At 36.9% G+C, this 57,671-nt stretch carries 43 protein-coding genes, 5 tRNA genes and 1 pseudogene (1 of these 49 running past the window's edge); 26 read left to right on the top strand and 23 right to left on the bottom strand.

What is annotated here, in order from left to right; translation table 11 throughout:
• On the bottom strand, positions 1 to 299 hold the 5' end (the start) of the coding sequence (locus tag ACGHIN_RS02545) for an N-acetylmuramoyl-L-alanine amidase (RefSeq protein WP_390450534.1). It extends 727 nt beyond the left edge of the window; 299 of the gene's 1,026 nt are visible here — the first part of the coding sequence; it begins with the start codon at positions 297 to 299; its stop codon lies beyond the left edge, outside the window.
• Between the two features lie 137 nt (positions 300 to 436).
• Here ACGHIN_RS02545 and ACGHIN_RS02540 point away from each other — a divergent pair.
• The 6 genes from ACGHIN_RS02540 to ACGHIN_RS02515 all read left to right on the top strand — a co-directional run bounded on the left by ACGHIN_RS02540 (position 437) and on the right by ACGHIN_RS02515 (position 2,095).
• Positions 437 to 521: transfer RNA gene (locus ACGHIN_RS02540), tRNA-Ser, on the top strand.
• 18 nt (positions 522 to 539) lie between these two features.
• Positions 540 to 614, top strand: a tRNA-Pro gene (locus ACGHIN_RS02535).
• 39 nt (positions 615 to 653) lie between these two features.
• Positions 654 to 727 (top strand) — tRNA-Arg (locus tag ACGHIN_RS02530).
• A 395-nt stretch (positions 728 to 1,122) separates the two neighbouring features.
• Positions 1,123 to 1,584 carry a zinc metalloprotease gene (locus ACGHIN_RS02525; RefSeq protein WP_390450532.1) on the top strand — a complete coding sequence of 154 codons (462 nt, stop codon included), beginning with the start codon at positions 1,123 to 1,125 and terminating at the stop codon, positions 1,582 to 1,584.
• Between the two features lie 347 nt (positions 1,585 to 1,931).
• Positions 1,932 to 2,006 (top strand) — tRNA-Pro (locus tag ACGHIN_RS02520).
• Positions 2,007 to 2,021: 15 nt separating this feature from the next.
• Positions 2,022 to 2,095, top strand: a tRNA-Arg gene (locus ACGHIN_RS02515).
• A 74-nt stretch (positions 2,096 to 2,169) separates the two neighbouring features.
• On the opposite strand, the gene ACGHIN_RS02510 is transcribed toward ACGHIN_RS02515, so the two are convergent.
• The 8 genes from ACGHIN_RS02510 to ACGHIN_RS02475 form a co-directional block, all read right to left on the bottom strand.
• Positions 2,170 to 3,006, bottom strand: coding sequence for an SH3 domain-containing protein (locus tag ACGHIN_RS02510; protein WP_390450530.1), 837 nt, complete (start codon positions 3,004 to 3,006; stop codon positions 2,170 to 2,172).
• Positions 3,007 to 3,023: 17 nt separating this feature from the next.
• Positions 3,024 to 3,851 (bottom strand): 50S ribosomal protein L11 methyltransferase, encoded by an 828-nt coding sequence (prmA, locus tag ACGHIN_RS02505; RefSeq protein WP_390450528.1) that lies wholly within the window; start codon positions 3,849 to 3,851, stop codon positions 3,024 to 3,026.
• A gap of 145 nt (positions 3,852 to 3,996) precedes the next feature.
• Positions 3,997 to 4,710: a 3-ketoacyl-ACP reductase gene (locus tag ACGHIN_RS02500; protein ID WP_390450526.1), complete on the bottom strand. Its 714-nt coding sequence runs from the start codon at positions 4,708 to 4,710 to the stop codon at positions 3,997 to 3,999.
• 164 nt (positions 4,711 to 4,874) lie between these two features.
• On the bottom strand, positions 4,875 to 6,440 hold the full coding sequence (locus ACGHIN_RS02495) for a calcineurin-like phosphoesterase C-terminal domain-containing protein (protein ID WP_390450524.1): 1,566 nt from the start codon (positions 6,438 to 6,440) through the stop codon (positions 4,875 to 4,877).
• Between the two features lie 45 nt (positions 6,441 to 6,485).
• A complete protein-coding gene (locus ACGHIN_RS02490) occupies positions 6,486 to 7,937 on the bottom strand; it encodes a SusD/RagB family nutrient-binding outer membrane lipoprotein (RefSeq protein ID WP_390450522.1) in 1,452 nt (483 codons plus the stop codon).
• A 10-nt stretch (positions 7,938 to 7,947) separates the two neighbouring features.
• A complete protein-coding gene (locus ACGHIN_RS02485; protein WP_390450520.1) occupies positions 7,948 to 10,920 on the bottom strand; it encodes a SusC/RagA family TonB-linked outer membrane protein in 2,973 nt (990 codons plus the stop codon).
• Between the two features lie 295 nt (positions 10,921 to 11,215).
• Positions 11,216 to 11,962: a glycerophosphodiester phosphodiesterase family protein gene (locus tag ACGHIN_RS02480; RefSeq protein WP_390450518.1), complete on the bottom strand. Its 747-nt coding sequence runs from the start codon at positions 11,960 to 11,962 to the stop codon at positions 11,216 to 11,218.
• A 21-nt stretch (positions 11,963 to 11,983) separates the two neighbouring features.
• Positions 11,984 to 15,067, bottom strand: a complete 3,084-nt coding sequence (locus ACGHIN_RS02475) for a TonB-dependent receptor (RefSeq protein WP_390450517.1) — start codon at positions 15,065 to 15,067, stop codon at positions 11,984 to 11,986.
• A 296-nt stretch (positions 15,068 to 15,363) separates the two neighbouring features.
• Here ACGHIN_RS02475 and ligA point away from each other — a divergent pair.
• Positions 15,364 to 17,353 (top strand): annotated as a pseudogene (gene ligA, locus ACGHIN_RS02470) (NAD-dependent DNA ligase LigA).
• 13 nt (positions 17,354 to 17,366) lie between these two features.
• Here ligA and ACGHIN_RS02465 read toward each other — a convergent pair.
• Positions 17,367 to 18,086: a DUF3108 domain-containing protein gene (locus ACGHIN_RS02465; protein ID WP_390450515.1), complete on the bottom strand. Its 720-nt coding sequence runs from the start codon at positions 18,084 to 18,086 to the stop codon at positions 17,367 to 17,369.
• Between the two features lie 144 nt (positions 18,087 to 18,230).
• Between ACGHIN_RS02465 and ACGHIN_RS02460 the strand changes: the two genes are divergently transcribed.
• Positions 18,231 to 18,875 carry an MgtC/SapB family protein gene (locus ACGHIN_RS02460; protein ID WP_390450514.1) on the top strand — a complete coding sequence of 215 codons (645 nt, stop codon included), beginning with the start codon at positions 18,231 to 18,233 and terminating at the stop codon, positions 18,873 to 18,875.
• A 36-nt stretch (positions 18,876 to 18,911) separates the two neighbouring features.
• Here ACGHIN_RS02460 and ACGHIN_RS02455 read toward each other — a convergent pair whose 3' ends face one another.
• Positions 18,912 to 19,394 (bottom strand): copper resistance protein NlpE, encoded by a 483-nt coding sequence (locus tag ACGHIN_RS02455; RefSeq protein WP_390450513.1) that lies wholly within the window; start codon positions 19,392 to 19,394, stop codon positions 18,912 to 18,914.
• Positions 19,395 to 19,499: 105 nt separating this feature from the next.
• Between ACGHIN_RS02455 and ACGHIN_RS02450 the strand changes: the two genes are divergently transcribed.
• On the top strand, positions 19,500 to 21,638 hold the full coding sequence (locus tag ACGHIN_RS02450; protein ID WP_390450512.1) for a S46 family peptidase: 2,139 nt from the start codon (positions 19,500 to 19,502) through the stop codon (positions 21,636 to 21,638).
• Between the two features lie 188 nt (positions 21,639 to 21,826).
• On the opposite strand, the gene ACGHIN_RS02445 is transcribed toward ACGHIN_RS02450, so the two are convergent.
• Together ACGHIN_RS02445 and ACGHIN_RS02440 are read right to left on the bottom strand one after the other, a co-directional pair.
• Entirely contained in the window at positions 21,827 to 22,183 is a 357-nt protein-coding gene (locus ACGHIN_RS02445) for an MmpS family transport accessory protein (RefSeq protein ID WP_390450510.1), read from the bottom strand.
• Positions 22,184 to 22,234: 51 nt separating this feature from the next.
• Complete coding sequence (locus tag ACGHIN_RS02440; protein ID WP_390450508.1) at positions 22,235 to 23,257, bottom strand: T9SS type A sorting domain-containing protein; 1,023 nt, start codon at positions 23,255 to 23,257, stop codon at positions 22,235 to 22,237.
• Between the two features lie 175 nt (positions 23,258 to 23,432).
• Between ACGHIN_RS02440 and ACGHIN_RS02435 the strand changes: the two genes are divergently transcribed.
• Genes ACGHIN_RS02435 through ACGHIN_RS02425 form a run of 3 tightly spaced genes read left to right on the top strand, consistent with a single transcriptional unit; the run spans position 23,433 to position 26,054 of the window.
• Positions 23,433 to 24,476, top strand: a complete 1,044-nt coding sequence (locus ACGHIN_RS02435) for a hypothetical protein (RefSeq protein ID WP_390450506.1) — start codon at positions 23,433 to 23,435, stop codon at positions 24,474 to 24,476.
• On the top strand, positions 24,416 to 25,429 hold the full coding sequence (locus tag ACGHIN_RS02430) for a sensor histidine kinase (RefSeq protein WP_390450504.1): 1,014 nt from the start codon (positions 24,416 to 24,418) through the stop codon (positions 25,427 to 25,429). Before ACGHIN_RS02435 ends, ACGHIN_RS02430 begins: the two co-directional genes overlap by 61 nt.
• Positions 25,416 to 26,054, top strand: coding sequence for a response regulator (locus ACGHIN_RS02425; RefSeq protein WP_390450502.1), 639 nt, complete (start codon positions 25,416 to 25,418; stop codon positions 26,052 to 26,054). The genes ACGHIN_RS02430 and ACGHIN_RS02425 overlap by 14 nt, the downstream gene beginning before the upstream one ends.
• 108 nt (positions 26,055 to 26,162) lie before the next feature.
• Here the strand turns inward: ACGHIN_RS02425 and ACGHIN_RS02420 are convergent, their stop codons facing one another.
• Entirely contained in the window at positions 26,163 to 29,042 is a 2,880-nt protein-coding gene (locus ACGHIN_RS02420; RefSeq protein WP_390450500.1) for a M16 family metallopeptidase, read from the bottom strand.
• Between the two features lie 104 nt (positions 29,043 to 29,146).
• On the bottom strand, positions 29,147 to 29,599 hold the full coding sequence (locus tag ACGHIN_RS02415) for a carboxymuconolactone decarboxylase family protein (protein ID WP_390450499.1): 453 nt from the start codon (positions 29,597 to 29,599) through the stop codon (positions 29,147 to 29,149).
• A 113-nt stretch (positions 29,600 to 29,712) separates the two neighbouring features.
• Between ACGHIN_RS02415 and ACGHIN_RS02410 the strand changes: the two genes are divergently transcribed.
• The 14 genes from ACGHIN_RS02410 to ACGHIN_RS02345 all read left to right on the top strand — a co-directional run bounded on the left by ACGHIN_RS02410 (position 29,713) and on the right by ACGHIN_RS02345 (position 44,441).
• Positions 29,713 to 30,162 carry an Lrp/AsnC family transcriptional regulator gene (locus tag ACGHIN_RS02410; protein WP_390450497.1) on the top strand — a complete coding sequence of 150 codons (450 nt, stop codon included), beginning with the start codon at positions 29,713 to 29,715 and terminating at the stop codon, positions 30,160 to 30,162.
• A gap of 161 nt (positions 30,163 to 30,323) precedes the next feature.
• Complete coding sequence (locus ACGHIN_RS02405) at positions 30,324 to 31,649, top strand: sigma-54-dependent transcriptional regulator (protein WP_390450495.1); 1,326 nt, start codon at positions 30,324 to 30,326, stop codon at positions 31,647 to 31,649.
• 407 nt (positions 31,650 to 32,056) lie between these two features.
• Positions 32,057 to 32,134 (top strand): potassium-transporting ATPase subunit F, encoded by a 78-nt coding sequence (locus ACGHIN_RS02400; RefSeq protein ID WP_390450700.1) that lies wholly within the window; start codon positions 32,057 to 32,059, stop codon positions 32,132 to 32,134.
• Between the two features lie 6 nt (positions 32,135 to 32,140).
• Entirely contained in the window at positions 32,141 to 33,835 is a 1,695-nt protein-coding gene (gene kdpA, locus ACGHIN_RS02395; RefSeq protein ID WP_390450493.1) for a potassium-transporting ATPase subunit KdpA, read from the top strand.
• Positions 33,836 to 33,972: 137 nt separating this feature from the next.
• Positions 33,973 to 36,012 carry a potassium-transporting ATPase subunit KdpB gene (gene kdpB, locus ACGHIN_RS02390; protein WP_390450491.1) on the top strand — a complete coding sequence of 680 codons (2,040 nt, stop codon included), beginning with the start codon at positions 33,973 to 33,975 and terminating at the stop codon, positions 36,010 to 36,012.
• A 10-nt stretch (positions 36,013 to 36,022) separates the two neighbouring features.
• Positions 36,023 to 36,580: a potassium-transporting ATPase subunit KdpC gene (gene kdpC / locus ACGHIN_RS02385; protein WP_390450489.1), complete on the top strand. Its 558-nt coding sequence runs from the start codon at positions 36,023 to 36,025 to the stop codon at positions 36,578 to 36,580.
• A gap of 184 nt (positions 36,581 to 36,764) precedes the next feature.
• Positions 36,765 to 37,850 carry a porin gene (locus ACGHIN_RS02380; protein ID WP_390450487.1) on the top strand — a complete coding sequence of 362 codons (1,086 nt, stop codon included), beginning with the start codon at positions 36,765 to 36,767 and terminating at the stop codon, positions 37,848 to 37,850.
• Between the two features lie 123 nt (positions 37,851 to 37,973).
• Entirely contained in the window at positions 37,974 to 39,083 is a 1,110-nt protein-coding gene (locus ACGHIN_RS02375; protein ID WP_390450485.1) for a sensor protein KdpD, read from the top strand.
• Positions 39,084 to 39,088: 5 nt separating this feature from the next.
• On the top strand, positions 39,089 to 40,807 hold the full coding sequence (locus ACGHIN_RS02370) for an ATP-binding protein (protein WP_390450483.1): 1,719 nt from the start codon (positions 39,089 to 39,091) through the stop codon (positions 40,805 to 40,807).
• Positions 40,808 to 40,846: 39 nt separating this feature from the next.
• On the top strand, positions 40,847 to 41,356 hold the full coding sequence (locus ACGHIN_RS02365; protein ID WP_390450481.1) for a hypothetical protein: 510 nt from the start codon (positions 40,847 to 40,849) through the stop codon (positions 41,354 to 41,356).
• Between the two features lie 141 nt (positions 41,357 to 41,497).
• A complete protein-coding gene (locus tag ACGHIN_RS02360; RefSeq protein WP_390450479.1) occupies positions 41,498 to 41,824 on the top strand; it encodes a potassium transporter KefB in 327 nt (108 codons plus the stop codon).
• 115 nt (positions 41,825 to 41,939) lie between these two features.
• Positions 41,940 to 42,497: a YdeI/OmpD-associated family protein gene (locus ACGHIN_RS02355; protein WP_390450478.1), complete on the top strand. Its 558-nt coding sequence runs from the start codon at positions 41,940 to 41,942 to the stop codon at positions 42,495 to 42,497.
• 10 nt (positions 42,498 to 42,507) lie between these two features.
• Positions 42,508 to 43,095 (top strand): hypothetical protein, encoded by a 588-nt coding sequence (locus ACGHIN_RS02350; protein ID WP_390450477.1) that lies wholly within the window; start codon positions 42,508 to 42,510, stop codon positions 43,093 to 43,095.
• A gap of 128 nt (positions 43,096 to 43,223) precedes the next feature.
• Positions 43,224 to 44,441, top strand: a complete 1,218-nt coding sequence (locus tag ACGHIN_RS02345; RefSeq protein WP_390450475.1) for an SIR2 family protein — start codon at positions 43,224 to 43,226, stop codon at positions 44,439 to 44,441.
• Between the two features lie 68 nt (positions 44,442 to 44,509).
• On the opposite strand, the gene polA is transcribed toward ACGHIN_RS02345, so the two are convergent.
• The 8 genes from polA to ACGHIN_RS02305 form a co-directional block, all read right to left on the bottom strand.
• A complete protein-coding gene (polA, locus tag ACGHIN_RS02340) occupies positions 44,510 to 47,338 on the bottom strand; it encodes a DNA polymerase I (protein ID WP_390450473.1) in 2,829 nt (942 codons plus the stop codon).
• A 180-nt stretch (positions 47,339 to 47,518) separates the two neighbouring features.
• The gene (locus ACGHIN_RS02335) at positions 47,519 to 48,316 is read right to left on the bottom strand and encodes a GLPGLI family protein (RefSeq protein ID WP_390450471.1); all 798 of its coding nucleotides are present in this window, start codon (positions 48,314 to 48,316) and stop codon (positions 47,519 to 47,521) included.
• Between the two features lie 79 nt (positions 48,317 to 48,395).
• On the bottom strand, positions 48,396 to 48,752 hold the full coding sequence (locus tag ACGHIN_RS02330; protein ID WP_390450470.1) for a hypothetical protein: 357 nt from the start codon (positions 48,750 to 48,752) through the stop codon (positions 48,396 to 48,398).
• A 232-nt stretch (positions 48,753 to 48,984) separates the two neighbouring features.
• The gene (locus ACGHIN_RS02325; protein ID WP_390450468.1) at positions 48,985 to 49,479 is read right to left on the bottom strand and encodes a hypothetical protein; all 495 of its coding nucleotides are present in this window, start codon (positions 49,477 to 49,479) and stop codon (positions 48,985 to 48,987) included.
• Positions 49,480 to 49,592: 113 nt separating this feature from the next.
• Positions 49,593 to 50,429, bottom strand: coding sequence for a hypothetical protein (locus ACGHIN_RS02320; RefSeq protein WP_390450466.1), 837 nt, complete (start codon positions 50,427 to 50,429; stop codon positions 49,593 to 49,595).
• 2 nt (positions 50,430 to 50,431) lie between these two features.
• Positions 50,432 to 55,195, bottom strand: a complete 4,764-nt coding sequence (locus ACGHIN_RS02315; protein WP_390450465.1) for an RHS repeat-associated core domain-containing protein — start codon at positions 55,193 to 55,195, stop codon at positions 50,432 to 50,434.
• Positions 55,196 to 55,215: 20 nt separating this feature from the next.
• Positions 55,216 to 56,475: a tetratricopeptide repeat protein gene (locus ACGHIN_RS02310; protein ID WP_390450463.1), complete on the bottom strand. Its 1,260-nt coding sequence runs from the start codon at positions 56,473 to 56,475 to the stop codon at positions 55,216 to 55,218.
• Positions 56,476 to 56,480: 5 nt separating this feature from the next.
• The coding region (locus ACGHIN_RS02305) for a phage baseplate assembly protein V (protein WP_390450461.1) at positions 56,481 to 57,671 on the bottom strand (1,191 nt) is incomplete at its 5' end.

Here is a 57,671-nt window from a genome sequence, read left to right as displayed (position 1 = left end):
GCAATAGCAGGAAAGTAAGTTTTCACAACTTTATATCCGGCCGGCTTTGCTGATACGATAGAACCATAACTTATGGTATTATCATTTTTAGTAGGATCAGCGATATTGGTAGTGAAAAACTCTACTCCTCTATCGTTGGTAATTTGAGGTTTTACCTTCTCCGGAGTTTGAGTTTTTGTTACAGTTTTAGGCTGTACAGTTGTTGTTTTCGGCCTGTAAGAGCTTGTTTTAACATTTTTCTGCGGCGCACATGAAAGGATGATTGTTCCTAATCCTATGAAATATAATATCTTACGCATTGGTGTCTATTTTTTAGTCGTTTATCACCTCAAAAATACGTAAAAATTTCTTGAAAAATATTTGGTAAATAAAGAAATCTGCTCTATATTTGCACTCGCAATAAAGCAATAGCGATCATTAAAAAACAAAGATAAAAGGAGGGTTGCCGGAGTGGTTAACGGAGCAGTTTGCTAAACTGTCGACGCGAAAGTGTCGCAAGGGTTCGAATCCCTTACCCTCCGCTTTCTTTATCATATATTCGGGGCGTAGCGTAGTCCGGTCATCGCGCCTGGTTTGGGACCAGGAGGTCGCAGGTTCGAATCCTGCCGCCCCGACTTTACGAACTTATTTTACTAAGCGGGAATCACATTTAAGGGTGCGTAGCTCAGCTGGATAGAGCATCTGCCTTCTAAGCAGACGGTCAAAGGTTCGAATCCTTTCGCGCTCACAAAAAAACTCACAATTTATTGTGAGTTTTTTTGTTTATATTCGCTCATGTGTTTCTGGCCTTAAGATTCAGAACATCACTTCCCAACACCAGACAGCAGCCAAAATTTTAAGTTATCCAGTAAATGAGAATTAATTTCTGTTAAAGAAGTTATGCTTATATGAAATGTATCAATAGGATAAATAATTTTTGTAATTTTAAATTTATAATCTGATAGTATGTTTAGAAAATTCAATTTTGCTTTTTTATTTCTTTTTCTATGTATCGCTTGTGAAAGAGACGGTGAGTTCAGTAACGATTCGGGTGATTACAATCATACCCGTACAGTTGGTTCGTCTGCAAATGATCTGCTAAATAATAATAGATATAATGCGTTAGTTATTGAAATACAATATATGCCGGGTTATGCACCTGATGCTAATGCCATAGAGCTGGTTAAAAACTTCCTGTCAACATTTCTTAAGAAAGAGGGAGGTATAAGTATTGTTACGAGAGAAATTCCAGGGACCTCTGCGTCAAGCCTGTCAGTAGATGATATCAAAGGCATTGAAAATACAAACCGGTCATCTTTTACCAACGGCTCTACTATGGCTGTCAGTATTATCTATACCAATGGACAATATTCAAATAATGCAAATACATTGGGAATAGCTTATCGTAATACTTCTATCGCTTTATTAGGAAAAACGATTCATGATAATTCAGGAGGATTTGGACAGGTTAGCAGGACGAAACTTGAAGCTACTGTACTTGAACATGAGCTAGGTCATTTGTTAGGTCTGGTTGATTTGGGGTCTCAAATGCAAGTCAACCATAAAGACTCTGCTAATGGCAACCATTGTGATAATAATAAATAATTGTTTAATGTACTATGCTTCAGAAACTACAGATATCTTAAGCTTCCTTAATACAAATAATATTCCTCAACTTGATACCAATTGTAAGGCAGATTTGAAAGCAAATGGCGGTAAATAAATTTCATTAACCAATATAAATCTTTAATATCACAAAGCAATTTTTTATCATAAACCTATGATTGCCCCCTATACTTTCGTTGATATATAATATTGATTACCAATCTATTAATTATTTTATTTTTACTTATTTTATTTTTTATTCCGGTTTTACTTTTTTAAATCAAAAAACTATCATATATTTGCACCCACAAAAAACGAGATAAAAATCGTTTAAAGATGGCCTTAATCGGGGCGTAGCGTAGTCCGGTCATCGCGCCTGGTTTGGGACCAGGAGGTCGCAGGTTCGAATCCTGCCGCCCCGACTGATTAACACTTTAGGGTGCGTAGCTCAGCTGGATAGAGCATCTGCCTTCTAAGCAGACGGTCAAAGGTTCGAATCCTTTCGCGCTCACAAAAAACTCACAATAAATTGTGAGTTTTTTTGTTTGAAAATAATTAGATTACCTGTGATATCTGAGTCGGTTTCTAATTTTGTCTGAAAGAATCCCCATCCCAAAGATAAGTTTTAGAGGACCGCCTTATCTTTTCCTTATCATTATCATCTCTTTCCATCTCTTCCATTTTCCATATAAATGCATTAGAGACTCCTCCCTTATCATTAGGAAATACAAAGCTTTCACTGTGATAGTATACATCTGCATCTCCTACATTCATCAATTGAGGTAATGCAACCAGCTTTTTGTTCTTGAAAAGTACGTACTGGTCATAGCTTGCAATTCCGCAGGCTTCTCCGGAAACCATGGCTTTTAAAGTGAGTTCTACCCCTTTCAACTGATGATTGCTTTCAATATTAAAGGTGGCATAACTTAAACTTTCTCCGGAACCTGTATCAAAGAAAACCTCATCTATTAAACTATTTCCCTCAAGAACTTTAATGCTTGCTATATTTTGTCTGAAATGTTCTCCGTTTGGTTTGTCTTTTCGATTCTCGGTTTTAGTAAGTCCGAAAAGAAAATCATATCCGTTCTTATTTCTATATCCTACACATAGGTTTCCTCCCCAAACATACCCTTCTGAAGCCTTGTCTCCTTTCTGATATGAAATTTTATACCAATGGGAAGCTCTTTCTCCCAATTGTAGGATCCTATCCTCTTTTTTAAGGATCATAATCTGTTGATTGGTCTGTAAAGAATCTAAAATTTCTGCATTGGCATCAGGCTCCAGCCTTATTCTTGTCCAATTGGTGAAAATTTTTTGAGTCTTATTTTCTTCAAAACCGAAAATTCCATTAGCATACACTTCTTCCTGGGCAGAAAGAAGCTGTAGAAAGAATAAGAGTATGACCGGTAGTACAGGTTTCATATTAATATTTTGGGGTCTTATTTTTCAAGGAGTAAACTTACCCATTCTTCACGCTGAAGCTGCTTTTTCAGCTCAAGGCCATTTTCTTTGCATACTTCCATAATATCATCCACATCAAAGAAGCATAATCCCGAAAGCAATAGTTTTCCACCATCGTTCATTACAGAAACGTAGGTTGGAATATCGGAGATCAAAATATTACGGTTGATATTGGCTAAAATAATATCATATTTCTCATTGCCTAAATTCTCAGCTGTTCCTAATTCAATATCAAGCTCTACTCCGTTTCTTGCTGCATTTTCTTTTGAATTTTCAACGGACCATTCATCAATATCTATCGCTTTTACCTCACCGGCTCCCTGTTGTTTGGCATAGATGGCCAAAACGGAAGTCCCGCATCCCATATCCAGGACTTTTTTGCCATGGAAATCAAAATCCATCATCTGCTGGATCATTAAATGTGTTGTCGGGTGGTGTCCTGTTCCGAAAGACATTTTAGGCTGAATGATGATCTCGTGCATTCCCGGAACAGATTCATGAAATTCTGCCCGGATAAGCACCTTATCGTCTATATTGATCGGTGAGAAATTTTTTTCCCATTCTTCGTTCCAGTTGATATTGGGCATTTCCTGGAAAGAATATTCAATCGTCACATTTTCATTTTCAAAAATCGGTAACGCCTTAAGCTCATTTTCATGGAATATGTCTTTCTGAATATACCCTAAAATCCCGTCATTTTCTTCTGTGAAGCTATCGAAACCTATTTGAATAAGCTCTGCCATCAGGATTTCATTCCACGGCTGAAGCGGGGAAATTTTGAAATTGAATTCTAAATAATTTTGCATGTGATAAATTTGGTACAAAAATAAAGCTTGTTTTCCGATTTCATGTTTTTTTAAGGGCAAAGTTTCTGATAAAGCACCAATCACCCTTATTAAAAAAGCGGACTAAAGCCCGCTTCTGTTCGTATTACGCAACAATGATTACTGTTTACGGATTGGTAGAGAAAATAGAACCATTGGCAATCAAAGCTCTTCTGTTCATTTTTAGGATATCTCTTACCCATTCTGCAAAATCTTCCGGCTGAAGCACTTTTTCAGGGTTTCCGTCCGTTAATCCTCCCTGAATACTCATATCTGAAGCAATGGTACTTGGTGTTAACGTTATTACACGGATATTATGTTTTCTCCATTCTGCCATCATCGATTGAGACAACGAGATCACTGCAGCTTTGGATGCTGCATAAGCAGACATATTTCCTCCTCCTTTCAAACCGGCGGTTGAGGCTACATTCACCACATCTCCTTCTCCTTTTGCTTTCAGGAACGGATAGGCTGCTTTTGCGGCATAATACACTCCGAAAAGATTGGTTTTGATTACCTGTTCCCATGTCTCGGACGGCATTTCTTCGATAGTTCCAAAGTCCCCGATTCCTGCATTGTTGATCAGAATATCAACACCTCCCAATTGTTCTGCCAGGGATTCTATTCCGGCTTTTACCTGAATTTCATTATCTACAGAAAAAACCGCATATGTGGAGTTCACTCCCAGCTTTTTGATCTCTTCAACTGTCATTTTAAGGTTTTCTTCATTTCTTCCTGTAATAGCAACGTGTACACCTTCATTTGCTAAAGCTAGTGCAACAGCTTTTCCAAGACCTCTCCCACCCCCTGTTACAATGGCATTCTTTCCTTTTATATTCATATTTAAAATTTTTCGATAACAAATTTACGAAACACCTTTGGGAAAGACTTTTTAAAACAAAAAGATTTTTACATCCCTTACGATTTACATTTTCTATAAAAAACAAAACCGATCATAAAAGACCGGTTTTGACATTGAAAGTAAGTATAGTAAAAAATGAAAAGCTAGGGAATAATGATTGGCTCTTTCACCTCAAATTCTTCTGATGCTGAGAACTGGTTTCCGTACATATCTGTTGCTCTTACTTCAACTTTATGTTTTCCAAGAGCTAATTTTTTAGGAAACCCTGCTACCCAGATGTGTTTTGACATTTCGGGATTGGAAGGCCTTCTTCCCGGGAAAAGATTCTGTGTAGTATCCCATTTGAACACTGACAATGCAAAGTTCGGGTCTATAGTTTCATCATACTCCATGGCTTCCCACTCACCATTATCTATTCTGTATTCCACTTTATCTTTTTTACTTCCCATAAAGAAGTTAGCAAGGATTTTCGCCGAAGTTTTGGAAGGGAAAGGGATTACTTCCGGTGCATATAGCTGGATCTGATAATCATCCGGCTTTCCTGCCGTTTTGTATCGCACTTTATATTGATTATCTGTAAAGCTGATAAAAGAATATCCTTTGGAAGTCCCGTCTCTCATGGTTGAAGTTGGCAGTCCCGCTTCGTCCGGAGTTCCTGAATACCAGTCTCCACAGGTTGTTCCTACGTTATATTCATGTAAATCTTTTAATCCGTTCCAACCGGCTTGTTTTCCGTAGAAAATCTGTTGCTGAATGTGCGTATGGGCAGATAGAATCAGTGCATTCTGGAAAGGAGTCAATAAATCAAATAATTTCTGACGGTCTGCGTTTCTGAAGTTATCTTCATTTTTATGCTCTAACGGAATGTGGAAAGAAACCACTACCAATTTGTTTTTATCAACAAGCTTGAGATCATTTTCTACAAACTTCAGCTGATCTTCACGAAAGCCACCCCAGTATCCTTTTCCGTCTCTCGGATCAGGATATAAAATATCATCTAAAATAATGAAATGTACATTTCCATAGTTGAAAGAATAATTGGCAGGACCAAAGTTGAATTCAAAGGTTTCATCGGAGAATAGATCTTCTTTAGCATCATAGTTCATATCGTGATTTCCCATGACATTATACCAAGGCAACCCGATTTCTTTCATGACGTCTGCGTAAGGCTTTTGAAGGCTTAGATTATCTCCCACTAAGTCTCCCAAGCTGATCCCTAATACTGCATTTTTCTTGGTATTTTTTACTTCATTCACAATTCCTCTTCTGAAATAATCCAGTTCTTTCTCCGTATAAGGTTGCGGGTCACCAAAAACCAGAATATCGAAGTTTTTGCTTTCGTTTTGTTTATTTAAAGCAAAATTTATTTCTTTTGGAAGCTCTCCCGTAGGTGCAGTTCCTTTATACTTAAAATCTGCAGGTGAGCCTTTTGGCTTGTACTGATAATAGTATTGAGGTAAATTATTACTATTCACCGGGGTCATATATCCTGAAGGCTTGATGACAAAAACTGTCTGGTTTTCCTGAATGGGTAAGCTGTATTTTCCGTTTTTATCCGTTACAACTACCTGAACCCCGTTTGAAACGGCAATTCCTTCAATTCCTTTTTCACGGTTTTCTTTCTTCTGATTTTTGTTGCTGTCTTCATACACATATCCTGAAACAGAAGTCTGGGCAAACGCCATGGCAGAAACGAACAGACATGGCATTAAAAATTTTATATTCATTTTAGTATTGAGTTGTATTGTTAATCATTATTGATTCCACCACATTTTGATGTTGATATCATCTCCTCCCATTTGCTGAACTGCCGCTTGATAATTAGTTGTATTCAACACTTTTGGATTAGGAGGATACATCAGTCTCTGAGGAAGGTTTCCGTTATTCAAAAGCCCGCCGTTGTTGGGAAGTACAGGGAATCCCGTTCTTCTCTTTTCAAACCATTGCTGTTGGTCTACAAAGAATAAGGCCACATATTTCTGAAGCATGATTCTTTCCAAAGTTCCGTTATACGCTACATTCGCATTGGTAAAGTAATTGGCAGGCATGGTGGAGCCCCATTGTTCAATAGCTGCTTTTACCCCGCTTTCATAATACGTTTGAGCATTTCCGGGAATGATGCCTTTAAAGGCTAATTCGGATAATGTAAACTGCAATTCCGCGTATGGATAGATTAGAATATTCAAAGGCGCTTTAGACAAGTTCTGATTCATGTTGGACGGTTGGTAAGTAAATACAGTTCCATAGGCATAACCAGACGGAGCACCTTTGTATCCTATATTCTGGTTGGTTGCAATATCTTTTGCCTGAGAGAAGAACATGGCTAAACGTGGATCATTATTTGCTTTTAAAGTTTCCACAAAGAATGCTGAAGCAGCTCTTCCGGTTGTAAAATCCTGAGGTCTTGCGATAGGTGGAAGTAATGGAGATACTCCGGTAATATTCAACTTTGCAGATTCGCTATTATTCTGGAAAATCGGGTACACTGTCGGATTGTTGATAATTTCCTGGATTCTCTCGTTTACGTTGACTTCTCCGTTTTTCTTTAAAATCCTTGTCAGTAATCTCAATGAAAGGGAGTTACAGAATTTTTTCCAATTGGTAATTCCGTTCACATCAGATTCTGCTTTGTAAAAAAGATCGCTTCCAGTGAGTGTTTTAGTGGTAATGAATAATGAATTGGCCGTTTTCAGATCATCCAGTAATTTCACGTAAATATCTTTTTGCCTGTCGAATTTAGGTTGAGAGATTCCTTCATCCAATCTTGAAGCTTCTGAGAAAGGAATATCTCCGTACGTATCCGTTAAATTCGAATAAATCCATGCGTTTAAAACCATGGCGATAGCCTGGTAATTTTTGTCGTTTTCAAGAATGGCTGCTTCTTTCAGGTCCTTTACCTGCTTTAGCCATTTATAACTGTTATTCCAGTAACCGGTTCCCGTGTTTTCCGTTAAATAATAACGGCTTAAAGAGTTTCCTTCATTAGGAAAGTCTAAGGAAACCTGCATGATATCAAATGTGAAATCATTGGCTCTCATATAGTTCACTGCCGCCATATTGTATTGGATAGGGACCAGCAATTTAGCGGAAACAGGGTCACTGATCCTGCTTTCATCAATGTTCACCTCATCAAGGCTTCTGCTGCATGAAACGGGTATCATTCCGATACTTGAAATCAATAATATATTTAACAATAATTTTTTCATGATCTAAATTTTAAAATTTAACATTAAGCTGAATACCTACAGTTCTGGCTGTCGGCAATTGTCCCATTTCCACTCCCGGGGTAATCAAATTATCATTAAGAGTGGCGGCTTCCGGATCAAACAGCGGGAACTTCGTCCACATCCAAAGGTTTCTTCCGAATAGGGCTAACGTAAGATCTGTCAGCTTCAATTGTTCTGTTACGCTTTTCGGGAAAGAATAGGAAATTCTTGCGTCTCTTAACTTGATAAAGGAAGTATCAAACGAGTTGGTTTCTACGTTCGCTCTTCTGTAGTAATCGGCATAATAAGCCGACACCAATACCCCTTTTGTATTGGGAGAATAGGTTCCGTCTGCATTTTGTACGACTCCTTGTCCTACGATCAATCCATCCGGATTATCCCTTCCTATCAAGGTATGTCCTAATTTCCCCTGCTCGGTCATTTTATGATGGGACTGTGAGTAAGCCATTCCTTTGTACTGACCATCAAATGAGAAGCTTACTGTAAAGTTCTTATATCTGAATTCGTTTTGAATTCCGGCTCTCCATTTCGGATATGCATTTCCGACTTTTTTCATCTGCGTCGGTTTTGCCGTTAATCCATCACTTCCGAAAACTACCTGCCCGTCCGGTGAATACATTAATCCGTATCCGTACATATCTCCAAGAGATCCGCCTACTACTGCATTATAGTATACTACTCCACCTACACTTCCCATTGTATAAGGTTCTCCGTGGAATTCTTCCGGTAATGACAGGATTTTATTTCTGTTCATTGACCAGTTGGCGTTTACACTCCATGAGAAGTTTTTGTTTTTCACAGGGAATGTATTCAAAGTCATTTCAATTCCTCTGTTTCTGATCTCACCAGCGTTGATGGTTCTCTTGCTGTACCCTGTTTCAAGTAAAGCCGGGATATCTACGATCTGATCTTTTGAGTTGTTCTGATAGACTGTGAAGTTATAGCTCACTCTGTTTTTCAGGAAGCTGAAATCCATCCCAGCTTCAATATTCGTCAACATTTCCGGTCTCAGATCGGGATTCGGGTATAATGAAGGTGCTTCCACTGAACCGGAGAATACACTGTTGTTATAATATTTGATTAACTTATAAGGATTTGTATCATTTCCTACTTTCGACCATGATGCTCTTAATTTCCAATAATTGAATTGTTTGGAATTCATCTTCAATATATCGGAAAGAATGAAGGAAAGACCTGCTGAAGGATAGAAATAAGAACGGTTATCCTTCGGAAGCGTACTGCTCCAGTCATTTCTTGCGGTAAGGTCTAAGAAAATCTTATTCTGATATGCTAATGTTACCAATCCGTAAGTACTGTTTACCTGTTTATCACTAGGTGTCGCGAATTTTGTAATGTTCCCGATTCCGTTGGGTAACGTATATACTCCCGGTCTGAGAAGTCCGTCTGCCATATAATCATACATGGTGTATTCGGAATAACGGATGCTTCCTCCTGCGGATGCACTAAAATCGAAATCATTGAAGGTATTTTTGTACGTGAATAAAATATCGTTATTCAAATCCATCAATTTGATGTGCTGTTCCCTGTACATTCCCTGAAGGTAATTGGCAGAGCTCCAAGGTCTTTTTTGAGTACGCTCTTCATTGGTTAACTCCATTCCTGATCTCAACATGACCTCGAAATTTTTAGCCAGCTTATAATTAAGATTGATATTTCCGGTAATGAAGTTTTTATCAACACCGTTCAGCATTTCATAAGCAATCATATATGGATTATCGATAAATGAACTGAAGGGATGGATCTGATCGATTTGGTATTTATCTTTTTTCCAGATCGGTTCATACCAAGCCAGGTCTATGTTCGGATTCTGGAAGATCATGAAATAGGAAATCGACTGATTGCTGTATCCTGTTGCCGGTAAATTATCACTTTTTGTTTTGTTGTAATTGAATTTCAATCCTACTTTCAATTTTTCATTGATCTTATGATCAAATGATAAAGAGGCGTTGAACCTGTCAAAACCAGTATTGGGCATCATCCATTCATTTTTAAGATACGTTAAAGAGGTTCTGAATGACGTATTTTCGTTAGAGGTTTCTAAAGCAACGTTATTGGAAAAAGTAGTCCCCGTTTGCCAGAAACCTTTGATATTGTCTTTATAGGGTCTCCAAAGTTGTCTTGTGGCACTTTGTCCTTCTACTGTCGGATCATACTGGAAATAATATTGTCCTGCGAATTTCGGTCCGAAAGCACTACTGGTAGAACCTGTATTCACTCCGTCTGCAGAAGCTCCATAAGAGTAATAATAGTTTCCTTTGGTATCTTTCTGCATGGTTCCCTGTCCATACTCATATTGATAATCCGGCCATTTCAAAACCGTATCATAACTTGAGTATGAATTTAAAGTGACCTGTAGCTTTCCTTTTTTGGATTTTCCTGATTTCGTTGTAATCATGATCGCTCCTCCTGCTCCTCTTGAGCCATATAAAGCTGCTGCCGTGGAACCTTTCAATACTGAAATAGACTCGATATCATCCGGATTGATGGAATTGATCCCGTTTCCATAGTCAATCGGTAAATCTGCCTTGGAACCTGCTCCATACGCTGAAAATCCGGTACCTGTGGTTGTGTTGTTCAAAGGAACTCCATCTACAACGATCAATGCGTTGTTCTGATCCATATTCATGGAGATATCTCCACGTAATTTGATCACTGAGCTTCCTAAAGGTCCTGCTCCTGCGGTCTGGATCTTCAATCCGGCCACTTTTCCTTCCAATGCCTGTGCCCAGTTGTTGTTCTGGGTTTTCAGAATTTCTTCAGATTTAATGGTTTCCGTAGAGTAACCTAAAGACTTGTCTTGTCTTTTAATACCTAAAGCAGTTACCACTACTTCATTAATGTCATTAATAGTGTCTTTCTTTGCTTTTTGCTGAGCTGCCATATTGACGCTGACCAATCCTAACAGCGACAAAACAAGCAACTTTTGAGTCTCTTTTCGCATATCCTTTTTGTTTGCGCAAAATTAGAGCGACATGACGAGGAAGGTTTTAACACGACTTTAACAATTATTAAATGTTTATTAAACCAAATGTTAAAAAATTATGAATTAAAACAGATAATAATTTGATTTATAGCATATTAAAATAATTAAGTTTTTTTAATATTAAAGGTTGATATTATTCACTTATCTTTGCTGTTATCCCTTTTTGGGACAATATTTGAGTTTTGTTGCCATGATCTTATAGAAAGCAAAAATGCCCATCTCTTGGAGATGGGCATTTATTTATTAAGAACTATTACTTATTTTTCAACTGGTCCGGAATGTTAGTCGTAATAAAACCTATTCCTTGATTTTTAAGCTGCTCATAAACTGTAATATCATTGACTGTCCAGGCATTGGTAATTAACCCTAAAGCTTTTGCCTCGGAAATCCAGGTTGGATTTTTAGCGAAAACGCTGTAATGGTAATCCATACCGTCTAAACCTTCTGCTTTGATCTGTTCCGGTGACAGTTCCCCGTTCAGATACTGAACTTTAAATGTTGGCTCCACTCTTTTGATCTCTTTGCAGATATTCAGGCTGAAAGAGATATACTCGCTTTGTGATTCCAGCTTCAATTCCTTGATCAGTTTTATGGTTTTGGCTACCAGTTCGTTTTCAAGTTCCTTGGTTTTCGCAGGCTTTATTTCTACGATCAGTTTTAAAGATTTGTCTTTCTTTCCCTGTTTCAGATAATCTTTTAAAGTTGGAAATTTTTCTCCATTTGATAATTTCAGCTCTGCCAATTGTTTAAAATTGGTTTCTGAAACTTCCATTTTCCCGTGATGCTCATCATGGTTCACTACCAGGACCCCGTCTTTCGTCATTCTCACATCAAATTCAGAACCGTAGATCTTCAGCTGCTGAGCATTTTCCAGCGCTTTAAGAGAATTTTCCGTTGTAGGAGGCTGGCTCTGCCAATAACCTCTGTGTGCTATAATTTGGGTTTGTGCCTTCATGACTATCGTACTTAAAACTGCTAACCCTAAGATAAAATTTTTCATACTATAAAGGTAATATTAATTTTAGAAAGTATATTTTGCACCCAATTGAATCTGGTAAGGATTTCCTGACAATGGTTCCAGACCACTGGTATTTAAGTTGTATTTCAGCTGTTTGGTTGCTGCATCAAAGCCTGTGATCCTGTACAGAGACATATTTCCGTAAGATTTGTTCACGCCCCATTCTTTATTCAGCAAATTAGCTACATTGAAGATATCTACCGAAAGTTCAAAACCACCTATTTTTTCAAATTTTATTTTTTTTGCAATACGCACATCCCAAACTCCATAGAACCCGTTTTTACCTCCGTTACGCTCTGCAATGCTGTTATTATATTCCGTAATATAATCTTTCAATGCTTTTCCTACTTCAGGATTGTCTAATAAAGACTGTGTCAGATTCGGAAAAATATAAGCCAGGTCATTAGAATCCACGAAATCCCCATTCACGTTTCCTCCTGCTGTAACCGAGAATCTTGTTCCTCCAATTCCCGAATATCTGATCCCAACCGTAAATCCGTAGAATGTAGGGGAGTTTCCATACAGAACCACCTTGTTACGGAACTGGTTATCCGAATAGGTCATCCTCAAATTTCTCGGGTCACTTTGAATCATCGTCGATAAAGTGGCTGAATTGGCTACGTTTCCATTATAAGATGTATTATCTTTAATGTCGGACCATGTATAGCTCGCGGTGATTTCTCCGTCTTTATAATAACGGTAACTTGTATCCAATACAAAGGAGAACTGGTTCACTTTTCCGTCACTCACCAATTCCAGCACTCTTCCGAAATTAGGATTGATTCTTCCGTCTTTCCAGTTCATGGTTCCATTCGTATTCACTGAGGTAATCGGTACAAATACACCTCTTCCACCTTCATTGTCCAATGTGAAATAAGGATTTGCCACCATATTTCTGTCATAATAGAAATAGTTGTTTCTTCCCAGCGCCATATATCCTGCAATCCCTGCTCTGAATCTTTCATTGAAAAAGTGGGTATAAGAAATATTCGCTTTATACACTACCGGAACTTTAGCATCTTCTCCTGTATAATTGATGGTTGGAAGCTGGTATTGCGCTAAAGTCGGAACCGTACCGTAATCATTTCTGTAACTTGCAAAATCTGGTGTCAATCCGATGGTTGTTGGATTTACGTCTACCGTTGCCAAATGTTTTCCATCGAAAACAAGATTATTGATGATCATATAGTTGTTGATATCCGAAGAGAAGACTCCTGCCCCGAATTTTAAGAAATCCTTGTTTTCTTCATTGATATTCCAATCGAACTGGAATCTCGGCTGGATGATGAATGACTGAATCTGGTTATCTGTTCTGATGCCCATTTCATCAAAAAGCTTCTGATTGAATTCCGCTTTAGGATATCCTCCGTAATCTACTCTCAAACCTCCCGTAAAATCCAATCCCTTTGCAATTTTTGTCTGGATCTGCCAGTAAAGCCCTACATTCCAAATGTTAGAGTTTACTGAATTATCTTCCATCAAAGGAACTTCCCTGTAAAATCTGTAAGGGGTAAGGTTATTAAAATTATCAATTCCTAAAAACTGGAATCTTCCGTTCACCTCACTTCCATAGATCGATTTTGCTCTGGTGTACATGATATCCGCTCCGAAAGTATACTTCACTTTATCTGTGTTATAATATACGTTATCTACGATCTGGAAAACGTTGTTTCTGAAACTTTCCTGTGCAAAACGGTGTCCCCCGATCTGGATATTAGTGGTAAGATTACTTCCCTCAATAGTAGACGGAACACGCTCTACAATGGCTCTTGGAACCGGATGTCCTAATTCATCATTCTGATAACTGTCCTGGAAAGTATATAAATATTGAGCTTTTAACTCATTGGTTAAATTAGGCTTCAGGTTAGATCTTAAAGTTAATAATAAACTATTGTCAATATTTTTGTCGTTCCCGTAAGATTCAAAGAAATTGATTGCAGTGTTATCCGCCAGTCCGTTCTTATTCATGTCATACGTAAAGTTGTTTCTTAACGTCAATAAGTGTTTCGGATTGATCTGCCAGTCTAAACGTAAAAATCCGGCATCCGAATTTCTCACTTTATCAAAAGTACCAAACTGTGGTGTATTTCCTACGCCATATTTGGCTCTGGCAATATTCAGAACCTGGTTAAGGGTTTCATTGGTCACATTAAATCGAAGTGCATCTTCTTTTGTCTGAACATCAGCAATAATCAATGGCCTTGAATCCAATTGGTGATCCCACGCAGCAAAAAAGTGTAATTTATTTTTAATGATCGGTCCTCCCAGAGTAACCCCGAACTGAGAGGTGGAGAAATCATTCTTTCTTTCGTTCCCTCTGATATCATATTTGCTGGATAGCCAGCCCGTTCTTAAATATTCAAAAGCACTTCCGGAAAATTTATTCGTTCCCGATTTGGTAACGGCACTCACCGTACCTCCACCGCTTCTTCCTAAAGTAACGTCGTATTGGTTGGTGGTAATTTTAAATTCACGTACCGCTTCAATGGAAATGGAATACGGAGCTCCGCTTCGGCTGGTGGTAGATCCGGCTGAAGTTGGGTTTTTGGCCGTCATCCCGTCGATCGTGAAATTGGTGGAAGAACCTAGCTGTCCTGATAAATTACCTCCTCTCCCACTTAAAGGAGATAAATCGGTAAGGCTGGTAAAATTTCTACCGTTCACCGGTAAAAGCCCTATATTTTTAGCAGAAATGGCCGTTGCTGCTCCCAGGTTCCCGATTTTATTCTTCAGGTTTCCGTTGACTACAACTTCTTCAATCAGTTTTTCACCATTTCCTAAGCTCATATCCACTGTAACCTGGTCACCGAAGTTCACACTGTACCCTTCTTTTTTCTCATCGTTCACCATTACAGTATATGGTCCTCCAAGAGGAATCTCCTTGAAAATATATTCTCCTTTGGAATTTGTTTCGGTTTCTGTTCTGAAACCTGTTGATTCATTGATGATCGTCACTTTTACTTTTTCCTGAGGTGCATTTCCGGTTCCGGTTACCTTTCCCAGAATGGACGCCTGTGTTGTCTGCGCATAAGCCATGGTACCCAGGCTCAAAAACAGCATTCCCAATACAATCTTTACTTTTTTCATATCCTTTAATTTAGCTGGTGCAAAGGTATTTTTACTTCCATACTCAGCTGTTTAAGGGAATCTTAAGGTTTTTTCAATTATATGAAAACATTGTGTTAACGCATTGTAAACAGGAATTTTATCCTGAACAAAATCAGTTCATTGGAATATGTTACACGATCTTAATGTTCTCATCCTATTTAATTCACTTATTTTATAAGTATTAAAACCTTTATACTTTTTGTAGTTTAATTTTTTTGAAAAGTTTAAACAGGTTTGGGATTACTTTAATTATTTTTGCTTAAAAGTGAATCGCAATGCCTGAAAACATTCAACAGAAAATAGAACAGCTCCGCAAAGAGCTTCACCAGCATAATGAAAATTATTACCTTCTGGATACTCCTACCATCACGGATTATGAGTTTGACCAGTTATTAGAGGAGCTTCAGGACCTGGAAGCCAAATACCCTGAGTTTTATGATGAAAATTCCCCTACCATGCGTGTTGGTGGTGGTATTACAAAGGTTTTCCCAACCATTCAGCATAAATTCTCTTGATAATTCTTATGATTTCGATGATCTTGAGGACTGGGAGAAAAGAATTATCAAGGCTATTGATGATCCCGTAGAATTTGTTGCGGAATTAAAGTATGATGGTGCGTCTATTTCTATCTTGTATGAAAAAGGCAAACTAGTACAGGCCGTTACACGTGGAGACGGATTCCAGGGCGATGAGATCACAGGAAACGTCCGAACCATTTCAGATGTTCCATTGACCTTAAAAGGTGATTTCCCGGATCATTTTTTTATGCGTGGTGAAATCTATCTGACCAGAAAGAATTTCGATAAGATTAATAAACAAAGGGAAGAAGACGGTTTAGATCCTTTTATGAATCCCAGAAATACGGCGAGCGGAAGCTTGAAGATACAGGATAGTGCAGAGGTAAGAAAACGGGGATTGTCTTCGGTGCTTTACCAGTTTATTTCACACGAAGTTCCTGCAGAAACGCATTGGGAGCTGCTTGAAAAAGCAACATCATGGGGCTTTAAAACTTCCCAGCAGGCCAAGCTTTGCAAAACATTGGAAGAAGTCAAAGAATTCATCAGTTATTGGGACACAGAACGTCATAATCTACCTTTTGAAATTGACGGAATTGTTTTAAAAGTTAATTCACTGAGGCAGCAGAGACAACTTGGCTATACGGCAAAATCACCACGTTGGGCTATGGCTTATAAATTTAAAGCCGAAAAAGTGGAAACGGAATTGCAAAGTGTTTCTTACCAGGTAGGAAGAACGGGAGCAATCACACCTGTTGCCAACCTAAAACCTGTTTTATTAGCCGGAACTATTGTAAAACGGGCTTCACTTCATAACGAAGACATTATTAAAAAACTGGACCTTCATGAGCATGACTTTGTGTATGTGGAAAAAGGCGGTGAGATCATTCCGAAAATTGTTGGCGTCAATACCGAAAAAAGAAATGCAGAAAGCAAAGAAATAGAATATATCAAACATTGCCCGGAATGCGGAACAGAACTGGTGAAAATTGAAGATCAGGCGATCCATTTCTGCCCCAACGAATTACATTGTCCGCCTCAGGTAGTAGGAAGAATGATCCATTATGTTTCCAGAAAGGCTTTGAATATTGAAAATCTTGGAAGCGAAACCATTGAACAGCTTTACCGGGAAAAACTGATTGAAAATCCTGCAGATTTATATGTTTTGACCAAAGAACAACTTCTTCCTTTGGAAAGAATGGCGGAGAAATCTGCTCAAAATATCATTTCCGGAATTGAAAAATCAAAAGAAATTCCTTTTGAAAAAGTATTGTACGGAATCGGGATCAAGCATGTGGGAGAAACCGTTGCCAAAAAACTCGTTAAAAACTTCCCAACCATTGAAGAGCTTAAAAATGCTTCTGTGGAAGAGCTTTGCCAGGTGGAAGATATCGGAACCAAGATCGCAGTAAGCATTGTTGAGTTCTTCAACAATCCGGAAAACGTCCTGATGATCGAACGCCTGAAATCATCCGGCGTACAGCTTGAAAAAGGAGAAAGCACCAGCGAAGTCTTATCCAACGTTCTGGAAGGCAAAACTTTTCTTTTCACCGGAAAATTATCATTGTTTACAAGAGAACAGGCAGAAGAAATGGTTGAAAAGCATAATGGAAAGAATATTTCAGCCGTGTCTAAAAACCTGAATTATCTTGTCGTAGGCGAAAAAGCCGGAAGTAAACTGAAAAAAGCCCAGGATATCGGCACGATTACCATCCTGGATGAGCAGCAATTTTTAGACCTGATCCAGTAATGGATCAGGCTTTTTATTTAATAAGCTCCATGACCATTTTGCGCCTGTCTATCTCCACTTCCTGTTTTAAGAGCTTTCGTTGATCTGTATCTATATAATAAGTAACCAGTGTTTTATTGTCTGTAATATCATCTGTGGTTGTTATAACCCATACCATTTTCCCATTCAGACTTTCTTTTTTTACATTTTTTATATAAGCATTCATCACTCCTTTTTTTGCTGCCGGATTATAATCGAAGATACGGAGAGTGGCCTTATAATCTTCCTTTAAAGGAAGCCACCTGATGATCGAGGGATATAAATTGCTGTCGAAATAAGAAGCCGGTGCGACAGCTTCATTGATAATGCTTTTTTCATTGGTTTTTTTATCCAGATAGTAACCCGTTACATCTTTCCCGAAGTTCATCCTGATATCTCGATGCCCCGCAAAAGAGGAATGTTCAACCGGTTCCATATTATTTATCTTTGCTACGGCAGAGTCTATCATTTCTTCCTGCATCTGTTTCATTTTCAAGGAAGTTCTTATCAGTATTTTTCCTTTGTCTTTTTTTATGATAGTATTGATTTTCCCAATTTCGATCCGTTGTCCGGCATTTTCCATAAACCAGAGCATATCATATGTTTCATCTTTGATAAATGCGGATTCAAGTTTAATATTCTTTGGGGTAATTACATCTTGTGCCATGGCGGGAAGCATAAAGAGTAAAAAAAATACTGATAGTAACGTTTTCATATTAAGATTTTTAAGATTCTAAATATGGGTTGAAAATAAAACGGAAATGTTACATAAATATCCATTCTTTATTTTAAATAATATGGGTAAATACCCCCCTTATCCATAAAATATTTGTAATTTTATGAGTATAAAATGTGAAAGATGGAATTTTTACAGGACCACTCAATTCAAAATGAGCTGCTGCTGATTTTTATTTCCGTGCTTTTGGGCATTATAATTGGCGCAGAACGAGAATACCGCAATAAATCTGCCGGGTTACGTACCTTCATCTTGGTATGTTTCGGAGCCTGCCTGTTTACCATTCTTTCTATAAAAATCGGAAGTGACGATCCGGATCGTATCGCAGCCAATATTATTACCGGTATTGGTTTTTTAGGAGCCGGAGTGATCTTTAAAGGAGATAATAAAATTGATGGAATTACTACTGCAACTACTATCTGGGCAACGGCATCTATAGGAATGGCGGTAGGCTCAGGATATGTTTACCTTTCACTTTTGGGAACCATTCTGGTATTACTGGTTTTAAGTGCACTTACTTACCTGGAGAATGTGATAGATAAAAATCATAAGATCATAGAATATAAGATCGGAATTCTCAGCTCCGATGATGTTCACTACTGTGAAGAGCTTTTCAGGAAAAATGATCTTAAGTTTAAGGTATCCAAACAACAATATTCCCAGGGAAATCTTATTACAACATGGATTTTGACAGGCAAAAAAGTTCATCACGAATCTCTTGTTAAGGAGCTCATCAGTGACAGCAAGATTATTGCCTATCAGTTCTAGGATAAAAAATAAAGGCTTAAAGCCTTTATTTACCTTTTATTTTTTCTTGAAAACATAAAGATCTTTGTTCGGGCCGTCAATCGGATTGCCTGCAAGGTCAAGCTGGAGCAGTTTATTCTCCCCTACTTTATATTTATATTTTGCCGTTTTCCCGTTTAAGGTTATGATACTTCCTGCAGCATCCCATTCAAAAGTTCCCCGGTCTTCATTTTTTGATTTTCTGTCAATATACTCTTCCGTCATATTGAAAGTCTTATCCTTATTCAAAGTTAGGGAGGTCTTTATTCCCGGACAGTCTGCACAAGGCACTATAGCTTCGTACGTTCCGTCCCAGTCAAGAGAATTCTGAGAATTATCCCCAATCGTAGCGGTATTCCCAGATGCAACAGTATCCGCAGAGGGCTGAACTGTGGCCGCCGAGTCTGAAGAAATCGGATTTACTTCCTTAGGTTTTTGTTTGGAACATGAAGCTAATACAATAACAGCAACAATTCCTGATAAGAATGTTCGTTTTTTCATAATAGATATTTTTTAGTGATTAGTATTATAACGGTGTTTATCCGCACTTATGATTTTATATCCGTATTTTTAATTTTCTTTGTAAATTAGGGCAAAAATTTGATTATGACAAAAAAGATACTTTTATCTGTATTTCTTTTGCCGGCTGCAATGGCTTTTGCTCAACAATACGGCGGAATGTGGATTCCTACAGAACTTAATGAAAAGGAAATGAAAGATTTGGGAATGAAAATTTCTGCTAAGGACATCTTCAACCCTCAAAAAGCGAGCATTAAGGATGCAGTTGTTCAGTTCAACGGTGGATGTACTGCGGAAATCATCTCCCCGAAAGGGTTATTATTAACCAATCACCACTGTGGTTACGGGCAGATCCAGGCTCATTCTACGGTTGAAAACGATCTTTTGACGAATGGTTTCTGGGCTAAAAATATGGGCACGGAACTTCCCAATCCGGGCGTAACGGTTGATTTCATTATTGACATCAAAGAAGTAACTAATCAAATTTTAGAAGGAACAGACAATCTTACGGAACCTGAACTTTCAAAAAAAATCGCTAATAATATTGAGGTTTATAAAAACTCTCAGAAAATTGAATCTTACCAGTCTATTTCCGTAAAATCTATGTACTACGGAAATAAATATTACGCCTATACCATTGAAACATTTAAAGACGTTCGTTTGGTAGGTGCACCGCCTCAAAGCATCGGAAAATTCGGAAGTGATACGGATAACTGGGTATGGCCGAGACATACGGGAGATTTTTCCATGTTCAGAATCTATGCGGACAAAAACAATAAACCGGCTGAATACTCCAAGGATAATGTTCCTTATGTTCCGAAGCATTATCTTCCGGTTTCTATCAAAGATAAAAACGAAAACGATTTCACCTTTGTATTCGGATTCCCGGGAAGAACTACAGAATATCTTCCGGCTGTTGCTGTAGAGAAGATCATGAATGAAATTGATCCTGCAAGAATTGCCGTACGTGATGTTGCTTTGAAAACATTAGACGAGAAAATGCGTGTGGACAATGCAACACGTATCAAATATGCTTCAAAATATGCTTCCGTAGCCAATTACTGGAAAAAATGGATCGGGGAAGTGGAAGGATTGAAAAAATCCAATGCCGTAGAGAAGAAAGTAATGTATGAAGGATCTTTGGTTACTAAAAACTCTGAAGTAAAAACGACTCTGGATCAATTAAATAAATTATATAACGATCAGGCTCCTTACGCTTTGAATAATGCCTATTATTCTGAAGTGGTCAGAAATGCAGAGACATTAACGCTTGCGAATCTTTACTCCAATTATATTGCGGCTGTTGAAGCAGGAAGAATGGATGAAAAGAGCTTAGCCTCCTTCAAAAACAGGCTTTCTTCTTTCTATAAAGATTACAGTGCTGAACTGGATGCCAAAGTAACGGCTAAACTTTTAGCTTTATATGCGAATAAAACTGCACCTCAGTTCCTGCCTGCCGGTTTTGATAAATATAAGAATGAAGCTCAGAATATTCAATCTATAGAAGAAATCTCCAAAAATTCCATTATTACAGGAAGATCAGAGGTTAACGGAGCATCTTTAGCACAGGATATTGACAAAGCGTTTTCCAATCAGGACAAATTAATCAAAACATTAAAAAAAGATCCTGTTTTCCAACTGTTTACCAATCTGAAGGAAACATACATGAAAACTGCTGATCCGCAATATACTTCTCTTCAGACGAAGATTGATGCTCTGCAGAAGAAGTTCATGGCTCAGCAAATGGCCACAGATAAAGACAGAAAATTCTTCCCGGATGCCAATTCTACCCTTCGTGTGACTTACGGAAAAGTAAAAGGATCGACTCCCCGAGATGCGGTTTCTTACAATTACCAGACCCACTTAGCCGGAGTGATGGAAAAATATGTTCCGGGAGATTATGAATTCGATGTTCCTAAAAAGCTGATTGATCTTTATAACAAAAAGGATTTCGGAATTTATAAAGACAAGACAGGAGATGTTCCTGTAGGATTTACCGCAACCAACCATACCACCGGAGGAAATTCGGGAAGCCCGGCCTTGGATGCTTACGGAAACTTAGTAGGATTGAATTTCGACAGACAGTGGGAAGGAACGATGAGTGACATTAATTACGACCCTCGTTTCAGCCGAAACATTATGGTAGATACGAAATATATTCTTTTCATCATTGATAAATATGCCGATTCCAAATGGCTGATCGATGAAATGAAAATTGTGAAGTAATACTTAAAATCAGTTTCGGCGGCGCTTTGCGCCGCCGAAACTTTTATTAAATGAAAAAAGAGCACGAATTTTTCGTGCTCTCAGCCATAATAAATGATATGAAAATTCTAATAGTAGAAGAAATTAAAATGTATAGTTTAAACTACCATATATAAATCCATCCCCATTTGCTGTGAATGTATCTTGTTTTACAACTTTTCCTCCTTGTAAAGTTTTAAAGTCATAGTCTGACCCGATGCACCACTTGGAGGTCCGGGATTACCGACCTGGAAGCCAACAGCGTTTGGAACACCTGCCTCTAGTTTAAATTCCTTACTCCAAGGTAATTGGTTTATATCCACCACATGTGCTGAACCACTTGCCCCTATATAGGAAATATTAAGCTTTCCAGAATAATTTCCGGTTACTTCATATTTAAAATCTCTGGAAACTGATGGTGTTGCCGGATTGTCGTCATCATCCCCTCCACAAGAGATAGTGAATAAAGAAATTAACCCTAATAGAGTAAAGATGCTAAAAATCTTTCTTAAATAATTGCTTTTCATAATTTGAATTTTTGATTAATAATAAATGAATTAAATTTTGTTATTTTTCTGTTACTTCTGTTTTATTTGAATAATATGAGAGAAAATGCTTTTGTCTGTTTCTACTCTCATTATATAATTTCCATCAGGGTAATCCTGAAGATTAATGAAATACTTTCCATTTGTTTCCTTAAATACACTCTCAGATTCCTCAGAAATCCGTTTTCCCGCCATATCATATATACCAATAGATTTTATGTGAGTACCGGGTAGTTTTTCAATCCAAATCTTTCCGTCTTTAACGGGATTGGGATAAATGGATAAAGATTTTTCTATTGTATTCTCCTGAGTTGCCAATGCACTACTATTAGTATAAGTAAAAGATGAAGGTCCAGGTTGTGATATGGGAGATATTATATTCGTATCTGTAAAACTCGCAATTTGCTCCCTATTGTTTTTATACCATGTGTAAGTCGTTACCTGTGTTGTAGAGACCGGTATTCCATTGAGAGATGAGGTCAGCGTACTTACTTTCTTTACTCTTAAAGTATTGGTATAGGTACCTATCGGAGTTATAATAGTTCCATATCCATCTGCTGTAATAACATCATTGGTACTGCTGGTTGCTCCATTATTCGTTAAGGAAGAAGTATCTGTAAAAGATTGCAAATAAGTAGTTGGAAACTTCAACTCAATAGCTGTATCAGTATACGCTGTTGTAGAATTAGTAACTGCATTTCTTCCTCCTAACACTTCATATTGGGCATTGTCTACCCGAAAGAGATTTTTATCGTCAGTTTGGGTCCCATTAGGATTAAGAGCGGTTACATATCGGTTGGCCGTAGGGAAAGATGAACATTCCGGAATACCCGGACATACTCCATAAAAAAGAGTTCCTCCTCCTGTAGTTCCCTGTACATTGGAAAAATCCCAGGTCATATTTGCTCCTCCACTGCCAGCAGTATATACTCCCTGATTAAATTCAACGTCTGTATACGAGAAAGTACCCGTAACCATATCTGCAGAAGTAATAACGGGTTGCGCAGAAAGTAATGTGCCTGTAAATATTAAAAGAATAAAATAAATTGTTTTCATATGTATGTTTTTTGTATTGAAATAGATATTGTGTAGTATCACAAAACTACTTTACGGAATAAAAGGAAACAATAATTGTTTGTTTGTATTTTGATCTACTGGTTTTCCAGTATTTATACTTTCATCTATTTTTTCTACTAATTTTTTAGTTATTTTAGTATAAAATACAAATCGCATGAAATCTATTATACTCATTTTTTTTATTGGTATATGTACTCTTGTCAGAGCCCAACTGACTATTAAACTATACGACGATAAAACTTACATTAATAAATTAGAGAAACAATTCAATGATGCAAACAATGACAGTATTAAAGGTTATACTGCATTAAAACTTGCTTATGCTTATAAAAGGGCAAAAAATCTACCTAAAGCACAACAGTTTTTTAAAAACGGAGCTTTACTTTCAAAGAATAATTCTTTCCTAAAGGCCGTTTCTTATTATTATCAGGCATATATACTGATGGGTGATCCCAACATTAAAATAATTGAAGAAAATTTTAAGAAAAGTGATTCGCTACTCTCCCGCTTTCCTTATCCGGAAGCATACAAAATCCGGAGCAGTGCATGGCTGGGCCTGGGAGTATTGGAACAGATGAAAGGCAGCGAGCAAAAAGGGCTTGATGCTTACATCAATCATGCACTTCCGTTAGCAAAAAAATCAGGAAACAATTTCATTATGGCTAACGTAAATAAATTTATAGGGATCAGCATGATGAATATTACAGAAAGGGTAAAAGCAAATAAATATTTAGAAGAGGGATTGAGGTTATTTGAAAAGTCTTCTCCTGAAAGTGAAGCCATGAAAAAGGAAGCGATCATTGAGCTGTCTATTTACCTGATAGAAAATAATGTTTATTTAAATAATTTGGAAAAGGCAAAAACATATCTTGACAAAGCCTATACTATTTTAAAAAACTATCCTAAGTCCAATGCTTTTCTTTTTTACTATTATTCAGAAGGTATTTACTATCAGCATATGAAACAGTACCAAAATGCCATTAACAGCTTTGATAAAGGAATAGCTTTAGCCACAGGAGGTATTGAAAATTATTATGTCAACCGGATGAAATATGCCAAATTTGAATTGCTGAGAGGACAAAATAAAAATCAGGAAGCCATCATTGTAATGCAAGAGCTTTTAAAAAGCCCACTTCTTTGGATAAAAATAATTATTATAATTTACTGGCGAAAGCCTATGCCCAGAATGGAAATATGAAAGAGGCCTATGAATGGTCCCAGAAGTATATCACCATCAATGACAGCCTTCAGACTACAGAATATAAAGCCCATATGATGGATATGGAGAAAAAGTACCAGACGGCTGAAAAAGAAAGAAAAATTAAAGAGCTTGAGGCCAAAAATAAAATTATTGAGTTAACCGCCAAGAACAACATTCTTTCAAAATGGATTTTCGTTGGAGTCTCTTTACTTCTTCTCTCTCTTGTATTATTTCTTTGGATTTTAATAAGAAATAATAAAAAGTTGGCCTTGCAACAAAACGAAAACCATCAGCACCGGATCAATGAATTAAAGCAAAAAGAACAAATGACTGCTGTAAGAGCCCTTCTAGAAGGTGAAGAAAAAGAGCGAAATCGAATAGCTCAGGATTTGCATGACGGACTAGGTGGAATGCTGGCAGGAACTAAAATGCAATTTTCAAAGTTGATGAGCACCCATGATTTTACCAAAGAAAGACTGGAAAAAATCTCTAAAAGTATCGATAATTCACTCACGGAACTTCGTTCAATAGCCAGAAATATGATGCCAAAATTTATTATAAATAATCAGGATCTGGATACCGCATTAACTGATCTTTGTGACACCTATAAACCTCATTTCAATATACAATATCAGTCATATGAAATAAGCAAAAATATATCCGAAAAAGATATACTAAATATTTATAGAATTATCCAGGAAATATTGACTAATGCAGCCAAACATTCCAATGCAAAGAATGTACTTTTACAGTGCAGCCAGAATAAAAACGTTCTCTATATTACTGTTGAAGATAATGGCAGGGGATTACAACCCCAAGTGGATAATACGGAGAATTTTGGGCTCATCAATATCCAAAACAGGGTAAAGAGCATGAGCGGAAAAATAGAAATTACTTCCAAAGAAAATATAGGAACTACTTTTAATATTGAAGTATATGTTACTGAATAAAAGACATTCATTGGTTATTATAGATGATCATTTTATTATCATCGAAGGAATAAAGTCTTTACTTTCGGATGACCATAGCCTTTTTCTGCTGGACACATTCACTGACGGGATATCTGCTTTGGATTTCATTAGTAAGAATACTGTAGATGTAGTTCTTCTGGATATCTCTATGCCCAATATATCAGGAATACAACTCTGTAAAGAGATCAAAAAGCTATCTGCCAAATCGGTGGTATTGGGACTTAGCAATCATTCTGAAAGAAATATTGTCATTCAGATGCTCCAAAGCGGAGCCAATGGTTACCTTCTTAAAAATATATCATTGGATGAGCTGATAAAATGTATCCATGATGCTTTAAAAGGAGAATTGGTATTCAGCAACGAAATTAAAAATGTAATAACAATGCCAGAAGTACAAGATATTAAAGAAAGACCGCTGCTTACGAAAAGAGAAGAAGAAGTGCTAAAAAAAATATCATTGGGAAAAACAACCACCATAATTGCTGACGAACTCAATGTAAGCCCTTTAACCATTGAAACTCACAGAAGAAACCTTATGAGTAAATTTAATGTGAAAAATGTTGCTGAACTTATCATGGTCGCTGTGAAAGAAAATATTATATAAAGAAAAGGCGCTGTCTCAAAAACAACTGCTCTCTCGGACTTCTTGACAACTTTTGTCATTTAGAAATTTTCAGAAGTTAGTTCACCTTTTGAGACAGCTCTTTTTATATTAATATCCGAAAATCTCTTCCAATGTTACTTCCTTAAAGGTTCCCATTTGATGGACGGCATCCATATTCAGGTTCTCTTTTTTCCCGATAATCGCAGTATTGAAATGTAAAGGTTGTATAGAAGTCTGATAAAACTGTTTGATATCTTCAAATTTCATCCCCTGAATCTGCTGATAAATATCTTTTCTGAAATCATGCGAAACGCCAAGCTTTTTTAGCTTCAACGTATTAAAAAAGATATTGGTTCTTGTAATTCTGGTAGACGCAATCTGTTTTAAGGCTGCATTTTTCGCATTTTCAAACTGAATGGGCACTTCCGGAAGATCATTCATCAGATCATTCATTGTATCTACTGCAATCTGAAGTTTATCCGGTTGGGTTCCGATATAGGTCGTTACATAATCCGGATGTCCCAGCTCCGCATTGGCTGCATAAGAAACGTAGGCAGAATAAGCTAAACTCTTACTTTCACGGATTTCCTGGAACACAATAGATGATAATCCACGCCCAAAATATTCGTTAAAAACATTAATTTTACCGAAATCAGCAGTATTCACATGATTTCCTTTTCCTATTTTGCTCATTTCCATCTGAACCATATCATATCCTGTAAAATATACGTTCCCGTTGGTTTCAGGCTCAGGGTATTTTTTAGGTTCCGGAATAGAAAGGCTTTCTGTTTCAATATGTTTGTCAATATATCTTCTGAAATTCTCAAAATCTTTTCCGTAGAAGAATATTTCATAAGGGAATTTAAAAAGCTTTTTCATCCTGTCTGCAAAAACCTCTACCCTGCTGTTTTGTAGTTCTTCCTTGGAAATAATGTCTGTAAAACGTGAAAACCCACCCAATTTTGTATAGGTCGTCAAAGCAGTCATGATCCGGTTTTTATCCTTTTTTACCGCTTCCCGGTTTTCTAAAACAGTATCCACAAATTGTTTATAAATCTCCTGATCCGGCTTCACTTCATACATCCAGTGCTGAAGCAGCTCAATTCCTTTTTCAATATTTTCTTCCAAACCACTCAATGAAATCATAAGCTGATCCGGAGTCGTTTTAAAATCATTGCTTACCCCGATCTTGAAAAATTCTTTTTTCAGGTCTTCAGGAGAAAACTTTTCGGTTCCCAGGTATTGCAGGATTTGAGTGGAAATTCCCAAATCTCTGTCATGGTCACTTCCGAAAGGGAAAATAAAATGAACCTGCGCAATATCATTGTACTTATTGGGAACGAAACTCAGTTTCTTATCTTTGATCTTATCTGTAATGATTTCTTTTTGATAATCTATAAATTCCGGCTGAATGTCTTCTGTTTTTTCAGAAAGTATCTGCTGTAAAAAACCGGATTGTGCTTCGCGATTGATCTTAACAGGTGTAATTCCGGGATTTTCAACTCTTACCAGCTTATCATTCACCCCTTTTTCTTTGTTGACAACCACATAATTATTTTTAAAGAATTCATTAGCAAATTCTACCACGTCATCTTTGGTGAGAGCTGCATATTCATCCATTTCGTTCAGTTCCTGTTCCCAGGTTCTGTTTCTGATATAAGTATCATAAAGATTGGTAGCCAAGCCTTCAGCCGTTTCCAGCCCTTTCATTCTTTGAAGCTTAAAGTCATTGATGATAGCAGGAAGCATCCAATCAGGAAATTCTCCTTTCTTCACCAACTCAAGTTGCTCGAGAACCATATCTTTTGCCTCATCCAATGTTTGGGTTTCCTTCGGGACAGCTACAATGGAAAAATAGCCGTATTGTTTCAGTCCAACAGAAAAAGCCTGAGCCCAAAGCATTTTTTGAGTCTGGTTGATATTGAGATCCAATAATCCCGCTTCTCCTCTGTTGCTTAAAATATTCACCACAACGTCCGCTAACATCGCTTCTCTCGTGCCATAGCTGTCTGTTCTCCAGGCGATCTGAACTCTTGGTGTGGTCGGGCTTTTTACTGTTCTTTCAACAATTTCCGTCATCGGTTTTTCAATAACCGGATTTTTCTTTGGCAGCTCTTTGTAAGGAATTGTCCCGAAATACTGATCTACAAGCTGAATGGTTTCTTCAAAATCCAGATCTCCCACCAAAACCATAGCGTAATTATTAGGAACATAATATTCATCAAAATACTTATGGATTGCCTTCATGGAAGGATTCTTCAAATGTTCCGGTCTTCCTAATGTGGTTTGCTGCCCATTGGGATGAGTTGGAAAAAGAGCACTCATCAGTTCATAGCTCACTAATCGGGTATCATTATCCTGTGCTCTGTTAAATTCTTCATATACAGATTCCAGCTCCGTATGGAAAAGTCGTAAAACGATCTCAGAAAACCTTTCTTTCTCGATCTTTAGCCATTTTTCCAATTCATTATTCGGAATATTATTTTTGTAAACTGTTTCATCAAACCAGGTGTGGGCATTAGTTCCGCTTGCTCCCAGTGAAGAAATGATTTTATCATATTCATTCGCGATAGCATATTGACTGGCTTCCTGAGAAATTTCATCGATCTTTTTATAAATCTCTTTCTTTTTTTCAGTATCAGATTCTGCTTTATGCTGCTCATATAACTCAGAAATCTGATCCAGTAAAACTTTTTCTTTCCCCCAATTGCTGGTTCCGATTTTTGAAGTTCCTTTGAACATCATATGTTCAAGGTAATGTGCCAAACCCGTATTATCGGCCGGATCATTATTACTTCCGGTTCTCACCGGAATGAAGGTCTGAATTCTTGGTGCATCAAAGTTCTGGGCAAGAAAAACCTTCAGTCCGTTTTTCAGCGTGTAAATTCTTACTTTATTTTCGTCGTGGGTTACTGTAGTATATTCGTAATTGTTTGTATCTGTATGGAATGTTTCCCTGTGCTTTTTATCTGTCATATATAAATCCATATTCATTCTTTTTATCCTGAATGCCATACAAATGTAAGGAATAGAAAGAAATGCTATGTATTTTTATTTACTCTTGTATCTATAATGATAGTTGAAAAAGTGAATTATCTGATATCCTTTAGTTTTACAACGGCATGGGTCTGAAAATCCTCTGTCAGATTAAAAATTTTCCCCAGTTTTTGAGAAGCATTAGTAAATGCAATAAAAGTACACAACTCTGAAATCTGCCTATCGGTAAAATATTCTTTCAATAAATCAAAATGCCCGTTTACAATAGAGTGATGATCTTTACAAAACAGTTCCGCAAATGCAGCAGCCATGGAAATTTTCATTTCAGCAGGATCAAAATCAGGCCTTCCTCCTTTTACCATACAATATTCACAGCCGTTTTCAAACGCCATTGTTCTACGGATCTGCTCCAGTATATCTTTGTCTAAAGAGGAATTTTGCCACAAAACCTCTTCCAAATGATTCCAATGATGAAGGATGTTAGCATTATGTCCAATCAGTTTTTCAAATGCAGTATTGCCGTTTTCAGAAAGTGTTATTCTTGTCATTTTTCTAATTTTAACTACCTCAAAGTTCGTTTTTACTGTATTTTCATCAAAACGGAATTAATTGCAAAAATTACTAAATTTACCCGATTTAATCTTTTTAACACTAAATTACAATGAAAATAACTTTAGATGAATATGATTACAAAATCCTCCAGATCCTGAATGAAAATTCAAGACTGAGTTATGCTGAGATCGGAAGAAAGATTTCTTTATCACAATCAGCTACTAAAGAACGCGTATTGAATCTGGTTGAAAATGGGGTGATCAAACATTTTAGTGTGGATATAGATTTTTCGAAACTGGGTTATGGGTTAAAAGTGATCATGAGTTTAAAATTTAAGAATGATGAGTTTAAAACCTTCATCAATAATCTCTCAAAATTCCCTGAAATTCTTAGCTGTAAACGCATTACCGGAGAATACTGCCTGGTTGCAGAATGCATTTTATCTGACAGCTCACATCTTGAAAACCTGATTGATCGCCTGATTCCTTATGGGGTACCCACAACATCCGTTCAGCTTTCAGAGGTGAAAGTTGACCATTTGTTTAATCGTATGATTTAATTGTCACAATGTCTTAAGGTTGAAAAGCGCAGTAAAAATGATATGATTATGTTTCCCAAAAAAATAAAATTGTAATATCTTTTTTCAATAAAACTTTTCAACATACATTTTGTTTATATAAGTTTACTTAAGTTTGCACTAGTTTTCCAAAAATTCACACCATGTCCGGAAACATTCTCATCATCGATGATGAACTCAAACTCCTGAAACTTTTAGGGATGATCCTTTCTCAGGAAAATTTCAATGTAAAAGAAGCTTCTACAGCCCGTTCTGCAATCATTATGCTTGAACAATATGATTTTGATGTTGTATTAAGCGACGTCCGCCTTCCGGATGCCTTTGGAATTGACCTGATAAAATCCATCAAAACCAAATATCCCCATCTTGAAATCATTCTGATGACTGCTTTTGGAAATATAACGGATGCAGTTCAGGCGATGAAAAACGGAGCTTATGATTACCTCGTCAAAGGGGATGATAACGAGAAAATCATTCCTTTGGTGTATAAAGCATTGGAAAAGGTGAAAGATAACAGGTCTAAAATTGTTCAGAAAAATACTTCTCAAAAAGGCTTTAATCAGATCATAGGAAATTCTGCGGCTATCCTTCAGGCTAAAAAACTGGCTGAGAAAGTGGCATTAACTGACGCTACGGTGCTTTTAACCGGAGAAACCGGAACCGGAAAGGAAGTTTTTGCCAATGCTATTCATGAAGGAAGTGATCGAAAGAAGAATAATTTTGTAGCGATCAACTGCTCTGCATTCAGCAAAGAGATTTTGGAGAGTGAACTTTTCGGACATAAGCAAGGTGCTTTTACTGGAGCAACAAAAGATAAAAAAGGATTGGTGGAAGAAGCCAACGGCGGAACATTATTTTTGGATGAAATTGGAGAAATGCCGATCGAACTCCAGGCAAAGCTGCTTCGGGTACTGGAAACCAAAGAATTCATCAAAATGGGGGAAACCAAAGTGTCCAGATCAGACTTCCGATTAATTGCCGCTACCAACAGAAATTTGGAGGATGAAATCAGGCAGGGAACCTTCAGAGAAGATTTGTATTTCAGATTGAATGTATTTGAAATCAGTCTGCCCCCGCTTCGGGAACGTAAAGAAGATTTAAAAACGCTGGCAAAGAATTTTATTGAGGTTTTTTCCGAAAAGCTTCATTTAGCGAATGTTCAAGTCCATCCGGAATATTATAAAACATTGGAAAATAATGACTGGAAGGGAAACATCCGTGAACTAAGAAATACGATTGAAAGAAGCCTGATTCTGATGAATGACAATATTTTAGACTCGGAAAGCCTTCCACATTATGCTGATAAAAACACTCCTGAAAACGATTCCCTGAGTATCAAATCTTTAGAAAAGGACCATATTCAGAAAGTGCTGCAATACACGAAAGGAAATAAAGCGGAAGCAGCCAGATTACTGGAAATCGGGATTGCAACGTTGTACCGTAAGCTGGAAGAATATGGATTGAGATAATAGTTATGAATTTTGAGTTAGAAGTTATGAGTCTATAGAGATAAATTTAAATGAATATTATCATTTTAATAACGAGCCTATCATTTTGATAGGCTTTTTCATTTTCAGACATTAAACAAAACAAACATAATATACTCATTTAAAAATACTTACAATAAAAAAAATCAAATTGGAATTTCTTTTGGCATATAGAGTACAGATAAATATTAAAAAATGACGACTGTAAAAAAACCTCGGCGAACCGGCATGTCTGGTTTTAGATTTTTAATGGCTTTGTATGCCGTACTTATTGTGTTAACCCTAATTGTAAAACTGTCATGATGTTAGCTCTTTTGATACTTCTGTGTATCGTTATGTTTTGGCTGTTATATAAATCTGTAGAATTTTTTGATAAAATATAGAATGCTATGTGGAGTTTACTTGTACTTTCAATATTGGCCTTTGTGTACATCTGTTATGTTTTAATGAAACCTGAAAAATTTTAAATCATCATGAATACAGAAATTGCAGGCATCATTGCGATGTTCTTGATCACATTGGTTATCGGTATATTTTTAGGTAAATATATAGCTAATGTGTATGGCTATAAAAAAACGTTTTTAGATCCGGTTTTTGCACCGATAGAAAAATTGATTTATACAATTTCAGGCATCAACGCCCAGAAGCAGATGACCTGGAAACAAAATATGTATGCTATGTTAACCATCAATCTCGTGTGGTTGATCATAGGTTTTTTCATTTTACTAAATCAGTCATGGCTTCCTCTCAATCCGGATGGAAATCCTGATATGTCTCCTGATCTTGCTTTTAATACGGCTATATCTTTCCTGGTCAACTGTAATTTACAACATTATTCGGGAGAAACGGGGGTAAGCTATTTAAGCCAGCTCTATCTGATGTTCCTTCAGTTTGTAACGGCTGCAACAGGAATGGCTGCAATGGCAGTGCTTTTCAAGGCATTTAAAGATAAAACGACAACAGAATTAGGCAGCTTTTATGACTTTTTCACCAAATCCATTATCAGGGTACTTGTTCCGATAAGTATTGTTGTGGCATTTATCCTTTCTGCGAACGGAAGTCCGATGACTTTCGAAGGAAAAGATCACATTACTACTCTGGAAGGCCAGAAAGTGGATGTTTCCAGAGGTCCGGCTGCTGCTTTTATTGCCATTAAACATTTAGGAACCAACGGTGGAGGTTTCTTCGGAGTTAATTCAGCACATCCGTTGGAAAACCCGAATTATCTCACCAATATCACTGAAATGGTCACCCAAATGATCATTCCGTTTGCCTTAGTTTTTGCTTTAGGGTTCTATTTAAACAAAAGAAAGCTTTCGTGGACAATTTTCACTGTGATGACCATTGGTTTTCTGGCTCTCACCATTCCTAATATCATTAATGAAACCAACGGAAATCCATTAATTACTCAAATGGATACAGACAGTCATCTGGGAGCTATGGAAGGTAAGGAAATCCGTTTCGGAAGTGCTGCTTCAGCCTATTGGAGCATTGCCACAACCGTCATTTCAACCGGCTCTGTAAATGCTATGCACGACAGCACGATGCCACTTTCAGGAATGAACCAGCTTCTTGCGATGATGATAAACTGCTTCTACGGAGGTTGCGGGGTGGGAATCCTGAATTATTTCATTTTCATCATTCTTGCCGTATTTATCAGCGGTTTAATGGTAGGAAGAACTCCTGAATTTTTAGGAAAAAAGATTGAAGCCAAAGAAATGAAGATTGCGATGATCGTCGCTTTATTTCACCCCTTCTTAATTTTGGTAGGGACAGCATTAACGGCTTACTTCCCGGAATTTGGAGCAAAAACAGTAAATAATCCGGGCTTTCACGGATTCAGCGAAATGCTGTATGAATTCACCTCTTCTTCCGCAAACAACGGCTCAGGGTTTGAAGGGTTGGGCGATAATACACCATGGTGGAATATTTCAACCGGAATTGTACTGCTTTTATCGAGATTTATCCCGATTATCGGCCCCATTGCCATTGCCGGACTATTGGCACAGAAGAAATACATCCCTGAAAGCGCGGGAACATTGAAAACGGATACCGCTACCTTTGGATTCATGACTTTAGCCGTGATCTTACTTATTGCCGCATTGTCCTTCTTCCCTGCTCTTACTTTAGGTCCAATTGCAGAACAGCTTCAGTATTTTTCACATTAAAAGATTTAAAAATTCAAATATTAAAAGATTAAGCCATTAAGGAAATTAAGAAGTGATGAAATGTAAGAATATCATTTAAACTTACAACTTAATTCCTTCTTAATGGTTTGAAAATCAAAATTTAACCATTCAAAGCAATGAAAAATCAATCACAGACATTGTTTCAAAAAGATTTGGTGAACGAGGCCATTCAACAGTCTTTCGTCAAGCTGAATCCGAAAATCATGTTTAAAAACCCTGTCATGTTCCTGGTGGAAATCGGGACGGTGGTTATGCTCATCGTAAGTGTATTCAGCTTAACGGGAAATCAAACACAAGGCAGTTTTTCTTATAACTTTTTAGTTTTCATTATTTTATTTTTCACCGTTCTTTTTGCCAATTTTGCAGAAGCCATCGCAGAAGCAAGAGGAAAAGCACAGGCAGATACTTTACGAAAAACCCGTGAAGAAACTCCGGCAAAGCTGGTTATCGAAGACAGACCCGGTTTTCAGATAGAAACCATTCTGAAAAAGTCTGCCGAAATGAAACTGGGAGATATTTTCTTTTGTGAAGCAGGAGACCAGATTCCGATGGACGGGGAAATCATTGAAGGTCTTGCAACAATTGATGAATCAGCGATCACCGGAGAAAGTGCACCCGTAATCCGTGAAGCCGGAGGTGATAAAAGCTCTGTAACCGGAGGTACCAAAGTACTTTCGGACAGAATTAAAGTGAAAGTCACCACAAAACCGGGCGAATCTTTCCTGGATAAAATGATTGCTCTTGTAGAAGGAGCTTCAAGACAGAAAACGCCTAACGAAATTGCATTAACCATACTTTTAGCGGGATTCACTCTCACATTTATTATCGTGACGGTGACTCTTAAGCCTTTTGCAGATTATGCGCAGACTCCCATTACCATTGCGGCTTTTATTTCACTTTTCGTTTGTTTGATTCCGACAACAATTGGAGGTCTGCTTTCTGCAATCGGGATTGCCGGAATGGACAGAGCTTTAAGAGCCAATGTCATCACAAAAAGTGGTAAAGCGGTAGAAACAGCCGGAGATATTGACGTTCTGCTGCTGGATAAAACAGGAACCATTACCATTGGAAACCGTAAAGCCACTCAATTTCATCCTGCAAATAATATCCAGCTTGATGAGTTCATCAAAGCCTCTGCATTAAGCTCGGTTGCTGATGAAACACCGGAAGGAAAATCGATTATTGAATTAAGCCAGTTAAATACAGAAGATTTAATCGTTTCCAACCCCACATATATTGATTTTACCGCCGAAACCAGAACTTCCGGAATTGATTTTGAAAATACAAGGATCCGAAAAGGAGCTTATGACACCATTAAAAAAATCACTGAAAAAGCGGGAAATATTTTCCCTCAGGAAACTCAGGACGCTGTAACCAAAATTTCTGAAAACGGGGGAACTCCTTTGGTGGTTTCCGTGAATGAAAAAGTATGGGGTGTTATTGAGCTCCAAGACATCATCAAAACAGGAATTCAGGAGCGTTTCCAGAGATTAAGAAAAATGGGTGTGAAAACGGTGATGGTAACGGGAGACAATCCTTTAACCGCAAAATTCATCGCGGAAAAAGCGGGGGTTGATGATTTCATTGCAGAAGCCAAGCCGGAAGATAAGATGAATTACATCAAAAAAGAACAACAGGAAGGCAAACTGGTTGCCATGATGGGAGACGGAACCAATGATGCTCCTGCCCTTGCCCAAGCCGATGTAGGTGTTGCCATGAACAGCGGAACACAGGCTGCCAAAGAAGCAGGAAATATGGTGGATTTAGATAATGATCCTACCAAATTGATCGAAATTGTTGAAATCGGGAAGCAGTTGCTGATGACACGGGGAACATTAACTACTTTCAGTATTGCGAATGATGTTGCCAAATATTTTGCGATCATTCCGGCCCTGTTCATCACTTTTATTCCGGCACTTCAGAAGCTGAATATCATGAATCTTCACAGCCCTGAATCTGCCATTTTATCGGCAATTATCTTCAATGCGATCATCATTCCGATTCTGATACCTTTAGCTTTGAAAGGAGTCGCCTATAAACCGATCGGGGCAAGTGCTTTATTGAGAAGAAACCTTTTGATCTACGGCTTGGGAGGAATTATCGCACCATTCATCGGAATAAAAATTATTGATCTGTTTATCAGTTTATTCTTTTAAATTTAAGAAAATGAAAAATTATATTGTATCAGCATTCAGACTGACTTTTGTGATGCTGGTTATTACAGGTATTTATTTAGCTGTTGTGTACGCAGGTTCAAAAGTATTGCCTACGCAGGGAAATGCAGAAACCATTAATTATAAAGGACAGAAATTCTATACCAATATCGGACAGGATTTTAAGTCTCCAAAATACTTTCACGGGCGTCCTTCTGCAGTGGATTATAATGCGGCAGGAAGTGCGGGAAGCAACAAAGGGCCAAGCAATGAAGAATACCTGCAAACCGTACAGAAAAGAATTGATACGTTGAAAATGCAGAATCCGGGTATGGAAAATGTAAAAATCCCTGTCGAACTGGTTACAGCAAGCGGAAGTGGTTTAGATCCTGATATTTCGGAAGAAGGAGCGTTATATCAGGTAAAAAGAATTGCAAAAGAGAGAAATCTCACGAAAAAAGCTGTTGAAAATTTAGTTAAAAATCACACAGAAGCTCCATTTTTACACCTTTTTGGTCCTTCAAAAGTGAATGTTTTACGACTTAACATCGCCTTGGATCAATTACAATAATGAACAAAAAAATTAAACCACAAAAGACACAAAAGTTTTTATTCTAGCATTTTAGAAAATCAAAGTGATTTTTTTAAACTTAAGCGTCTTTACAAAGAATATTTGAAGGAACTTTAAATAACTTAGTATCGGAAAAGCGTTTGTGACTTTTGTGGTAAAAAATACCGTAAACTTTATAAAAATTATGAAAAGATATATCATTCCAACTCTATTAATGGGCATTTTTCTCTCGAAAGCACAAACTTCAGATTCATTGAAAGCCCATCATCTGGTTACATTTTCTGCATATGCTGAATTATTTTACACATATGATTTCAATGAGCCGTCCAATCATATTCGTCAAAACTTTCTTTATTCCTATAACAGGCACAATGAAGTTAATTTGAACCTCGGATTTGTAAAAGCGGCCTATCAGAGTGAAAAATTACGGGCCAACATCGCTTTGATGGCAGGAACGTATGCACAGGACAATTTAATTGCTGAACAGGACGCACTGCGATATGTAAACGAAGCTAACGTAGGAGTGAAAATTTCAAAAAACAAAAACCTTTGGATTGATGCAGGGATTTTCCCTTCCCATATTGGCTGGGAAAGTGCCATAGGAAAAGATAATGTGAATCTGACGAGGAGCTTTGCCGCTGAAAATTCACCTTATTTTGAGACGGGAGCCAAAGTTTCCTATACTTCTGACAACGGAAAATGGTTTATAAGCGGAATGGCTTTAAACGGATGGCAGAGAATTGCTAAAGCAGCGGGTAACCAAAGTATTTCTTTCGGGCATCAGGTAACTTATAAACCGAATGATAAAATAACATTGAACAGCAGCTCATTCATCGGGAATGACAAACCTAAAGACGAAAAAAGAATGCGGTATTTCCATGATCTGTATGCCAATTTCCAATTGACAGATCAGTTTTCGACATTGTTTGGTTTTGATATCGGAGCAGAACAGAAATCTAAAGGAAGTGAGAGTTACAATATCTGGTATAGCCCGAATGTCTTAATGAAATATCAGTTCAATGAGAAATGGGCTCTCGCCGGAAGAGCGGAATATTATAATGATAAAAACGGAGTCATCATCAGTACGGGAACACCGAACGGATTCCAGACTTTCGGGTATTCTTTGAATGTGGATTACGCCATTCTTAAAAATGTGGTTTTCCGCACGGAAGCGAGAGGATTTACCTCCAAAGATGCCATTTTTGTGAAAAATGATGAATATCAAAAAGGGAATTTCTTTCTTACAACGAGCCTTGCAGCCTGGTTTTAATTAAGAGGGAAGATGGGAGTTGGAGGTTGGAAATAAAGCAGTGTGCTGTTAACATCCAGCCTCATTCTTCAGGTTTCCAGCCATATGATGTCTCATAAATTCAAATTAAAAAAGATTAAATCAATGTCTTCAGCCAAAGATTTTTTAGAGCTTATTCAAAAATCCCGAAAGGGAAAATTTAAGATTTATATCGGGATGAGTGCAGGTGTCGGGAAAACGTTCCGTATGCTTCAGGAAGCTCATTCTCTGATCAGGAATGGCATTGACGTAAAAATCGGTTATATAGAAACCCACGGAAGAGAGGAAACTGAAGCTTTGGTAGAAGGAATTCCTGAAATTCCGAGAAAATCTGTTTTCTATAAAGGAAAAAGCCTTGAGGAAATGGATGTACAATCCATTATCAATGAACATCCGGAAGTGGTTTTGGTGGATGAACTGGCGCATACGAACGTAGAAGGCTCTAAAAATAAGAAAAGGTGGCAGGATGTCCTTGAGATCCTCAACAGCGGCATCAATGTGATCAGTGCCATGAATATTCAGCATATTGAAAGCCTGAATGAGGAAGTAAAAACCATCACAGGCGTTGAAGTGTCTGAACGTGTTCCTGATAAAATCCTGGCTCTTGCGGATGAAGTGGTGAATATAGATTTAACTGCGGATGAGCTTTTAACCCGTTTAAAAGAAGGGAAAATCTATAAAAAAGAGAAAATACAGACTGCTTTAACGAATTTTTTCCAGAGCGGGCATATTTTACAGCTTCGGGAACTGGCTTTGAAAGAAGTGGCTACTCATGTGGAGAGAAAAGTAGAAACTGAAATCAAAACAGAGAATTTCAAGCCTATAAAATTTCTTGCCTGCATCAGCAGCAATGAGGTCATTTCTAAAAATATCATCCGGAAAACAGCCCGTTTAGCCAGTTATTATAACAGCCCATGGACTGTTCTCTATGTTCAGAAACCTTCCGAAAGCTTTGAAAAAATAGCGCTCAACAAGCAGCGGTTTTTGATTAATAACTTTAACTTAGCACAGGAATTGGGTGCTAAAGTAATCCGGGTAAAAGAAGACAGTGTTCAGAAAGGAATCCTGGATTATGTACTTCAGCACAATATCACCACCGTTTGTATAGGAAAGCCTCATGCGAAGTTCTGGCAAAGGATTTCCGGGTACAGCTGGATCTATACTCTGATGAACAGGCTGAATGAAAAGCAGATCGATATTATTATTTTATCTTAAAAGTGATGAAACTTAAAACGAAACTCACCTTAGGTGTTGGTCTTTTATTTTTACTGATTGTCTTGCTTTCAGTGATCGCATCGGTGTACATCAATAAACTTAAATCCGACACGGAAAAAATCCTTACCGCCAATTACAACAGTATTGAATTTTCTAAAAATATGCTATTGGCTCTGGACAAAATAAGTACAGACAGTGCTGTAGCGGTTAAAGATTTTCAGAAATACAATGCCTTACAGGAAAAAAACCTGACGGAATTCGGAGAAAAGGAAGCTACCCAGAATCTGAGCCTCCATTTTAATGATTACCTGAAACAACCCAACTCCGAAAAGGAAAAACTGATCCGCGAAGATCTGATGAAGATTATGTCTCTGAACATGAAAGGCATTGAAAGAAAAAGTGATATTGCCATCATTACGGCCGAAAATGCTACTTTTTGGATTGTCAGCATAGGTACTGTGTGTTTTTTAATTGCTTTTGTCCTTCTTTTCAATTTACCTCAAACGATTGCAGAGCCTATCAATCAGCTTACTTTCAGTATCAAACAGATTGCGAATAAAAATTATAATGAAAGGGTACATTTTAAAGGAAGTGAAGAGTTCAATGATCTTGCGAACTCCTTTAACGTAATGGCGGAAAAACTTCAGGAATATGAAAGCAGTACTCTTTCGAAGCAGCTGATGGATAAAAAACGTATTGAAACTCTTGTTAATAATATGCATGATGCCGTGATCGGGCTGGATGAGAATCATTATATCTACATGATCAATGACGAGGCTTTAAAGATTACCAACCTACGCAAAGAAGAGATTATTGGAAAAACCGTTCATGAAGTCGCCGTCAACAATGATCTGATCAGGGAACTCCTTAAAAATATCGATCATCCTGTAAAAGAGCCTATCAAAATTATGACTGATAATAAGGAAAATTATTTTGAGCAGGATATTATCCCCATCAATATTGTGAAAACAGGGGAAAAGGAGAAAAAATATATCGGAAAAGTGATTCTTTTAAGAAATATTACACCTTTTAAAGAACTGGATTTCGCCAAAACCAATTTTATTGCCACGATTTCCCATGAACTGAAAACACCAATTTCTGCTATAAAAATGGGTGTTCAGCTTTTGAACAATCAGAAATTCGGGGAATTGAACGAACAGCAACAGGAACTTTTGAAAAGTATCAATGAAGACGGGCAAAGATTATTAGATATTACAGGAGAACTTTTGAATTTATCCCAAGTTGAAAGCGGCAATATCCGTTTGAGTATTGAAAAATGCTCACCAAAAGAAATCGTTCAAGCTTCCATCAAAAATGTTGAAAAACTGGCTGAGCAAAAGCATATTTCCATCAGCCCGGAATTCCTTTTGAATGATCAGGATTTTGTTTCTGCAGATTTTGATAAAACGGTTTGGGTGATGAATAATTTTCTGAGCAATGCCATTAAGCATTCTTTCCAGGATGAAACTATTAAAGTTTTGGTGGAAAAATCTGATTCAATGATCACTTTCAGTGTGACGGATACCGGAAACGGAATTGATGAAAAGTACCACCGTCAGATCTTTGACCGCTATTTTCAGGTTCCGGGAGAACAGCAGAACGGAACAGGTTTGGGCTTAGCCATTTCCAAGAATTTTATTGAGAAACAGCATGGGGAAATTGGAGTGAACAGTTCGTTGAATCAGGGAAGTACTTTTTATTTTAAGCTCCCAGCTATTAAATAATCCAAAATTTGATATTTTTGAATTATTATTAAATCAATCATGAAAATAAACGGCTTTCTCATCTTCTTATTAAGTATTATTTCTAATTTTTGTTTTGCCCAGAATGAAATTGAATTCCGTGAAGCATTTACCTTAAAATTACCTGTAGACAGTACTCAATTTTATCAACAAGAGGTAAATAAATCAAAATATTTTGTGAAAGATAATATTTTGCAAATCTATCCAGGTGAACATCTCTTCCTTGAAGCAGAAGTAAAAGGTAATGATATCCAATCCATGAAAGTGGTCAAGGAAAATAAAAATCCTGCAAAAACAATTGAAATAGAATTCTCCCAAAATGTATCCGGAAGAAAGAGCGAAGGAATGATACTGAAAGTAAGTAATCCTTTCAACAAAAAATTAAATTATAATACTATGATGTACATTGTTGGAAGAAATGAGTGGATCAAAACCAGCATTATTCCTATTCAACCTAAATTAAAAAATTTCGAAATGTGGAATGATGTTATTATCAGTCTTGTTTTGAATCATTGGAGACTTGAAGAATAGGCCCTGAATTTATTATCTGCTATTTTTTTCGATTTAATTTCACAGAATTATTAAAAAGTTCTTGTTTAATTTCAAAATTTATTATTACTTTGTAATTCAAAGTTCTTTTAAAAACGAATTAAAATTTAAAAACACATGATCATGGCACATTCTACTCAAACTATCAACACAGGGTCTTTAGTAAAAAAAGTACTTTTGGGTGCAATAGTCGCATTGTTTATCATTCTGTTTTTCGTCCTTTCGGTAGACCAGCCAAAACCGGAATGGGGAAAATTCTGGATGATCAGACCTTTAATTATTACTCCTCTTGCAGGAGCATTCGGAGGTTTTCTTTTATTTTCTCCTGCATTTTTGAATATTCAGACTCCCTGGAAAAAAATTGTTGTAACCATTATCAGCTTCTTTGCTTTCATCGTTACGCTTTGGATGGGAATTGTTTTGGGATTGGATGGAACTCTTTGGGACTAAGCTAAATTATTTTATATTGTACACTTCGGGCTGAAATTTCATTTCAGCCCGAAGCTTTTGTAACAGATCATCATTTATATTGACACATTAAGTAAATCACTAAAACTCACTACAAATGTCTGCTACCTTTTTTTCCAACCAGGATGATTTCAGGAAATGGCTTGAAGAAAACCATCAGATAGAAAAAGAACTTCTGGTAGGTTTTTATAAGGTAGGAAGTGGAAAACCTTCCATGAGCTGGTCTGAATCTGTAGATCAGGCGCTTTGCTTTGGCTGGATCGACGGGGTAAGAAAATCTATTGATGAAGAAAGCTACTCCATCCGTTTCACACCCCGAAAACCAACAAGCATTTGGAGCGCCATCAATATTAAAAAGGTGGAAGAACTCACCAAAGCAGGATTGATGACACCTGCAGGACAAAAAGCTTTTGAATTGAGAAAGGAAGAAAAATCGAGGGTATATTCCCATGAAAAAGAGGCTATTGAATTTAATTCTGTATATGAAAAACAGTTTAAAGCCCATAAAAAAGCCTGGGAATTTTTCACCAATCAGGCTCCTTCCTATAAAAAAGTAATTACCCATTGGATCATGAATGCCAAACAGGAAAAAACCAGACTTTCAAGACTTGAAAAAGTGATCAAGGAAAGTGAATTGCAAAAACGTTTACTATAAAACAATACCTATGAAAACAAAAGTATTTATCATTCTATTTTCTTTATTCTCCTTATTTTCTTATTGCCAGACAAAAGATAATGCTTCTGTTGCAGGGATCAAAAAGACACTGGCGTCATTTGCAAGAAGCTTGCAAACAAAAAACATAAACAATACCGTTGACCTCATTCATCCTAAGTATTTTACGATTACTCCAAAGGATAAGATGTTGAGTATGCTCACTTTCACTTATGATAATCCCTATATGAAAACAGATGTTCAAAGATTTGTTATTCACAGTGTTGAAAAACCGGAAAAGATTGGCAATGAATATTTTTCTGTTACGGATTATTCGTTCAAAATGAATCTGAAAATTGACTGGTCTCAACTTCCGGTAGCTGAAGAGATGAAAAAACAGATCAGACAGTCTATTACCAAACAGTTTGGTAATGGAAATGTGCAGCATGTTCAAAAGGGAGATTATTATATCATCAATACCAAAATGAAAGCCTGTGCCATTTCAGGAGATAATAAGAATTGGAAACTTATCATTCTTGAAAAAAACCAGAAACCTCAGCTGATGAAAATATTGCCGAAGAAGGTTGTGGATAAAATTTAGACTTAGAGAATATTAACAAAGATTTTGTTTACATAGATTATTTAAATATACTAATACGGATTCCCGTAATATTATTTGAAAAACAATATATAAATTGGAATACATTAAATATATCTAAAAAATAACAAATGCCTAGACGATCAAATAAAATTGAAAATCAGAATGATAAATCTAATAAGGAAGAGAACCTAGAACAAGCCGAAAATTTTATTGAATCTTATTCTCGTATTTCTGTTCCTGTTTATTCAGATGAAAAATTCCTTAAAACAAATGAATATTTAAAAAAATATATTGAAAAAGATTATCATGATGTTTTCAAAAGGTTTAGAGATTTATTAGGCCATAATTTTACAAAAGCCGATAGAAATGAAATAATTAAGGAAATAAAGCAAAATTACAAAAAAGATAAACTTGTTTTAGTATTAGGTGCTGGAGTATCAATGTCTTATGGACTACCAGGTTGGGATATATTACTTCAGAAATTAATGGTAACTACTTTAGAAAAAGAAAAAAATGCTTCTAGTATTTTATCAAAACTTTTTGCCAAAATTTTTAATCCAAGTCCATTAATTGCAGGACGATATTTACAGAAATATTTTGAAAGTAATAATCTATCGTTTGAGGAAGAAGTAAGAAAAATTCTATATCAAGAAATAATAAGAAATACATCATCTCCATTAATGGATGAGATTGTAAGATATTGCATTGCACCAGGTAAAAGTCCAAACTTAAACTGTATTATTACATATAATTTTGACGATATTCTTGAATATAGTATTCAAAAGAGTAGCCTAGATTTACCATATAAAATTATTTATGGTAATGGTATTGATGTTGATACTGGAGAATTACCAATCTATCATGTTCACGGCTATCTTCCTGAAAATGGAAAATTATCAGAAGCTAATCAAATTACATTTGGAGAAAGCGTTTATCATAAACAATATACTGATATTTATAGTTGGAACAATATTGTTCAGATAAATAAATTTAGAGAAAATAATTGCTTATTTATTGGTACGTCTCTTACTGATCCTAATACTAGAAGACTTTTAGATATTTCAAATCAACAAAGGACATCTAAAAAAGGTTTCCATTATATATTTAAAATTAAATATAAGCCAGAAGATGTAAAAAAAGCCCTAAATTTACTTTTAAATCAGAATCAAGAATTAATGAATGAAAAATCAATATCTAATTTACATTTAGATGAAACTGTTTTAACTTTAATTGATACAATTGAATCTTTTGAAGAAAATGATTTAAAATCTTTTGGAATTAAAACGATATGGATTGATTCATATTCTGAAATTCCTGAAATAATGCAAACAATCCGAAAAAATTAAATATATAAATAAAAAAACTTCCGGTTTCAACGGAAGTTTTTTTATTTATATATACTATACTTCTAATTCTAATGCGCTTCCAGCCAGTTATTCCCCACTCCCACTTCAACCAACAACGGAACCTGTGTTTCCACAGCGCTTTCCATTTGGGTTTTAATTAATTGGGAAGCAGCTTCCACCTCATCAACAGGTGCTTCGAAAACCAATTCGTCATGTACCTGAAGAAGCATTTTGGTTTGCAGGTTTTGAGATTGCAATTCATGATCGATTTTGATCATGGCAATTTTGATAATATCTGCCGCACTCCCCTGAATCGGAGCATTCACTGCATTTCTTTCGGCGTGTCCTTTTACTACGAAATTCCCGGAATTGATATCTTTTAAGTGGCGTTTTCTTCCTAAAAGGGTTTCTACATAACCTAATTCACGGGCTTTGTTTACCTGTTCCGCCATGTATTCCTTTAATTTGGGATAAGTAGCAAAATAGGCGTCGATCATTTGTTTGGCTTCCGTTCTGGAAAGCCCGGTCTGTTCCGCCAATCCGAAGGCTCCCTGACCATAAATAATCCCGAAGTTTACGGTTTTTGCCTGGCTTCTCTGGGTTTTAGATACCTCATCCAATGGAATTTTAAATAATTTCGCAGCAGTAGAAGCGTGAATATCTTCTCCATCCTGGAAGGCTTTGATCATATTTTCCTCGCCGGAAATTTCAGCAATCAGACGAAGCTCGATCTGTGAATAATCGGCAGAAATGATCTTCTTCCCTTCTCCGGAAACAAAAGCTCCACGGATTTGCTGTCCTCTCAGCGTTCTGATCGGGATATTCTGTAAATTCGGGTTTACACTTGCCAAACGTCCTGTTGCAGCCGTAGTTTGTGAGAAGTTGGTATGAACTCGGTTATCATCTTTATCAATCTGTGATGGCAATGCATCCACATAGGTTGATTTCAGTTTCTGATAGGTTCTGTATTCAAGGATATGCTGGATGATTTCATGTTTTGAAGCCAGCTTCTGCAGTACATCTTCCGAAGTGGCATATTGCCCTGTTTTGGTCTTCTTAGCTTTTGGATCAAGCTGTAGTTTTTCAAATAAAACCTCTCCAAGCTGTCTTGGTGAATTCATATTGAATTCTTCTCCTGAAAGTTCAAAGATTTTGGATTCTAATTGTTTTAAATCACTTTCCAAATCTAAACTTTCCTGAGACAGCCATTTTTCATCAAGAGAAATTCCTGCTAATTCCATTTTCGCCAGAACTTCCATCAATGGCATTTCTATTTTAAAGAATAAATCTTCTAGTCCTTCTTTTTTAAGTTGCGGTGCAAACAATTCGTACAGTTGGAAGGTTACGTCTGCATCTTCCGCAGCATAATCGGTCTGAGTTCTTAAATCCGCATCTCTGAAATTGCCTTGATTTTTTCCTTTTTTTCCAATAATAGTTTCTATGGAGACCGGCTTATAATTCAGATACATTTCTGAAAGGTAATCCATGCCGTGTCTTCCATCCGGATTCAAAAGGTAATGGGCGATCATCGTATCAAACATTGCTCCCTTCACCGTTATTCCATATTGCTTCAGGATTTTATAGTCAAATTTAAGGTTATGGGCAATTTTCAGAATATCTTCCTTTTCAAAGAACGGCCTGAAAATTTCCAAGGTCTGTAATACTTCTCCCTGATCTTCCGACAGAGGAATGTAATAGGCCAGTCCTTTTTTGTAGGAAAAGCTCATTCCTACCAATTCAGCTTCCATTTCGTTAAGGGAAGTGGTTTCCGTATCGAAGCATACTACTCTTTGCTGTAAAAGATTATCAACTAAAATCTTTTGTGCTTTAGGGTTATTGACAAACTGATACAGATGATCATTTTCAGCAATGGTAGCTTTTGTGGAGGTGGCCTGATCCAATTCTTCAAAATTGGCGAAGAGATCGAGCTGGGTTACTTGGCTTTTCACCTGGGTACCAACAGGAGTCTGGGTGACTTCAACCTGACTTACAACAACAGTTTCAGACGGAGCAAATGCACGGTAAAGGTTTTCATATAACCTTCTGAATTCTATTTCTTCAAAAACTTCTTTTACTTTTTCGAAATCAGGGGTTTCAAGGTCATACTGTTCCTGGTGGAATTCTATGGGAGCATCACAGATAATGGTGGCTAACTTTTTTGATAAAATTCCCCGTTCCGCAGAGGCTTCCACTTTTTCCTTAAGCTTTCCTTTCAATTGATCTGTATTCGCCAAAAGGTTTTCTATGCTGCCAAATTCTTTAAGGAATTTCATGGCCGTTTTTTCGCCTACTCCATCCAATCCCGGAATGTTATCTACCGCATCTCCCATCATAGCAAGGAAATCTATGACCTGTTTCGGGTCATCGATTTCGTATTTAGCTTTTACTTCTTCTACACCCAGAATTTCTATGTCCCCGCCTTTTAAACCTGGTTTATAGATTTTGATTTTATCGGTTACCAATTGCGCAAAATCTTTGTCCGGAGTCACCATGAAAGTCGTGTAGCCTTCTTTTTCCGCTTTGCAGGCAATCGTTCCGATCACGTCATCCGCTTCATATCCTTCCACACCCAGAATCGGGATGTGCATGGCTTCAAGTATTCTGTGAATATATGGGATTGCAATTTGTATGGCTTCGGGGGTTTCGCTTCTGTTGGCTTTATAGTCTGAAAAATCTTCAGTTCTTACGCTTGCTTGTCCTACATCAAAAACCACAGCTAAATGGGTTGGCCTTTCTCTTCTGATCAATTCGATCAAGGAGTTGGTAAAACCAAAAATAGCTGAAGTGTCTAATCCTTTGCTGGTTAATCTCGGATTCCTGATCAATGCGTAATATCCTCTGAAAATCATCGCATAAGCATCGATGAGAAACAGCCTTTTATCTTGTGTTGCGTCCATATTTTCTGATAATGAACAAATATAAGAAAATAGGAAATTTTGGCTCTATATTTTAGAAAGAGAATTTCCTATTTAATAAAAAGGCTTCCTGAGCGGAAGCTTATTATATATTTACCTGAACTTCCCAATGAAGACAACGAATAAATAAATCCCCAACGAAAGAAGGGGATTTATTTATTCTTAATCTAAAAGATTAATTTCTTTTACTTTAATTGATTCTTGCTTCTCAATTTTAATTTCCTTTCCATCAGGTCCTGTTGCCTTATATTTGGATTCGTAATTATTTGCATTAGGATCTTGGACAAATTCTTTCCTTTTTTTCAAGAATTGAGATTTCTTTACATCATATACAGAGGCATATTTAAGAGGTTCAATTAATTCATTTACTTTTGTAATTTCAACAGCGTTAATCTTTATTGTTTTTTCCTCGTTATAAACTTCTAAAATCAATCCATTCAATCCTTTAAATCTAAATGGCCCTTCAGGTATAGGTATTGATGGAGCATACCATGCATAATAAACCTTTCCTGTATCAGATGTAGTTTTAGCTAGATTACATGAATACGTGAGTATAGTTTTTTGTTTATCTTTTATAAGTTCCCATTTTAATAGAGGCTCTTCATATCTATATAAATCTTTCCTACCTATCGGAAGCGTAACAGTTAATTTATCCCCATCTTTATAGGCGCTACTCTTAGATTTCGGATAGCTACTTATGGGTAGTTGACCATAATTTCCTCTATTATTACGTAGATAATTATAAAAAGCCTTTGCGGTTTCATCTGCATAAATAGATTTATCAGTATTACATAGTAATGAATAACTGAACAAAGACGCTTCATTTTCATTTCTCAATAAAGTAGAATCAGATACCATAATCATGTAGTAACGTACTTTCAGATCAGATATATCATTCTGTTTTTGAGAAAACAACATCGTGTATAAAATAACAGAGATAAGAGTTAAAATTTTTTTCATTGAGCTAATTTACATATTATTTAAAAATTCCATTAGTAAAAAAACTAATGGAATTAAATCGTTGATAATCATCAAATTTTTAACCTCTTTCTTTTATTTCAGAAGTGTTCATTTCGATAAATGTAAAATTAGTAACTGGCTTTTCTCCATGAAGTTTGCAAATTTGGTTATTCATAGCAACCACTTCATCCATATAATCCTCATATTGTTCATCGGTCATGTTTTGTATTCCAATATCAGAAGTCATATTAAAAGTCCAGCCACAAGTTGATTGGTAAAGATAATGCCATTGTAATTCTCCGAAAGCTTTTGAGCTTTTTTCGATTTTTATAACACTAACTTTTGAAACATGAATAGAATTTAGTTTAACTTCTAAATTTTTAGCACTCAAAAGACCAGCAACTCCAATAGTTGCAACTAATAATAATTTTTTCATTTGTAATTTTTTAATATGTTAATATTAATTGTGAGTTACAACATTACAAATAATATTATGGTCTCTCCTTACGGGAATCCGTAATTTTTAAAACTTTTTATTATGTTAATTTGTGTAAAGTTCTATATAGTTACCTTTATTTAAAAGATTAAAAACATTTCTCCTTCAGGATGCAAACTGATATCGAAATCATCTATAAACTGATTGTTTATTTATTTTTTTGACTTTTAATTTAATGATAATAATACTCCGTAGTAACATCACCATAAAATTCGGGTTGATGGTCTTTTTGCTGCATATTTAAGTCGAATAACCTTTGTCCGTCTTTGAATCCCGTAAGTATATTCATGGAGTACCATCCATTATCCAGTGTAAGGGTTGTACAATTATCGTCATTAATAAGCGATATGTCTTTCAAATAACCGATTCCGACCACTTTTAACTGATTGCATGTACTTTGAAACACCCAACCTTCCGATAGTACTGTGGCTTCATCATCGTTTAAAACACTCTCTTTATTGACGGAAAGATTGAATGCATAATAATCTTCTATCACCCCTACTATCGGGATTGCTATTCCGGATGCTGTAATGACGTCTCCGTGTTCGGTTTCCACAAAATACTGTAGAATATCATTACCCTGCAAATTATTTTCCTGAAGGTATTTTGATAGAAGCTCGGGATTATAAATGACAAAACCTTTTAGTTCAGAGAATATTTTTTTCATATTGATCATTATTAAAGTTATAAAATGCCATCACACAAATCAACTCAATTTCACAATATATGATGTTTTCAGAGTATGATCTACTCTTATATATATTAAAAATTATTTCAAATCTATTGTTCTCTTCTTATTAAAAACTGATATACTTCGTCTTTGGACAAATCCCATTCGTATTTGCTATCGGGAATTTCTGCTAATGGTGTTTCAAGTAACGGATGTTCAGCCTGAGCATTCACCAATCCCTGTTCTTTTCTGATTTTTTCGATCATCCTGATTTCATAGGGAATATAATTCAGGGAAAGTATCTCAGAGAATTTATCTTTTAAGTCTAATGAACTGTAAATATGAAAATCACACATTTCAAAGAGCAATTCTTTTAGCAGTTCTTTATTTGTTGTTGACCAGTTATCTAGAAATTTTTTATAAATATTGTCTTCAGGCAAGATGGAATACAAATCCTGATTGATTTCTTTTGTTTTACTCAAATCATAAAGAATTGCCATAAACAGATGATGGGTTTCTTTGAATTTATATTTCTCTTTTTCCTCTTCAAACAACAATTGAAAATAGTCTCTTGCAAGTTTTGCCAGATCATCCATTTCCCAAAGAAAAGACAATCCGATTATACATCCAACCGATCTTGAGGTAACTTCTTTATAATTAAAAAGCTTTTGTAAAATATGTTCCTGCCACAACAAATAACGAGTGATGTATTTCCAACCTTCTTTTTGATCATTTAAAATAAGATGTTTTGGATGTTCTCCCGCATGTATTCCAATTCCTAATGTAAGGTTTCTGGCAATAGTTTCTTTGAAGCCGTCTTTAATATCATCCTGAATACTTTGTTTGATCAGGTCATAGTATTGATTGATTTCTGCTTCGCTGACATCTTCTTTTTTTGTTTTACTGATCTGTTTTTTAAACTCGCTTATTATTTTTTTATGCTCCATTTTTATTTATACTTCTGATTCCAGTTTTTCATTTTTCTCATTTGAGCTCTGTTGGTTCGCTTATCTACTTTATATCTAATTTCCCTGCTTCTTAAACCATGCGCTCTGATATCTCTGTCGATGGTATTAGCTGTTCTCACCATTGAAGCATCTACTTTTTGACCTCTTAAAGTTCCTTTATTTCTTACCTCATCCAAAATATTCTGAATATAATCGTCTCCTTTCTGCAGAGGGCTTAATCTTGAAGAATTGGCTTTCACTTCATATACATACACCTTTTTGGTTAAGGGATGCTGAGCAACGACGTCAATACCGTTTTGAGAGGCGTTTTTTATTTCGGCATATACCTTCCAGCCTCCTTTTTTCAAATTTGCAACAAAATCTCCTTCAGCAAGATCTCCGATAGGCGTATTATTAGGCATTAAACCTAAAACATCCAGCAATACATTGGAGTCTTTTACATAATTATATAATCCAAATCCTCCCAGTAAACCAATCGGGTCTTTACTTATATAAACTCCGGCATCAGGATCATAATATCTGAATCTGTTATAACATAAATCCGTTTCCTGATCATAATATTGTCCCTGATACTGAAAAGGTATGAAGTTATGATTTCCTTTTTCTTCTTTTGCATTTCCATAAATATTCAGCTCTCTTTTCCAGACCAGATTTCCGTCTTCATCAAAAGCCTGAATCGGAGTTCCTAAATAGTCGCTTATTATGGCAAACTTCTCCTCATTTACCAGTTTTGCCACAGGAGCATAGCTGCTTCCGTCATAAATCCAGGTAACAACATTTTCATTTGGCTCCGGATGATGCTGAAGTCTGCCGTCTTCGTTGATCTCAGTTAATGGAATATCGCCAATATCATAAGTCCATTCATGAAGCAATACATCATCATCCCAAATATAGCGTGTTATTTTCTGGTTTGCAATTTTCGAAATTCTTCTTCCCAGTGCATCATATTCAAAACCCACTTCTTTTCCGTCCGGTCTCTTCACTTTTGCCAACATTCCATTGGCGTTCCATGAATATCCCCAATCACCGGATTGCCATTCAGGTTTTTGCACTTCCTCCGGAGTATTTTCATTGACATTTGAAAGAATATTTCCATCGGGTAATTCTGTTTCTTTTAACCAGTCTGCCGCAATAGATTTGTAATAAGGATGGGTATCTTTTTCTTTTTCTTTCCTGTCGGATTTTATATTATTAACCGGGCGTTTGCTTTTTAACAATAAATTCCCTTCTCCATCATAGTGATAAAACCAGTTTTTATCCCGCATCAGTTTTCCGCCTTTGTCGTAGACACGATCTGTCTGTCTTGCACTTTCGTATAAGCAGCCTGTTTCATCCGGATTTTTATACTGGATTTCTCCATTTGAATATTCAGCGGCAACAAGGCTTCCGAATGCATCATAATCAAATCTGGTCCTTCCGCCGGTCACTCTGTCTAAAATCTGCAACAGCCGGCTTCCGGCTGCCCAATAATAATCTTTGTGGAAAGCTGTTTTGGTCTTATTTACCATCACTTTCTGGCTAATGGGCATCCCGATATGATCGAATTCAAAAATACTTTCGATACCACCGGTCATTTCCCGGGAAAAAAGCTGTCCGTTCCGGCTGACATTCAGGTCCATTTGCCAAGGCTGATGAATATCTTTTGTTGTGGCACTTACATTTTTAAGTTGGCCAAGATCATTGTATGAATATTCCACATCTGCTCCAAGGCTGCTTTTTAAGCCTATCAGATTTCCCTGACTGTCGTATTCATAATGAATAGAATGTTCTCCTTGTTTTTCGCTGGTTACCAATCCCAATGCATTTCTTTGGAATGTCACGCTGCTGTTTTCATTATCAGCTTTAATCAACATTCCGGAAGTATCATATTGATAAGCTTCCCAGGTTCCATCGGGGTAATGGGTTTGCGTTAATCTTCCTCCGAGATCATATTCGTAAAAAATACTTTTCCCGCGAGAAGTACGGCTTTGAGTGACTAATCCATCCTTATCTCTGACAAAGATTTTTTTCTGTCCGTCGAAGCCTGTTTCACCGATAACTTCATCGTTATTATCTCTTTCAAAACGGTAGATCTCTCCTTTTTCATTAGTAATACTCATTAAGTTTTCATACGCATCATAGCCGAATTGGAGCGTTTCTTCTTTTTTATATGTTAGTGCGTTTCTACGGACCTGACGTCTCAGGCTCCCCATTGGAGTATAGCTCATTAACCATTCTGCCTGTCCATCCGTAGCGTAAACAGGGAGATCATAGGCATCATAACGGAGTTTTAACGGTAACTGCCCATTTTCATTCACCTCAACCACTCTTCCCATTTTATCTCTGTTCCAAACTGTTCTTTTAAATGGTTTAGGGCTGAAGATCAACAATCTGCCATAATCATCATACTTCCAGTATTGTTCTCCTCCTATATTATTGGTTAACCTGGTCAACTGGCCTCTGTCATTATATTCGAAATGGGTTTCAATCTCCTGTTTTATGCTTTTTTCAGGTAATTTTTCATCTTTGAAATACTCATAATAAACACTTTCACCCGTTGGATCGGTGTAACTTCTGAGCCTTCCTTCTTCATCATAATTCCAGGTTTCTGAGGTTCCGGAAGGGGTAAAACGGGCAATAATCTGTCCGAACTCGTTATATTGATATTGATATGCTTCTCCGTCCGGACTGTGAAAAGTTGCAATATTTCCCATTTCATCATAGGTGTATCCCTGTACTTTTCCTTCCGGAGTTCCAATCATTTTTAATTCGTTGTGGGAAGTGTAATCATACCAGGTTTCACCTCCTTCACCATCTACTTCTTTGTAAACCAGATAATCTTCATCATAATAATAGCGTTCGGTCTTATGGTTTTGCTTTGGATACATAACTTCTGTATAACCTTCTTCTTCATTATAGCTTAAAATTCCTTCCATGTACCCGTCCATCCCCTTTGTATGAACTACTCTGTCTTTTTTATCATATTCCCAGGTATAAACCATTCCATTTCTGTTGGTACGTCTGATCACCCGATTGTGACCGTCATATTCAAATATGATGGCTTTTTTATGAATATCCCACACATGAGTAAGATTACCCTGTTCATCGTACTCATAGCGAACCTGAAGGTCTCTTTTATTTTTATAGCAGTAAAAAACTTCTGAAATTTTCTTAAGCTCCGGATGCATAGTCATTTCTATGCTAAAACCACTTTTAGCATCTCTGATACTTTTTAAAACAATGCTTCTGTCCTGGTAATCATATTCCCTTATGGTTCCGTCTTCATATTCAATATGAATTACTTTGAAGATTTCGCCTTCTGTACTGTGATGAAAGCGTTTATAGGTATAAATGTCTGTTCCTTTCCGAATGATCCAAATAGAGCTACTTGGGCGATACTGCCAGATTTTCTGACTTCTGTAGTAGGTTAATTCTTCTCCAACTTCCGGAATGGGAATTGGCATCGGCTGAAGTTCTTCAGGATGAATCCATGCTGCAACTTTATCTTCTTCATCAGGAACAATATAAAGATCATGGGAGTTAAAAGTATTATTTCCTAACATTCCATGTTTATACGGACGATCACTAAACCAGATATTTGTCCATTTTAAAGACGTTCCGCCTTCAATTTCAAAATCATCCCATTCAAACAACATGGCTCCGGAAGCAAAATTTACCGGTTCTAAGCCTACTTTACATAAAGCTCTTGAAATAGGATTGGTTTTTCCGAATTTTCCCTGTAAGATATGATTAAACTTGGTAATTCCTTTTCCTAAACTTTTGGTAAGGCTTCTCATTAATGCCATTCCGGCAAAACGCATCAGCATTTCTCCCGGAGTATAGACGTGAGGAACGAATGGTCCACCTACCAAAACAGGCCCTCCGGTATTAATCTGAATATAAAAACTTGAAAAATTATTATAAAATGCAAAGTAAGCCAGTGGATTTTTCTTCGGTTTATTAGGCATTGCCGGAAGCATGGTCATTCCAAACGGAAGCCCCATACAGGTAAGTACCTGTTGTGGCTGATTTCCACTCATTTTACTTCCTTGTCCCAAAACGGTCTGAGCTCCATAATAGACTTCTCCTTCGTGAGGTGCTTCCTGCGGAAAAGGAATCATATAAACGGGAATCAAAGAAGTGATGTGTTTGAAAGGTATCAGTACTCCCATTACACTGGTTGTTGTGGTAGCTTTATGCCTTCCATGTACATATATAGAACCTCCCATCGGAATACTTTCCGGAAGGTCGGGTTTCATTTTTCTGATAAATTCAGGAATCGGGATGCTGAATTTGATGTAATCCATAATGTCGAATACAATTCCTATAAAAGGATGTGGTAACGGCAATGGGATCAGCATGAATGATGGTGGCGGCGGAATAAGTGTCCAGTGGATATCAATAGCCAATACAATATCGAAATGTTTACTGGTATGCTGAATGGCTGTTGACGTAATGGCCGGAGTATTGACTTTGATAAGTTTAATTTTGCTTTCCGGTGCAGCGCTTTCTGCTGTTACAGAAGCTCCCCCGCTTCCACCGCTACCTGATTGTGATTGGCCGTTATCACCTCCTGCCACAGATTTCGCCATGGAAACAGGGTTCAGGGAATCAAAGTTATTTTTCATACCGTTCTTCCATCCCTGCGTTGTTTTTTCCCAACTTACGGAAGTAACGTCTGCAGAAACACTTAACGAGCGGTCCGGATTCATATCCGGTTTTCCCACTTTTATCTTTTTTATATTGGTTTTATTTGAATCTGCCATGATATTGTTTTGATTTGGGTTTAGGCTATTTTGGGCCTTTCTACGCTCACCGTCCAATCATCACCAAAATAATTTTTCATTTCATTGTCTAATGCTTTCTTTTTCTCTTTATCTCCTTCATATTTGATCATCAATAAGGAAGCTACAAACCTGAGGCTGCTTTGTTCCCGCGATGAAGGTTCCATTAATTTTGCCATCTCGAGACACTTTTCAAAATACTGGAGCATTTTACCTTTGGTTAAAACTGTGTCGTTAATCGTTCCTATGATCCTGTAACATTCTATGACCATCGCATATTCTCCGGTTGCCTGAGCTACTTCTGCTGCTTTTTCAAATGCCTTCTCGGCTTTGCTTTTTTTGGAATTTCCCAACAAATAGCTTCCGTAATTCATATACATCTGGATTTCCAGAGGGGAATTGGGTTCTACTGTTTTAAATATGATCTGAAAAGTGTCTTCTGCTTTTTCTTTTTTTCTGTCTGCTATGTAAGTTTGAGTAAGCATGAAAAGAGCGGATACTTCACCCTGCTTATTTTTTTGTTCCTGGGCCAGCTTTACTGCCATTTTAAGGGAAAGCTCTGCTTCTCTATATCTTGCTTTGCTTAAATGATTGCTGGCAATAAGGATCTGCTGTTGAAAATCTGTATCTGCACTGTTCTTTTTTCTGTTGGTATGTGCAGCCGTATTTTGCATCAATTGATGGATATCTACCTCAACCCTAAAGCTATGGGCCAATGAATTGTCCGGTAATGTTTTATAGGCATGATGCTCTGTCCATACCAGTTTCACCTCTTTATTCCCGGATTGTTCACATAAGGTGCACCATTCTTTTACCCAGCGTGATAATTCTTTTATATTACTGATCCTCACTGGTGCGATATAAAGGTATATTTTGGAATTTTTGAGGTGAGGAAATTTCTTTTTAAGCTCCAACAATGGATAAAAGGCTTTGTATGCATCTGTTTTTAATTGATCCCCGGAAAATCCGATTTCCCATTCCGGGATATCTTTTTCGCTTTTTTCTAGCATATCATAAAATTCCTTCCATTCTGACCATAGTGTCTCACCATACGAATTGGCTCCTTCAAATTCCTGATAATGAATCAGGAATATATCTTCGCCTTCATAATCTTCAGATAGCCTGGATTTCATAAACCCGTCAAATAAGTCAGTTTCATGTTTTTCCCCATGACAGATCAACATGGGAATGTTCTCATTCCTGGAAACTTCATGCTTCCATTGCCTGTTTAATTTGACCAGCTCTAAGTCTACCGGGTTCATGAGTATTAATTCAATTTTACAGTTCCACTTACGATATTGGTTTCACTACCTCCTCCGATATTAATTTTCGCACTGCTAAGGTTGGCTTCTGATTCTGCTCCCATAGAAAGTGTTTTCGTACCTATATCAAGCGTATCGGATTTGATACCCATCCCTGAAGTAGGATCTCCGTTTTCAGGACCTACGCCAATACCTATACTGGCAGTTCCTCCTACACCAATATTATCGCCCTGTACCATGATTTCTTTTCCTTTTATGGAAATATTTCCGTCTTTATCCATGAATATGGAACTTTGTCCACAAGTCAGTGTAATAGATATTTTACTGTCGATATTGATTTTTCCGGCTCCATCTAAGAACATACTGTTCTGATCTTTATCTACTATGGTAATTCCGCCTCCATCGTTAAGGCTTATGGTATGGCCGCTTTTACTGCTCAGGCTTTTTATATTGTTTCCTGCTCCGCCTCCGCCGCCAACTCCGCCATGAAACATTCCTCCCATTACGAAAGGACGGTCCGGATGATGATGGGCAAAGTTGACCACCACCTGATCTCCCACTTCCGGAATGGCCATAAACCCTCTATTTTTACTGACTTTCTCGCTACCTCCGCCATCAGGAGTCATTACTCTTATGAATTCTGTTGTGGTAGAACCATTCTGCCAATCGAACTGAACCTGAATTCTCCCCTGATTTAACGGATCCGTATTGGAAATCACTTTGGCAAATTGTGCCTCTGCTTTGGGAGCCTGAAATTCCGGACGTGGAATAAAACCTGTGTCTGAAGCTATAGCATCAAAAGTTCCCGTATAATATCCTCTTGCGTCTACTTCGTGATGTACTTCAGTGATCATCAGTTTTGTGAAATAAGAGGTTTCATTACTGTCAGTTTTGCGCATCTGAATATCTGCAATACATCCGGGATATAAAAAGGGAACTGTAGTAGCTCCTGAAGTCACAAACACATCCGAAGCCTTGCTTCCAGCGGTCCCTTTTTGGGAAGATTCCACATCCATAAAGGAAGATGCTTTAATAGGCGCTACTCTTAATGAAGGTGTTGTAAATGTTTTTTCTGATATTTCGTATGCACGTTTGGCGATATCTGAGGTATGATTGATTTTTGAATTCCCGGCAGTCAGCTTTTCATTTTTACTGCTGTTATACCCATAGAAACTGGGGTTTACGTGCTGTGCTTT

Source organism: Chryseobacterium barbadense (assembly GCF_042849955.1).
Classification (GTDB): domain Bacteria; phylum Bacteroidota; class Bacteroidia; order Flavobacteriales; family Weeksellaceae; genus Chryseobacterium.
Note: the sequence above shows the minus strand (reverse complement) of the source record. Positions and strands in the feature narration are given on the sequence as shown.

What these genes read in the sequence shown, in the direction of transcription:
- ACGHIN_RS02525 (WP_390450532.1), top strand. Translation starts at nt 1,123, where the DNA reads ATGCCGGGTTATGCACCTGATGCTAATGCCATAGAGCTGGTTAAAAAC.
- ACGHIN_RS02510 (WP_390450530.1), bottom strand. Translation starts at nt 3,006, where the DNA reads ATGAAACCTGTACTACCGGTCATACTCTTATTCTTTCTACAGCTTCTT.
- prmA (WP_390450528.1), bottom strand. Translation starts at nt 3,851, where the DNA reads ATGCAAAATTATTTAGAATTCAATTTCAAAATTTCCCCGCTTCAGCCG.
- ACGHIN_RS02500 (WP_390450526.1), bottom strand. Translation starts at nt 4,710, where the DNA reads ATGAATATAAAAGGAAAGAATGCCATTGTAACAGGGGGTGGGAGAGGT.
- ACGHIN_RS02495 (WP_390450524.1), bottom strand. Translation starts at nt 6,440, where the DNA reads ATGCCATGTCTGTTCGTTTCTGCCATGGCGTTTGCCCAGACTTCTGTT.
- ACGHIN_RS02490 (WP_390450522.1), bottom strand. Translation starts at nt 7,937, where the DNA reads ATGAAAAAATTATTGTTAAATATATTATTGATTTCAAGTATCGGAATG.
- ACGHIN_RS02485 (WP_390450520.1), bottom strand. Translation starts at nt 10,920, where the DNA reads ATGCGAAAAGAGACTCAAAAGTTGCTTGTTTTGTCGCTGTTAGGATTG.
- ACGHIN_RS02480 (WP_390450518.1), bottom strand. Translation starts at nt 11,962, where the DNA reads ATGAAAAATTTTATCTTAGGGTTAGCAGTTTTAAGTACGATAGTCATG.
- ACGHIN_RS02475 (WP_390450517.1), bottom strand. Translation starts at nt 15,067, where the DNA reads ATGAAAAAAGTAAAGATTGTATTGGGAATGCTGTTTTTGAGCCTGGGT.
- ACGHIN_RS02465 (WP_390450515.1), bottom strand. Translation starts at nt 18,086, where the DNA reads ATGAAAACGTTACTATCAGTATTTTTTTTACTCTTTATGCTTCCCGCC.
- ACGHIN_RS02460 (WP_390450514.1), top strand. Translation starts at nt 18,231, where the DNA reads ATGGAATTTTTACAGGACCACTCAATTCAAAATGAGCTGCTGCTGATT.
- ACGHIN_RS02455 (WP_390450513.1), bottom strand. Translation starts at nt 19,394, where the DNA reads ATGAAAAAACGAACATTCTTATCAGGAATTGTTGCTGTTATTGTATTA.
- ACGHIN_RS02450 (WP_390450512.1), top strand. Translation starts at nt 19,500, where the DNA reads ATGACAAAAAAGATACTTTTATCTGTATTTCTTTTGCCGGCTGCAATG.
- ACGHIN_RS02445 (WP_390450510.1), bottom strand. Translation starts at nt 22,183, where the DNA reads ATGAAAAGCAATTATTTAAGAAAGATTTTTAGCATCTTTACTCTATTA.
- ACGHIN_RS02440 (WP_390450508.1), bottom strand. Translation starts at nt 23,257, where the DNA reads ATGAAAACAATTTATTTTATTCTTTTAATATTTACAGGCACATTACTT.
- ACGHIN_RS02435 (WP_390450506.1), top strand. Translation starts at nt 23,433, where the DNA reads ATGAAATCTATTATACTCATTTTTTTTATTGGTATATGTACTCTTGTC.
- ACGHIN_RS02425 (WP_390450502.1), top strand. Translation starts at nt 25,416, where the DNA reads ATGTTACTGAATAAAAGACATTCATTGGTTATTATAGATGATCATTTT.
- ACGHIN_RS02420 (WP_390450500.1), bottom strand. Translation starts at nt 29,042, where the DNA reads ATGGATTTATATATGACAGATAAAAAGCACAGGGAAACATTCCATACA.
- ACGHIN_RS02415 (WP_390450499.1), bottom strand. Translation starts at nt 29,599, where the DNA reads ATGACAAGAATAACACTTTCTGAAAACGGCAATACTGCATTTGAAAAA.
- ACGHIN_RS02410 (WP_390450497.1), top strand. Translation starts at nt 29,713, where the DNA reads ATGAAAATAACTTTAGATGAATATGATTACAAAATCCTCCAGATCCTG.
- ACGHIN_RS02405 (WP_390450495.1), top strand. Translation starts at nt 30,324, where the DNA reads ATGTCCGGAAACATTCTCATCATCGATGATGAACTCAAACTCCTGAAA.
- ACGHIN_RS02400 (WP_390450700.1), top strand. Translation starts at nt 32,057, where the DNA reads ATGTGGAGTTTACTTGTACTTTCAATATTGGCCTTTGTGTACATCTGT.
- kdpA (WP_390450493.1), top strand. Translation starts at nt 32,141, where the DNA reads ATGAATACAGAAATTGCAGGCATCATTGCGATGTTCTTGATCACATTG.
- kdpB (WP_390450491.1), top strand. Translation starts at nt 33,973, where the DNA reads ATGAAAAATCAATCACAGACATTGTTTCAAAAAGATTTGGTGAACGAG.
- kdpC (WP_390450489.1), top strand. Translation starts at nt 36,023, where the DNA reads ATGAAAAATTATATTGTATCAGCATTCAGACTGACTTTTGTGATGCTG.
- ACGHIN_RS02380 (WP_390450487.1), top strand. Translation starts at nt 36,765, where the DNA reads ATGAAAAGATATATCATTCCAACTCTATTAATGGGCATTTTTCTCTCG.
- ACGHIN_RS02375 (WP_390450485.1), top strand. Translation starts at nt 37,974, where the DNA reads ATGTCTTCAGCCAAAGATTTTTTAGAGCTTATTCAAAAATCCCGAAAG.
- ACGHIN_RS02370 (WP_390450483.1), top strand. Translation starts at nt 39,089, where the DNA reads ATGAAACTTAAAACGAAACTCACCTTAGGTGTTGGTCTTTTATTTTTA.
- ACGHIN_RS02365 (WP_390450481.1), top strand. Translation starts at nt 40,847, where the DNA reads ATGAAAATAAACGGCTTTCTCATCTTCTTATTAAGTATTATTTCTAAT.
- ACGHIN_RS02360 (WP_390450479.1), top strand. Translation starts at nt 41,498, where the DNA reads ATGGCACATTCTACTCAAACTATCAACACAGGGTCTTTAGTAAAAAAA.
- ACGHIN_RS02355 (WP_390450478.1), top strand. Translation starts at nt 41,940, where the DNA reads ATGTCTGCTACCTTTTTTTCCAACCAGGATGATTTCAGGAAATGGCTT.
- ACGHIN_RS02350 (WP_390450477.1), top strand. Translation starts at nt 42,508, where the DNA reads ATGAAAACAAAAGTATTTATCATTCTATTTTCTTTATTCTCCTTATTT.
- ACGHIN_RS02345 (WP_390450475.1), top strand. Translation starts at nt 43,224, where the DNA reads ATGCCTAGACGATCAAATAAAATTGAAAATCAGAATGATAAATCTAAT.
- polA (WP_390450473.1), bottom strand. Translation starts at nt 47,338, where the DNA reads ATGGACGCAACACAAGATAAAAGGCTGTTTCTCATCGATGCTTATGCG.
- ACGHIN_RS02335 (WP_390450471.1), bottom strand. Translation starts at nt 48,316, where the DNA reads ATGAAAAAAATTTTAACTCTTATCTCTGTTATTTTATACACGATGTTG.
- ACGHIN_RS02330 (WP_390450470.1), bottom strand. Translation starts at nt 48,752, where the DNA reads ATGAAAAAATTATTATTAGTTGCAACTATTGGAGTTGCTGGTCTTTTG.
- ACGHIN_RS02325 (WP_390450468.1), bottom strand. Translation starts at nt 49,479, where the DNA reads ATGAAAAAAATATTCTCTGAACTAAAAGGTTTTGTCATTTATAATCCC.
- ACGHIN_RS02320 (WP_390450466.1), bottom strand. Translation starts at nt 50,429, where the DNA reads ATGGAGCATAAAAAAATAATAAGCGAGTTTAAAAAACAGATCAGTAAA.
- ACGHIN_RS02315 (WP_390450465.1), bottom strand. Translation starts at nt 55,195, where the DNA reads ATGGCAGATTCAAATAAAACCAATATAAAAAAGATAAAAGTGGGAAAA.
- ACGHIN_RS02310 (WP_390450463.1), bottom strand. Translation starts at nt 56,475, where the DNA reads ATGAACCCGGTAGACTTAGAGCTGGTCAAATTAAACAGGCAATGGAAG.